Here is a 57509-nt window from a genome sequence, read left to right as displayed (position 1 = left end):
ATCGAACGGACCCGGGTGGCGTTGGCGTCGTACGCCGCCGACATTGAGAAGCTCGGCGCGCAGCGGGTGCGGATGTGTGCCACCTCGGCCTCCCGCGATGCCGCCAACGCCGCCGATTTCACCGAGATGGTGCAGGCCACCCTCGGTGTCGCGCCTGAGGTGGTCAGCGGCGACGAGGAGGCCCGGCTGTCGTTCACCGGCGCGGTGCGCGGGCTGCCCGCCGACGCGAAGGAGCCGTTCCTGGTCGTCGACATCGGTGGTGGTTCCACCGAGTTCGTGGTCGGTGACCGGGCCGCCGGTGTGCGGTCGGCGATCTCGGTGGACATCGGCTGCGTCCGGATGACCGAGCGGCACCTGCCCGGTGACCCGCCGACGTCCGAGCAGGTCGCGGCGGCGCAGGCCGACATCGCCGCGGTGGTGGACCGGGCGCTCGCAGTGGTGCCCGGTCGCGAGGCGGCCACCCTGGTCGGCCTCGCCGGGTCGGTCACCACAGTGGTCGCGCTCGCGCGGGGCCTGCGGGAGTACGACCCGGAGCGCATCCACCACGCCCGGGTGTCGTACGAGGAGGTCGCCCGGGTGACAGCGGAGCTGCTGGGTCAGACCCGTGCGCAGCGGTTGGCGAACCCGGTGATGCACCCGGGCCGCGCCGACGTGATCGGCGCCGGTGCGCTGGTGCTGCGCGTGATCATGGAGCGGGCCGGGATGCCGTCGGTGGTCGCCTCGGAGCACGACATCCTCGACGGCATCGCCTGGAGCCTCCAGTAAGCCACCGCGCGCCAGCGAGCTTGATCAACTCGCTTTCATTGAAACCGCGTTGTCTGGTCGCCTCGGAAGCCCCGACTTCCTGAAAACCGAGTCGATCTCCGCCCAGCGCACCCCCAGAGCGGCCCAGCGCACCTCCGGGCGGGCCGCGCGCTAGCCGGCTTGGCGTGTCGGGGCGGATTCGTTGACGCTACTTCGTATTACGCAGTAGTGTGCAATGCGTGGACACCACACAGTTGTTGAAGGGCGTGCTTGATCTGGCCGTCCTGGCCGTTCTCCGAGAGGAGGACGGTTACGGTTACGACATCCTGCGCCGGCTGCGCGAGGCCGGCCTGGAAGAGGTCGGTGACGCCTCGGTCTACGGGACGTTGCGCCGCCTCTTCGCCGCCGGCCTGCTCACCACCTACGTCGTGCCGAGCGAATCCGGGCCGCACCGCAAGTACTACTCACTCAACGCCGCGGGGCGTGACCAGTTGACCCGCTCCGGCAAGCTCTGGCGCTCGTTCGCCACCACAATGGACAGTCTGCTCGACGATCGGGGGATGGCGGCATGACCGTCGCGGAGCAGGAGATCACCGACTATGTGGCGCGGGTCCGGGCCGCTCTGGCCGACCTGCCGCCCGGGCAACGCGACGAGTTGACCGAGGATCTCGCCGACCACCTCACCGAGGTCGCCGCCGAGGCCGAGGGCACCCTTGTCGAGCGGTTGGGCGAGCCCGAGACGTACGCCGCCGAGCTGCGCGCCGCAGCCGGCGCCGCGCCGGGCAGCGGGCGCAACCTCGACCAGCGGGTGGCGAGCGCGATGGCCCGGGTCCGCGGCCGGCTGCGCGGCATGGACACCCGCCTCGGCCCACCACTGGGGTACGAGACGGCCAGCGACTTCCTCCGACTGTTGCGTCCGGCATGGTGGGTGCTGCGCGGCTATCTGGCGGCGATGCTGGTCACCGTGATCACCACCGGTGGCGAATTCGGGCTGCTGCCGAGGTTCGGCGGTGAGCTGCTCGCCGGTCTGATCATGCTGATCGGCTTCGTGCTCGGCTCCATCTGGATCGGTCGCCGTTCGGCCCAGCTGACCCGCTGGCCGCGCTCGGTCGTGCAGGTCGCCAGTGTGGTGCTGGTGGTCTTCGCGTTCGCCGCGCTGATCCAGGCAGAGGACCGGATGCGCTACGGCGACTACGGCTACGACCAGACCTCTGTCGACAGCCCGTACGACCGGGTCCGGGACGTCTTCGTCTACGACAGCGAGGGGCGCCTGGTGGAGAACGCCCGGCTCTTCGACCAGAACGGCAACCCGATCCGGCTCGGCTACCCGGACTGCTTGGAAGGCGGCTATGTGAAACAGACGCTGCGGGCGTACCCGTACTGCCCGGAGCAGGCGCCCTTCGTGCCCCGCGCACCGGGCGCGCCCCTTCCACCCGCGCCAGCGGCCAGCACGCCAGACCCGGCCACCACCCCGGACCCGGCTAGCACGCCGGACCCGAGCGGAACATCCGGGGAGACCGGGCCGCCGCTGCCGACCGGTACGGCCACGGCCACCGGCCTGCCGCCGAGCGGAACGCCAACCCCCACCCCGACGCGCTGAACCACAGTGTGAACTGGATCATGCAGAGGAAGCTGGGAAATATCTGAACGGACGAGGCGAGCGGGACGGCACCGGAAATCAATGATCGTTACGGTGTCGTCTGCTCATCAACCCCTCGGAAGGAACCCCCGTGCCAGAGCAGGTCGCACCGCCCCCCGCGCCCGACGCCGCAACCCCTGAGCCGGCCGTCGAGACGCCGCAAGCGGCCGCGCCGCAGCAGGCCGAGCCGGAGCCGGCCGCCGACACACCGCCGACGGCCAAGCCGGAGCCGACGGCCGAGACGCCGCCGGCCGCCGAGACGCCGCTGACGGCCGAGACGGAGCCGACGGCCGAGACGGAGCCGACGGCCGCGACGCCGCTGACGGCCGAGACGCCGCCGGCGGCCGAGCCGACGGCGGAGAAGTCCGGTGCGAAGAAGGCCCTCGGCATCGTCGGTGCGATCCTCGCCGTCGTCGTCATCGCCGGTCTGAAGTTCGGCGTCGCCTCGGCGATCGGCAACTACTTCAACAAGGACGAGACGGCAGCCGCCAAGACCGGTGACTGCATCGCCGAGCTGCCCGAGGTCACCGGCACCGAGCAGGAGGAGGTCGACGGCGCCAAGGTCGTCGAGTGCACCTCCACCGACGCGGCGTACAGCGTGGTCGGTCGGGTGGACGGCCAGAGCGAGGCTCAGGCCAAGGCCGACACCACCTGCACCCAGTTCTTCAAGGAGGGCGAGGAGGGGTACATCTTCTCCAGCATCGAGCCGGGCAAGACGGGCTACGTGCTCTGCCTGACCAAGAAGGTCTGACCACAGCGGTAGCTCGGCATCGACGGCGGCGGGAGCAGACCCCGCCGCCGTCGGCGTACCCGGAGTCACCGGGGGGCGAACAGGAGGTGAATGCCACTGTTCCGGCGTCTTCCCGACGGCCGCGTGGCGTGGCAGGCTACCGGCACGTAGGACCACTGGGCGACCAGCCAACGATGACTGACCGCTAGGAGGACGGCCCATGGGCGAAATGGTGAGCTACCGCAGCAACGGGGGCACGAGCGAGGGGTATCTCGCGATACCCGCCAGCGGCACGGCCAGCCCCGCCGTCATCGTCATTCAGGAATGGTGGGGTCTGGTCCCGCACATCCGGTCGGTGGCGGACCGGTTCGCCGAAGCCGGCTTCGTCGCCCTCGCCCCGGACTTCTACCACGGTGAGACGACCAGCGAGCCGGACGAGGCGCAGCGGCTCCTGCTGGCGATGCGGATGGACGAGGCGGCGAAGGACATCGCCGGCGCTGCCGACTATCTCGCCGGGCGACCCGAGGTCACCGGTAAGGTCGGCGCCGTGGGCTTCTGCGCCGGTGGCAGCCTGGCCCTCTGGTCGGCCACCATCTCCGAGCGGATCGTCGCGACCGCCGGTTTCTATCCCGTGCTGCCCTGGGAGTCGATGCGCCCCGACTGGGCCGACTACGCCGGCAAGGCAGCGGTCATCCACTGCTCCGAAGAGGACGGCACCTCGGCCGATGAGGGCGTACAGACCGCCCGGCGGGCCATCGAGGAGGCCGGCGGCGACTGCCACCTCTACGACTACCCGGGCACCTCGCACGCCTTCTTCAACGACGACCGGCCGGAGGCGTTCGACCAGCGCGCCGCCGCCAGCGCCTGGGCCCGCACCCTGGAACTCTTCCGGGCCAAGCTTGGCTGAGACGCGTACCCCCGCACAGGTGGTCGCCCGCGCAGCGCGGGCGACCGACCTGGCCGACCTCGACGCGGCGGTGAGCGACTGTTTCGCCTGCCCACGGCTGGTCCAATGGCGGGAGGAGGTGGCCCGCACCCGCCGGGCCGCCTTCCGTGACCAGGAGTACTGGGGTCGGCCGGTGCCGGGCCTCGGCAGCGCTGACGCCCGGATCGCCATCCTCGGGCTGGCACCCGCCGCACACGGTGGCAACCGCACCGGCCGGATCTTCACCGGTGACCGGTCGGGTGACGTGCTGTTCGCCGCGCTGCACCGGGCCGGGCTGGCCAACCAGCCGACCAGCGTCGCCGCCGACGACGGGCTCACAGTGCGCGACCTGCGGATCTTCTCGGCCGTCCGGTGTGCGCCTCCGGACAACAAGCCGACCCCCCTGGAACGGGACACCTGCGCGCCCTGGCTGCACCGCGAGGTCACGTTGATCCGGCCGACGCTGCGGGTGGTTGTCGCGCTGGGCGCGTTCGCCTGGGCCGCGTGGTGGCCGGTGCTCCGAGCGGTGTACGGGCAGCGCCCGCCCAGCCCGCGACCGGCGTTCGGTCATGGGGCACACTGGTCCGGCACGAACGCTCCGGACGTGCTCGGCTGCTACCACGTCAGTCAGCAGAACACCTTCACCGGGCGGTTGACACCAGGGATGTTGGACGACGTCTTCGGCCAGGCCAAACAGCTGGCCGGAGTGGACTGAGACGACGCGTGGGGTGGTGGCGATGACAGACGGAACACGCCCGCCCACACCGGTACAGTCCGCCGAGCCGGGTGTGCTGCGGCCGGTGTTGGGCCTGCTCCGCCGGTGGTGGCCGGTCGGCGCGGTCGCCGCGCTGCTCGCCGGTGCCGCGTTGGCGTCCGCTCACTCGTCGATCGGGGCCAGTCGCATCCCGCCGGCCGCGGACAACGTTCCCTGGGTTCCCGAGTACCCGACCGTTGAGCCGTCACCGTCCATCCCGTTCGAGCCACGCGACGCCGGCGAGGCCACCCAGGCGCACATCCCGCAGTGGGTCGGCACCGTGGCGGTGGTCCTGCTCGGGCTGGCCATCCTCACCGCGCTCGGCTACCTCAGCTGGGTGCTGATCCGGGGCGCGCTGCGCCGTACCACCCGGGCGCTTCCTGCGCAGCGGGCCCGCCGTACCGCCGAGGGCACCGCCCGTGAGGTGGTCGCCGCCCTCGACGCCGGCCTGGTGGAACTCGACGACCGGGACACCGACCCCCGGGTGGCGGTGATCGCCTGCTGGGTGCGCCTGGAGGAGACGGCCGCCGCTGCCGGTGTGCCGAAGTTCGCCGGAGACACCCCCACCGACCTGGTCAGCCGACTGTTGCAGGGCGACCCGGGGGCGGGCGTGCCGGCCATCGCCAGCACCGACGTGCTGGCCGAGTTCGCGCACGTCTACCGGGAGGCCCGGTACGCCACCCACCCGGTCGGCGAACGCACCCGGGACCAGGCCCGCGCCGCGCTCGGCCGGCTGCGCGGAGAGCTCACCGCGGCGGTGGCCTCATGAGCAGCACCAGCATCGACGATCTGCTCGCGTTCGAGGAGGAGGCCGCGCCGGTCGGTCCGCAGGCGCGCCCGTCCCGATGGCGTCCGGTGCTGCGCTCGCTCGCGTGGGCCGCCGCGGTGGTCGCGGTCCTGCTGGTCGGCCTCCGCGCGGTGGGCCTCCAGGTCTCGCTGCCCGTACTGATCGCCGGGGTGCTCGCCGTGCTGGCGGTCCGCCGGGTCACCGCCCTGCTCGCGCCGCCACCCCCGCCGCCGCCGGCTCGCCGGGCCGGCGCGGGCGAAGAGGACGGCAACTACAACTGGGGCGCCCGGGACGCGCTGCGTGGCGCGATCAACCAGTGGGAACGGCCCCTGGACTGGTCCTCGAACCGAACCGAACGTTTCACCGAGGTGGTCCTTCCCCGGATCGGTGAACTGGCCGACGAGCGGATGCGGCTGAAGCACGGCGTCACCCGTGAGTCGGATCCCGCCCGCGCTCGCGTCCTGCTGGGTGACCGCCTGTGGACGTTCCTGGAGACCCCGCCTCGCCGCACCCCGTCGCCGCGCGACCTCGCGGTGATCGTCGCCGAACTGGAGAGCATCTGATGAACGACGTGGACCGGAGCATTGCCCCCGCCGAGGTCGGGCACCTGGCTCGGGCGGTCCTGGACGCGGTCGGCACCGTCGTGGTCGGCAAACGGGACGCGTTGGAGCTGGTCCTCGCCGGCATCCTCGCGGGCGGGCACGTGCTCCTGGAGGACCTGCCAGGCCTCGGTAAGACACTCACCGCCCGCTCGTTCGCCCAGGCCCTCGGGTTGGACTTCCGTCGGTTGCAGTTCACTCCCGACCTGCTCCCCGCCGACGTCACCGGCTCCTTCCTGTACGACCAGCGCAACGGCGACTTCACCTTCCGGGCCGGCCCGGTCTTCACCAACCTGCTCCTCGCCGACGAGATCAATCGGACGCCGCCGAAGACCCAGTCCGCGCTGCTGGAGGCGATGCAGGAGAAGCAGGTGTCGGTCGAGGGTGTGACCTACAAGCTCGACGAACCGTTCCACGTGCTGGCCACCGCCAACCCCATCGAGTACGAGGGCACCTACCCGCTGCCGGAGGCGCAGCTGGACCGGTTCCTGCTGCGGGTCTCGTTCGGTTACCCGCAGCACGAAGAGGAGTGGGAGGTGCTGCGCCGTCGGATGAGCCGTCGCCGGGAGGAGGCGGACATCAAGGCGGTTGTCGACGCGGCGACGCTGCGGGCCATGCAGGCCGCCCTGGAGGACGTGGTGGTGGAGGACTCCATCGGCCGCTACATCGTGTCGCTCACCGCTGCCACCCGGGAGCACCCGTCGGTGCTGGTCGGCGCCTCACCCCGCGGTTCGCTGGCGCTGCTGCTGCTGGCCCGGGTCCGCGCGGTGTTCGGCGGACGGGACTACGTGGTGCCGGAGGACGTCAAGTCGGTGGCGGCGCCCGCCCTGGCCCACCGGATCACCCTGCGCCCGGAGATGTGGTTGCGCCGGGTCGACCCGGCGTTCGTGGTGGGCGAGGTGCTGGAGGCGACTCCCGCCCCGGCCAGTGGCGCGCTGCCCAGCTACGCCGCCGGCGGGCCCCGGCACTGATGACCGGACCGACAGTGCCGACTGCCACCGAAGCGGAACCGGCTGCCGGCTGGGCGCCCACCCCGGCGCTCGGCCGCGCGGTGCTGCTCGCCGGCCTGCTGCTGGTGGCCGGGGTGCTGCTGGGCCGGGTGGACCTCATCGTGCTCGCCGCCCCGTTCGCGTTGGGCACCGCCTACGCGTTGCGCCGACGGCCCACGGCGCTGCCGCAGGTGTGGATCAGCCAGGCCGACGGTGGGCCGCTGGTCGAGGGCGGTGACGTGGCGGCGGCGGTGAGCGTCGGCAACCCGGACACTGTCGACTACGACCTGGTGGTGATGCGGACCCGCGTGTCGCCGTGGCTGCGCATCGACAGGGCCGGCTTCGCCCGCGACGAGGCCGTCGACGACGGAGGGCCGAGCGCCACCCCGGAAACCGGTGCGACGGCGCAGGGCGACGGCGGGCGTCGTTCCGTAGCGGACCGGCCGTTCGTGACCTCGGTGCCGATGGGCGCCGCCGTGGACCTGGAGCTGGCCGGCAAGGCCCTGCGCTGGGGCCGGCACCCGATCGGCCCCGCCGGTGCCCGGGTCGCCACCGCCGGGGGTCTGCTGGTCTCCCGGGCAGTGATCATCGAGCCGGTGCGGGTACGGGTGTATCCCCGTACCGAGCCGTTCGAGGCGGTTGAGGCGATGCCCCGCGCCGCCGGACTGGTCGGGGCGCACCACTCCCGCCGACCCGGAGAGGGCGGCGAGCTTGCCGGCGTACGCGTCTTCGCCCCCGGGGACCGGCTGCGCCGGATCGACTGGCGTGTCTCGTTGCGGGCCCGGCAGCTGCACGTGGCCGCCACCCTCTCCGACCGGGACGCGGAGGTGGTGGTGCTGCTCGACGTGCTCGCCGAGGCGGGCCGCTCCGGTGGGGTGGACGGCGCGGCGTCGGTGCTGGACACCACGGTCCGGGCCACCGCCGCGATCGCCGAGCACTACCTGCACCGTGGCGACCGGGTCTCGCTGCTGGAGTACGGGCCGGCGGCCCGCCGGCTCCGGCCGGCTGCCGGGCGGCGGCAGTACCTGACCGTCCTGGAGTGGTTGCTCGACGTCCGGGTCCACGCGTCCGCCCACGAACCGTACGACCAGGTCTTCGGCCCGCAGTTGCTCTCCTCGGACGCGTTGGTGGTGGTGCTCACCCCGCTGCTGGACGAACGGTCGGCGCAGATGCTCGCCCGGTTGGCCCGCGGTGGGCGGTTCGTGGTGGCGGTCGACACGCTGCCGGCCGACCTGGCGTCGCCGAAGGACCGGGGTTGGGCCGAGGTGGCGTACCGGCTGTGGCGCCTGGATCGGGAGATCATGATCGGCCAGCTCCGGGAGCACGGCGTACCTGTGGTGCGCTGGGCCGGTGCTGGCAGCCTGGACCAGGTGTTGCGGGACGTGGCCCGGTTGGCGACGGCCCCGAGGGTGGGTGGCCGGTGAGCGCGAGGAGTGAGCTTGCGAGCCCCGCAGTCGCGAACGGAAGGCGGGTGCGGTGAGCGCGAGGAGTGAGCTTGCGAGCCCAGCAGTCGCGAACGGAAGGCGGGTGCGGTGAGCGCGAGGAGTGAGCTTGCGAGCCCCGCAGTCGCGAACGGAAGGCGGGTGCGGTGAACGCTCTGGTGGAGCGGGTTCGGGCGGCGCAGTACGCCGTCGCTCGCGTCAGTGTGGCCCCGCTGCTGGTCCGGGCCGGGATCTTCGTCATCGTGTTTGCCGGGTTCGCCCTGGCCTTCCCCGCCGAGGTGCTTTCCGGCCGGCCGGTCTTCTTGCTGGCGATGGCGGCCCTGCTGCCCGCGTTCGGGCCGCGAAAGGTCTGGACGACCTTCACGGCGTTGGTCACAGTCGGCGGCTGGCTGCTCGCCACCGACGGGTACGGCCGTCCGGTCACGCTCTGGCGGCTGCTCGGCGTCGCGGCCCTGCTCTACCTGGGTCACACCCTGTGCGCGCTGGCCGCGCTGTTGCCCTATGACGCGATGGTGGACCCCGAGTTGATCACCCGGTGGTTGGCGCGGTCGGCCGCCGTGCTGTTGGGTTCCGCCGTGCTCGGCGTGCTGTTGTTGCAGGCGACGGGGACGGGTGAGGCCGCCGGATACCAGTGGGTGACAGTGATGGGGCTGCTGGTGGCGGTGGGGGTGGCAGTGTTGCTGGGCTGGCTTCTGCGGCGCCGGTGACCACCGCGAGCCGAGGGTTACGCAGGTCACATGGGTTGTGCTCCGTCACAGATGGGGGGCGCGAGCGGGATTACCTGAGCCGGCCGGGGAAAGATAGACAACGTGAATCCGAAGCGGATCCTTGTGGTTGGTGCCGGGCACGTCGGTCTGTATGCGGCCCTGCGCCTGTCGAAGAAGCTCAGCTCCCGTGAGGCTGAGGTCATGGTGGTTGACCCCCAACCCCACATGACCTATCAGCCGTTCCTGCCCGAGGCTGCGGCGGGCAACATCTCCCCGCGGCACTCGGTGGTGCCGCTGCGGCGGGAGTTGCGCCGGTGCAAGATGGTGGCCGGCACGGTCACGCGGATCGAGCACGACCGCAAGGTGGCCACCGTGCAGCCGATCAGCGGCCCGGCCCGGGAGATCACCTACGACCACGTGATCGTGGCCCCGGGTTCGGTCTCCCGCACCCTGCCGATCCCCGGCCTGCACGAGCAGGGCATCGGGTTCAAGACCATCGGCGAGGCGATCTACCTGCGCAACCACGTGCTGGATCGGCTCGACGTGGCGGCTGCCACGCCGGATCCGGACGTCCGCCGTTCGGCGCTGACCTTCACCTTCGTCGGCGGTGGGTACGCCGGCATCGAGGCGCTCGCCGAGATGGAGGACATGGCTCGCGACGCCCTGCGTTACTACCCGGAGCTCAAGCAGGACGAGGTCCGCTGGGTGCTGGTCGAGGCCACCCAACGGGTGCTGCCCGAGGTCGACCGGGACATGGGTGCCTACACGGTGCAGCAGTTGCTGAAGCGCAACATGGACATCCGGCTGGACACCCGCCTGGAGTCCTGCGTCGACGGGGTGGTCAAGCTCTCCGACGGTGACAGCTTCCGCTCCGACACGATCGTCTGGACGGCCGGTGTGAAGCCGTCGCCGATGCTGGACTCGACCGACTTCCCGCGCGACGACCGTCGACGGATCACCTGCCTGCCCACGCTGCAGGTGGTCGACGGTGACCAGGTGCTCGAGGGTGCCTGGAGCGCCGGGGACTGCGCGGCCGTGCCGGACCTGACGAAGGAGCCGGGCAACTTCTGCTCGCCGAGCGCTCAGCACGCGGTGCGCCAGGCCGCCCGGATGGCCGACAACATCGCGGCGGTGATCCGGGGTCGCGAGCCGGTGAACTACAAGCACAAGCACGTGGGCAGCGTGGCGAGCCTCGGCCTGCACAAGGGCGTGGCCCAGGTGTACGGGATCAAGATGACCGGTTGGCCGGCCTGGGTGATGCACCGGACGTACCACATGAGCCGGATCCCGTCGTTCAACCGGAAGGTCCGCGTGGTGGTGGACTGGTCGTTGGCGTTCTTCCTCAAGCGCGAGGTGGTCGCCCTGGGTCAGCTGCACGACCCGCGCGAGGAGTTCGTCGAGGCCTCCCAGCCCGTCGGCGCGCCCCGCGTCTGACCAGAAACCGACGCCAACCCCGTCGATCTTGCACTTCCGGCCTGTCCGGGCGGAAAGTGCAAGATCGGCGGGGTTTTCGTTGGTCTAGACCCGCCACGTCCAGGCGTCGGCGATGCGGGTGGCTGGGCCGTAGAGCTGTTCCAGGGTGGCGCGCAGGCTGTCCGCGTGGGGGGCGTCGTCGGTGAGCGCCACGCAGGAGGCGCCCCAGAAGTCCGCGTCGCGGACCGCCTGGCGGCGCTGCTCGTCGCCGATGGCCGGTTGGTCGCCACGGCGGGCGACGTCCGCCAGTAGCGCCGAGGTGGGCTGCTTGAAGGTGCCCATCGCCGCGCTGCCGCCCCTACCGTACGGGCCGATGAAGAAGCCTTCCGGCAGCCCGAAAGCGGCGTCGGCGGCGGTCGCCCAGCGCATCGGCCAGGGCTCCTTCGGGGTGGGCAGTGGCACCGGGACCAGCACCCCGCCCGGCGGTACGCACTGCCGCCAGTGGCCGCCGGTGATGAACTCCGGCACGGCGGGTCGTCCGGCGGTCGGCAGGGGGGTCGGGAAGACCGGCAGCAGCGCCACGCCGACGGCCAGGGGCACCAGCCGCCGCGCCCGGCCGGAGCTGCGCAGGGCCCGGTCGACAGCGAGCACCAGCAGCGTCGCGACGATCGGCAGCAACGCCAGCGCGAACCGCATCGGCAACGCCCCGTCCACCACCGGCAGCCCCCCGATCACCGCGTACGGGCCGGGGATCGCCGTCCTGGTGCCGCCGAGCACCACCTCCGGGCCGAGCGAGAGCGCCCCCATCACCAGGCCCGCCACGACGCAGGCGAAGACCAGCCGGCGTCGCCCGGCCCAGATCGCGCAGACCGCGGTGACCAGCAGCAGTGGCCAGCCGAGGAACGTGTTGTATTCGGCGGGGCCGGTGGTCAGCCGGGCGGATGCGTCGCTGCCGGCCACCGACAGCGGGGACAACGTCCACCAACTGCTCAGGTCGGCGGAGAAGTAGGCCGGGGTGAACATCCCGTCGGCGACTCCCTGCGGCCCGGCGAACTGGAACCACAGCGGATAGCCGAGCACCAGCAGGGCGAGCCCGCCGGCGATCGCCAACCCGCCGGCGAACCCGGGGAGCGCCCGGCGGGCCAGGTCCCGGTCCGACACGGCGTAGCTGACCGCCATCACCAGCAGCGTGATCGCGGCGAGGAAGAGCACCTCCTCGCCGATGAAGACCTGCGCGCTGACCGCGCCGGCCAGCCCGACCGCGGAGGTGAACATCCGCCGACGGTCCGGCCCGGTGGTGCGGGTACGGCCGGTCTCGTCGGGTGTCCCAGGCCCGGGGTCGGCCGCCCGCAGCAGCCGGACCACCAGCCAGACGATCACCGGCACCAGCCACTGAGCGGTCATGTGCAGGTGGCTGTTGGTCTGCGAGACCATGCCGGGCCCGAATCCACACAGCCCGCCGCCGAGCGCGGCGGCCACCCGGCGGGCGCGCAGCGTCCGGTGGAACAGCAGGTACCAGGCGAGTGCGGTGCCGGCGAGGTTGCCGGCTGCGAGCAGCGCGAAGGTGACAGGTGCGCCCAGCAGCAGGGTGACCGGCGAGAAGAGGACCCCGAGGGCGATCACAGTGGTGTTTGTCATCAGGTTCACGCCGTCGGGAGCGTTGAGCCGGTCGGTGAGCAGGTCGAAGTCGCCGAGCAACGCGCGGGCGTCCACCGCCAGGAACCACTCGTAGAGGGCCTGGTCCTCCGGGTTGAGCGCCAGGATTCGGGCGCCCGGGTCGGGCCACAGCCCGTGGGTGAGCCAGCCGGCCAGCACCGCGAAGACCAGTGCGGCCAGCAGGTCCGCCCGGTGGCGGCGGACGGCGGCCAGCAGCCGGGTGGCCCGGGGTCGGCGGTTGACCTGATCGGCGAGGCGGAATGCCTGCTCAGGGGCGGCGTCGGGGGCCGTGGGGGCTGCGCTGCTCACGGCATCGACCCTAATGTGGCCAGGCCGGCGGGGTACGCCGGGTCGCCGCAGACCGGCTACGGTGACACTGCACCAGGCGTGTCGGCGCGCCGGTGCCACTCGCCCGGGTGGTGGAAAGGCAGACACGGCCGCCTTAAAAGCGGCTGCCGAAAGGCGTGCGGGTTCGACCCCCGCCCCGGGCACCGGTCGACTCACACATTCTCATTCGTGATCTCCAGGACTTGGCTCTGCCGTTTACTCTTGGAGGGCACGTTCACGTGCAAACGACCCCCTGAGGGAGGCCAGACAGTGAAGACCTCGAACCCGGTGCTCGCCCGGCTCGGCCAAGCGGCCGAGCGGGAGCGCTCCGCCGGGTACGCCCCGGCCGGGCCGTACGGACAGCCCGGCATTCCCCAGCAGTACCCGTCCCAGGCCGACTACCCGGCCGCGCCGCCGACCGTGGCACCGATGACCGTCGACGACGTGGTCGTCAAGACTGTCGCTCTGCTCGGCATTCTCGGCATCACCGCCGCGGCCGCCTGGGTGCTCGTGCCCGACGCGCTGGTCAGTACCGCCTGGGTCGGCGCGGCGGTGGTCGGCCTGGTGCTCGGCTTGATCATCTCGTTCTCCCGGATGGCCAACCCGGCGCTCGTGATCGCGTACGCGGTCGTCGAGGGTGTCTTCGTCGGCATGGTCAGCAAGGCGTTCGAGACTGCCTACGACGGCATCGTGCTCCAGGCCGCCGCAGCCAGCTTCGGGATCTTCTTCCTGATGGCGATGCTCTACCGGGCGAAGGTCATCCGGGCTACCCCGGCCTTCGTCAAGGGCATGATCGCCGTGATGGTCGGCCTCTTCGCTGTCATGATGATCAACCTGGTGTTGGCGCTGTTCGGCGTCAACACCGGCCTGCGCGACGGCAGCCCGCTCGCCATCGGCTTCAGCCTGGTCTGCATCGTGGTCGCCTCGCTGAGCTTCGTGCTCAGCTTCAAGGAGATCGAGGACGGCGTCCGGATGGGCCTGCCCCAGCGCTACTCCTGGGTGGCCGCGTTCGGCATCCTGGTCAGCCTGGTCTGGCTCTACATCGAGATCCTGCGCCTGCTGAGCTACTTCCAGGGCGACGACTGACCTCGTCCGCACTGCCGACCGGCGCCCGTCCCCACTCCGGTGGGGGCGGGCGCCGTCGTCCGCGCCGTTTGCCCGCCGCCGCCGGTCCGCCCGAGGCAGAGTGACTGCGAGGGCATGTGTCAAAGCCTCGGTCGAGCCGAGGCGGAGTCCAGGCGGCGGTCCGGCAAGGCGGGAATTGGCCCGGATACCGGTGTCGTATCCGGGCCAATTCCCAACGCGGCCGGTCGTCGTCTGGGCCCGTCGCAGGCCGGCCAGGGGCTTTGACACATGCCCTGGGGGTACGCGGGCGAAGGAGGCGGCGGTGCGCAGCAACAACCCGGTGCTCAACCGGCTGGACGAAACCGGCCGGGTGGAGGCCCGGGTGCTCGGCGCCCGTGACGTCGAGCCGATGACAGTCGACGACGTGGTGGTCCGTACCGTCGGGTTGCTGCTGGTGACCGGCGTGGCCGCGGCGGTGTCCTGGGCGGTGATCCCCGACGCGGTGTGGCTGGGCGCCGCGCTGGCGGGCAGCGCGCTCGCCTCGATCGCGCTGGTCCTGGTCATCTCGTTGCGAGCGATCACCAACCCGGTGCCGATCGTCGGCTACGCCATCCTCCAGGGGCTGCTGCTGGGGGTGGCGAGCCGCACCTTCGAGCAGGTCTATCCGGGCATCGTGGTGCAGGCGGTGGCCGGCACCTTCGGCGTGTTCCTCGGCATGGCGGCGCTCTACCGGGCCCGGGTGATCCGGGCGACGCCCCGCCTGGCCCGCCTGGTGATCGGCACCCTGCTCGGCATCGCCGTGCTCAGCGTGGTCAACCTGGTGTCGTACCTGATCAGCGGGCGGCCGGGCCTGGCGGGCTACAGCGTCAGCGGGGAGGTCGGCTGGCTGCCGTACGCCTTCTCGGTGGTGGCCATCATCGCCGGGGCGTTCAGCTTCATCCTCGACTTCGATCTCGTCGAGCGCTCGGTGCGGGACGGCCGGGCCCGTCGGTACGCGTGGCTGAGCGCGTTCGGCCTGCTCACCGGGTTGGTCTTTCTCTACTGGCAGTTGCTGCGGCTGCTCAGTTACCTGCGCCGCTGACCGGGCCGACCCGGGCGCGGCCGGTGTCGGCCGTAGACTCGGCGGCGATGAGCGCAGCGGAGTTGGACAAGGCCGTGCAGTTGCTGGTGCGTCAGATCGCGCACTGGCAGCAGCCCCGGTGGGCGGCGGTCGCGACCGTCGGCAACGTGTCCCGCGCCGACCTGGTGCACCGCCTGGTGCAGGAGGTCGCCAACCTGGCCGCCGACGCCGAGGGGGAGCCCCGTCGGGTGGTGCCCCGGCTCGACAACGACCTGGCCCTACCCGATCAGTTGCGGGTGGTCACGGCGGACCTGCTGGCCGCCGACCCGGGGGCCGAGGCGCTGGCCCGGGCCGCCGCCGAGGTGACGGCGACCCGCAGCGCGCTCTGAAAGGCAGGGCAGCTCAGCTGAGCCGTTCCAGCACCATGGCCATGCCCTGGCCACCGCCCACGCACATGGTCTCCAGACCGATGGTCTTGTCGTGCCACTCCAGCGCGTTGAGCAGGGTGCCGGTGATCCGGGCGCCGGTCATGCCGAACGGGTGGCCGACAGCGATGGCCCCACCCATCACGTTCAGCTTCTCCTCCGGGATGCCCAGCTCGCGGTAGGAGGGGATGACCTGCGCGGCGAACGCCTCGTTGATCTCGACGAGGTCGACGTCGTCGATGGTCATGCCGGCTCGGCGCAGCGCCTGGCGGGACGCCTCGACCGGCCCGAGACCCATGATCTCCGGCGACAGGGCTGTCACACCGGTCGAGACGATCCGGGCCAGCGGGGTGAGCCCGAGTTCCTCGGCCCGCTGGGCGCTCATCACCACCACGGCGGCGGCCCCGTCGTTGAGCGGGCAGCAGTTTCCGGCGGTGATTCGACCGTCCGGGCGGAACACCGGCTTCAGCCCGGCGACCGCGTCGAGCGTGACGCCGGCCCGGGGCCCGTCGTCGGTGCTCACCACCGTGCCGTCCGGCGTGGTGACCCCTGTGATCTCCCGGGCCCAGAAACCGTCGGTGATGGCCTTCTCGGCGAGGTTCTGGCTGCGTACGCCGAACTCGTCCATGTCGGCGCGGGTGACGTCGTACACCTGGGCCAGGTTCTCCGCGGTCTGCCCCATGGTCAGGTAGATGTCGGGCAGCTCGCCGGCCTCACGCGGGTCGGTCCACACCTCGGCGCCGCCCTGCGCGCGGCGCTTCGAGCGCTCGCCGGCCGGCCCGAACCGGGGGTTCTCCCAGCCGCCGCCAACCAGTGCCTGCGCCTCGGGCGGCAGCCCGTCGGAGCTGCCCCGGGCGTAGCGGGAGACCATCTCCACCCCGGCGGAGACGAACACATCGCCCTCGCCGGCCCGGATGGCGTGCATCGCCATCCGGGTGGTCTGCAACGAGGAGGCGCAGTAGCGGGTCAGTGTGGCCCCGGGGACAGTGTCCAGACCGAGGAGGGTGGACACCACCCGGGCCATGTTGAAGCCCTGCTCGCCGCCGGGCAGGCCGCAGCCGAGGTAGAGGTCGTCGATCGTTGTCGGATCGAGCGCGGGGATCTTGTCCAGCGCGGCCTGGACGATTGTCGCGGCGAGGTCGTCGGAGCGGACGTCGCGCAGGGAACCCTTGTGCGCCCGGCCGATGGGGGAGCGGGCGGTGGCGACGATGACGGCGTCGCGGGACGACTCAATCGGCATGGACCAACGTTAACCCGCCGGTAACATGGCGCGGAAGAAGCCGGCGCGGCGGGAAATGTCACCCTGGCCGGGGGCGATCTAGCGCCGGGTCGTGGCCGCCGCCGCGGCGACGATGGCGGGCAGCAGCGCGTGCGCCCACACCCGGTAGCCGTCGGCGGAGGGGTGGAAGCCGTCCTGGCAGAGCGTCCCGGCGTCGGCCCGGAACACCGGCCCGGTCTCGGTGGCCAGGTCGACCACCGCGCCCCCCGCCTCCAGCACGGCAGTGGTCTGCGCGCGGGCCACCCGACGCCCGGACCAGCCGACCACCTGCCGCAGCGGCGGCGCGATGGCACGTACGGCCCCGAGGTCCGGGCAGGTGCCCACCACCACCTCGACGCGCGCCTCGCGCAGGCGGTGCACCGCCGCGCCGAGGTAGGCCGCCGCGTCGGAGGGTCGGCGCAGCCCGGTGGCGTCGTTCGCGCCGATCAGGATCAACGCCACGTCGGGCCGCTCGCCGAGCAGGGCCCGGGCCACCTGGGTGGCGAGGTCCGTCGAGCGGGAGCCGGAGACGCCGACGCTGGACAGGTGCACCCGGCGGCCGGCCGGGCCCTCGGCGAGCAGGTTGGCCAACTGCCCGCCGATGGTGTCCTCCAGACGGTCGACACCGACTCCCAGTGCCGACGAGTCGCCGAGCAACACCAGTCGCAGCGGGGAAGCGCCCGCCCGGCCGACAGTGGCGCGCAGGGCAAGGCCGAGCTCCGGTTCGGCGTAGCGTCGGTGCCGGGCGATGAACGCCTCACCTGCGAGGACGGCAGCGCCCCCGACAGTGCCGGCGAACAGCGAGATCGCCGCCGCCCGACCCAGTCGGCCGGCGAGGCCGGAGGTCACGCTCCGTGCGCTGCGCTCGTTCATGCCAGTCCCTCCACTGTCGAGGTGTCCGAGGCGGACCCGTGCTGCGGCACCGCGCCGACACCGAAGAACGCCCGTCGGCGTAGCTGCGCCCAACGGCCGGCCGGCCCTCGGTCGCGGCCCCGGACCTGGACGCCGCTGACCTCCGTGCCGGCGTGTCGAGCCGCCTCCTGCGCGGCCTTCGGCAGCGACCGTACGCCGTCGGCGCGCGTCGGTGTGGCCCGTCGTTCCGGCGTCGCGCCGAGGGCGGAAAGCATCGTCGGCAGGAGCGCGGCGGCGGCCATCGCGTACCCCTCGGCGGAGGGGTGGAACCGGTCCCAGGCGAACATCCGGGTCGGCTCGGCCGCGAACCGGGGGCCGAGCAGGTCACCGAGGGAGACCGTCCACCCACCCGCCTCGACCACCGCCACCGTCTGGGCGGCCGCGAGCTGGCGGCTCCAGCGGTGCGCCAGCCAGCGCAGAGGCGGCTGGATCGGGCGGATCGCGCCCAGGTCGGGGCAGGTGCCGACGACCACCTCGCACCCCTCGTCACGCAGGGAGTGCACCGCCTCGACCAGGTAGCGCACCGCCAGACCGCGCGGGGTGCGGTTGGTGATGTCGTTGCCGCCGATGAGGATCACCGCGATGTCGGGTCGGCACTCCAGCGCCGCCTCCACCTGGTGGCGCAGCGCCGCCGAGATGGCACCGACCACCGCGAAGCGGTGCAGCTGCACCGGCCGGTGCAGTCGACGGGACAGGCCGGTGGCGAGCAGCGCCCCGGGCGTCTCCCGACGGCGGTGCACCCCGTAGCCGGCCGCCGACGAGTCACCGAGCACGACCATGGTGAGCGCCGGACCGGGAAACTTCGCGCCGTACATCCCATCGCAGCGGGGCGGCGGCGCCTCGGCCATCGGGATGGTCCGTCGAGCCTGGCGGGCCTGGCCGACCAGCACCCCGCCGGTCGCCACAGCGGCCGCCGCTGTGGCGCCGGTCCCGATAGCGGCCAGCAGGGCGACGCGCCTGGCCTGCCGCCAGCGCTCATCGGGTACGACGAAACCTGCCACCCCCATATCTCGACATTATCGCGCTGGCCCGACACACCGCTGTCGTCGTGACGGCACCCGGGTGCCTGGAAACCGACGCGACGGGGTACCTGGGTTCCAGAGGCCGGCCGACTTGCGCCGACCCGCCACGCTGATCCGGCGGAGAGGAGCGCGACGATGGGTAAGACACTGAAGCGCAGCGCGGCGTTCACGGCCCTGGCGCGGGCCCTGGCGGCCGGGGCGCGCAACGGGCCGTCGATCGGCACGCGGTTGGCCGCGCTGCCCCGGATGATTCGAGCCACCACCAAGGGGGAGTACGACGGCGGCCTTCGGCTGGCCCTGATGACCGCGGCGACCGCGTACATCGTCTCGCCGATCGACCTGCTTCCGGAGATCCCGCTGGCGATCTTCGGGCTGGCCGACGACGCGGTAATGGTCACCTGGTTGGCCGGCAGCGTGCTCGCCGAGACCGACAGGTTCCTGGAGTGGGAGGCCCGCCGTAGCTCGGTCATCCCCGGGGGGTTGGTGCCCTGACGACACGTACGCTGGGCGGTGAGCGAACGTCTTCCTGGCCGCCACCGTCGGCGCCGCAACGAAGGGCACACCGTGCAGTACTACGACAACGTCGTCGACATGATCGGAAACACCCCGCTGGTGCGTCTGCGTAACGTCACCGAGGGCATCCAGGCCACCGTGCTGGCCAAGGTGGAGTACGTCAACCCGGGCGGCTCGGTGAAGGACCGGATCGCGCTGCGGATGGTGGAGGACGCCGAGGCCGCCGGCCTACTCAAGCCCGGCGGCACCATCGTCGAGCCGACCAGCGGCAACACCGGCGTCGGGTTGGCCCTGGTGGCCCAGCTCAAGGGCTACAAGTGCGTCTTCGTCTGCCCCGACAAGGTCAGCCAGGACAAGCAGGACGTGCTCCGGGCGTACGGCGCCGAGGTGGTGGTCTGCCCGACCGCCGTCGCGCCGGAGGACCCGCGCTCGTACTACAACGTCTCCGACCGGCTGACCAGGGAGATCCCCGGCGCCTGGAAGCCCAACCAGTACAGCAACCCGGCCAACCCGCGCTCGCACTACGAGACGACCGGCCCGGAGCTGTGGAAGCAGACCGACGGCGAACTCACCCACTTCGTGACCGGCGTCGGCACCGGCGGCACCATCTCCGGCATCGGCAGGTACCTCAAGGAGGCGTCCGAGGGTCGGGTGCGCATCGTCGGGGCCGACCCGGAGGGCTCTGTCTACTCCGGCGGCACCGGCCGCCCGTACCTGGTGGAGGGCGTCGGCGAGGACTTCTGGCCGGAGACGTACGACCGGGGTGTCGCCGACGAGATCGTGGAGGTCTCCGACAAGGCGTCCTTCGAGATGACCCGGCGACTGGCCCGCGAGGAGGGGCTGCTGGTCGGCGGTTCCTGCGGAATGGCTGTGGTCGCCGCCCTGGAGGTCGCCCGCCGGGCCGGCCCGGACGACGTGGTGGTGGTGCTGCTGCCCGACGGCGGTCGTGGCTACCTCTCCAAGATCTTCAACGACTCGTGGATGGCCCGGTACGGTTTCCTCGACAACTCGGGCGCGGAGCCGACGGTGGCCGACGCACTGGCCAGCAAGCCGGGCGGGCTGCCCGAGCTGGTGCACGTGCACCCGACCGAGACCGTCCGCGACGCGATCGACTACATGCGCGAGTACGGCGTCTCGCAGCTGCCGGTGCTCAAGGCCGAGCCGCCCGTGGTGACCGGTGAGGTCGCCGGCTCGATCGCCGAACGGGACCTGCTCGACGCGCTGTTCACCGGCCAGGCCCACCTGCACGACACGATCGAGCGGCACATGGGCGACCCGCTGCCGATGATCGGTGGTGGTCAGCCGGTGAGCGAGGCGGTCGGCATGCTGGAGAAGTCCGACGCCGCCCTGGTCCTGGTCGACGGCAAGCCCAAGGGCGTCCTGACCCGCCAGGACCTCCTGTCCCACCTAGGCGCCCACTAACCCCCCCCCGCTCCCCGTCCCCGCCCCCCCATCCCGTCGATCTTGCACTTACTGTCGCCTGAATGTCGTTACTGCAGCGTTTTGTCCCGACAGAAAGTGCAAGATCGGCGAGGTGGGGGTGGAGCGAGGCGGGGTGGGGGCGGAGCGAGGCGGGGTGGGGCGGAGCGGGGCGGGGTGGGCGGTTAGAGGGGGCGGGCGTAGCGGAGTTGTCGGGTCGGGGCCGACCCGATCGCCTCGTCGCGTTCGTCGCCGGTGGGGGTCCAGCCGCCGCGCTCGTAGAACGAGCGGGCGTGGGCGTTGTCCCGCAGCACCCAGAGCACGGCACGCCGCCAGCCCTGCGCCCGCATGGCTTCCAGGGCGTCCACCATCAGGGTGCGACCGACGCCGCGGCCCTGCTCGGCAGGGTCGAGGTGGATCGCGTTGAGCAGTCCGGTGGCGGGGTCGTCCTCGTCGTCCGGGCCCAGGTGGCTGAACCCGACCAACGCCCCGGCCCGCTCGGCCACTGTCATCCGGTGGGTGTCCCGCTCCCAGATCCACCGCTCGACCCAGTACCGTCCCATCGCCTCCGGTGTCGGGTCGGCCAGCGCCTCGGCCGGCAGGAAGGCGGAGTACGCGGCGACCCGGGAGCGCTGGTGCAGGGCACCCACCGCCATCAGGTCGCCTTCGGTCGCTGGGCGGAGCGTGACGGTCACCCGGCCGAGGCTACCCGGCGCGGGGGAAGCTGCACCGTGGTCAGATCCTCGGCGATGATCAGTTCGCCGTCGAAGTGCGCGCGCGCCTCGTCGTGGAACCGGCGCGGGTCGGGGTAGCGCTGGGAGAAGTGGGTGAGCACGAGTCGGCGTACCCCGGACTCGGTGGCCACCCGGGCGGCCTGCGCCGCGGTCAGGTGGCCGACCTCGGCGGCGAGCGCGGCCTCCGACTCCAGGAACGTCGACTCGATGACCAGCAGGTCGGCGTGCTCGGCGAGGGCGTACACCCCGTCGCAGAGCCCGGTGTCCATCACGAACGCGAACCGCTGCCCCGGCCGGGGCACGCTCACCTCGTCCCGGGCGACGCGGCGTCCGTCGAGGTCCAGGTGCCCGACGCGGATCAGCTCGCCGACGGCCGGCCCGGTGATGCCGTACGCGGCCAGCTTCTCCGGCAGCATCCGGTGCCCGTCCGGCTCGACCAGCCGGTAGCCGTACGTCTCGATGGGGTGCCGAAGCCGGCGTGCCTCCAGCGTGCCGCAGCGCAGGGCGATCCGTTGCCCGTCCGCCTCGATGGGCTCGACCCGCAGTTCGGCGGTCTCGTAGAACGAGGTGGCGTACCGCAGTCGGGCGAAGTATTCGGCGCCGCCGGCGGGAAAGTGCACGGCGACCGGGTGCGCCACCCGGTCCAGGGAGAGCCGCTGGATGGTGCCGGGCAGGCCCAGGCAGTGGTCGCCGTGGAAGTGGGTGACGCAGACCCGGGTCAGGTCGGTGGCGGTGACAGTGGTGTGCAGGAGTTGGCGCTGGCTGCCCTCACCCGGGTCGAAGAGGATCACCTCGTCGTCCCAACGCAGCACGTACCCGTTGTGGTTGCGCTGACGGGTCGGCGCCTGGCTGGCCGTCCCCAGCACCACCAGCTCACGCATTGACATCGCCACTCCTGCGGATATGGAGCGACCCCCGGGGCGCTCCGCGCATGTGCGCGGGCCGGCTGGACTTGGCCGGCACCCCGGGGGTCGGGTGGCTGTCGTGGATTCGCCGCACCGCTGCCACACGGTCTCGACGATGGTGCTTTTTGCCCGCCTCGCGGCGAGCCGATCACTGTCGAGGACAGCGGCTAGCTGACAGCCACCTCACGAGTCCGATTGCTATACAAGTCTGGACCACCTCCTTTCACGTGTACGGCCACGTTATCGAGTTCTCGTCGGGCTCGGCAACGGATTTCGATCACAGGGCCGAACGGGAATGCCCGGCCACCTCCTGACGTGGTCGGGCGGCGGTGGCTCAGGTGGCGAAGGTCGGGTCGGCAGCGGGGGCCGCAGAGCCGTCGGGGCGCGGCGATCGCCGCGCCCCGACGGGGTGGTGTGCGTCTTGGTCAGCCGCCGACTCGGGCCACGCCGACCGGGCAGCTCAGCCCGTTCGGGCCGTGGTTGCAATAACCATTCGGGTTCTTGGTCGGCGCCAGGTACTGCTGGTGGTAGTCCTCGGCGAAGTAGTAGCTGCCGAGCGGCGCGATCTCGGTGGTGATCTCACCCTTGCCGGCCCGCGTCACGATCGGCTGGAACGCGTCCCGGGACGACTCCGCGATGGTCCGCTGCTCGTCGGTGGTCGTGTAGATCGCCGAGCGGTACTGGGTGCCCACGTCGTTGCCCTGGCGCATGCCCTGGGTCGGGTCGTGGTTCTCCCAGAAGACCTTCAGCAGATCCTCATAATTGATCTTGCTGGGGTCGTACACCACCTGGACGACCTCGGCGTGCCCGGTCCGGCCGGAACACGTCTCCTCGTACGTCGGGTTCTTGGTGATGCCACCCGCGTAGCCGGCGGAGGTGGTGTAGACACCGGGCAGCGTCCAGAACAGCCGCTCGGCACCCCAGAAACAGCCCATGCCGAAGACCGCTACCTGAAGGCCCTCAGGGAACGGGCCCTTCAACGGGGTGCCCAGCACCTCGTGGCGGTCGGCGACCGGCATGGCGATCGAACGGCCCGGCAGGGCCTGGTCGGGCGAGACCATATCGGCGTTCATACGGCGCAAAAACACGGTGGGGATCTCCTTTCGTACCACTCCCAGCGTGTAACACCGGAGGGTCCACCTTCCTTACCCGCGTGACAGTCAGTCAGGCCCCGCCGGGGAGCGCCGCTGCGATCCGGTCCGCGTACGCCTGGGCCTCGGTGTCGTCGTCGTACCGCGTGCGCGGCCAGAAGAAGCCCCGCAACCCGTCGCCCTTGGTGCGAGGGACCACGTGGGTGTGCAGGTGGGGCACCGATTGGGACACCTTGTTGTTCATCGCCACGAACGTCCCACCGGCGCCGAGAGCGGTCTCTACCGCCACCGCGAGCCGCTGAACCATGGCGAAGTAGTCGGGCAGCAGGTCGGCCGGCAACTCCGCCAGGGTCACCAGGTGCACTCGGGGCACCACCAGGACATGGCCCTTGAACACCGGCCGGGTGTCCAGGAAGGCCACCCCGTCCGGGGTGTCGGCCACCCGGAACGCCGGCACCTCGCCCGTCACGATCCCGCAGAACACGCAACCGCTCATCGGCCCAGGCTATGCCGGCGGCCTCGCGGGGCACGGCGCCCCCCGCACGTGAACCGACTGTGGTAATCATCTACGTGAATCGATGAACGCGGGGTGATCCCGGCCGTCGGCGTGCGCGTCGACGCTCCGAAAGGACCAAGCTTGCAGAACAGAAGAGGCCTCACCCTGGCGCTGGCGGCGCTGATCGCCGGGCTGCTCACCGGCGCGACCCCGGGCCACGCCCAGGCGGCCGCCGCGCCGACCGCCGTCGCACTGCCGCTGAACACGGTGGCCGACGTGGTGTCGGCCGGTGACCGGGTCTTCGTCAGCGGTGGCAGCTCCGCAACCGATGTCGTGGTGACCAGCGCGACAGGCACCGTGGTCGGCACGCTGTCGGGCCTGCCCGGCCCCACCGACCTGCTGCTCAGCGCCGACCGGCGGACCCTCTACGTGGCGCTGCCCACCGCCAACGCCATCGCCGCCTTCGACACCGGCTCGCTGATCGAGTCGGCCCGGTACGACACCGGCGCGGGCGAGTGCCCGTCGTCGCTGGCGTTGACCGGCCGGTACCTGTGGTTCGGCTACGGCTGTGACCAGTGGGGCGGCAACATCGGCCAGATCGACCTGGGACGCCAGCCGGCCCGGGTGACGACGGGGATGGCCGCCACTCAGGACTTCTACGGCGCTCCGCTGCTCGCCGCCGCCAGCCAGAACCGGTCGGTGCTGCTGGCCGGGCAGATGTCGTTGAGCCCGGCGTCGGTCTACGCGTACGCGATCGGAGCCGGGGGAACGCTGACCCTGCTGCGGGCGAGTGGCTGGACGGCGATCGGCAGCAACCTGCGGGACATCGCCCTCGACCCGACCGGTACCACCGTCTACACCGCGGCCGGTGCCCCGTACGAGGTGCAGGCGTTCCCGTTCGCCGACATCACCACGCCCTCCGCGACCTTCCCCACCGGCGCCTACCCGGCCGCCGTCGAGCCGTCCCGCGACGGCACCAGGATCGCCGCCGCAGCGGACACGTCGTACCTGTTCGTCCATCGGCCGGACGGCACCGAACTGACCCGCTTCGTGCTGGGAGGCGGTGAGCTGAGCCCGGGTGGGTTGGCCTGGTCGCCGAACGGTGCACGGCTCTACGCGCTCTCCTACGACTGGACCGGGAGAAACCCGGCCACCCTGCACGTCCTGCCCGTACCGGCCGGCTGACCGGCCGTCGGCCCCTGGCTGGCACACGGGGCCGGGCCGGAAGGCCCGGCCCCCACCGGGAGCGCGGGTTCCGTTCCCGCCCTCGGGGCGGGGCACTAGCCTCACCAGAATGAGTCACGGCTTCGAGACGCTCGCCATCCACGCCGGTCAGGACCCCGAGGCCCGCACCGGCGCGGTGATCCCACCGATCTACCAGACCAGCACGTACGCCCAGGACGCTGTCGGCGCACCTCGTCTCGGCTACGAGTACAGCCGCTCCGGCAACCCGACCCGTGACGCGCTCCAGGAGTGCCTGGCGGCGCTGGAGGGCGGGCCGGTGGGGCTCGCCTTCGCCAGCGGCCTGGCGGCGGAGGACACCCTGCTGCGGGCCGTGTGTCAGCCCGGCGACCACGTGGTGATCCCGGACGACGCGTACGGCGGCACGTACCGGCTCTTCGCCCGGGTCGCCCAGCGCTGGGGCCTGGAGTTCAGCCCGGCCAAGGTCTCCGACCCGGACGCGGTCCGGGCGGCGGTGCAGCCCGGTCGTACGAAGATCGTCTGGGTGGAGACGCCGACCAACCCGCTGCTCGGGATCGCCGACATCGCCGCCCTGGCCGCCGTGGCACATGACGCGGGCGCCCTGCTGGTGGTGGACAACACCTTCGCCTCGCCGTACCTGCAGCAGCCGATCGCCTTCGGCGCGGACGTCGTGGTGCACTCCACCACCAAGTACGTCGGCGGGCACTCCGACGTGGTCGGTGGCGCCCTCGTCGTCGCCGACGCCGGGCTCGGCGAGGAGTTGCGCTACCACCAGAACGCGATGGGCGCGATCAACGGTCCGTTCGACGCCTGGCTCACCCTGCGGGGCATCAAGACCCTCGGGGTACGCATGGACCGGCACTGCGACAACGCCGAGCGGCTCGCCGCGTACCTCGACGGTCACGCCAAGGTCGCCCAGGTGCTCTATCCGGGCCTGCCCTCGCACCCCGGTCACGAGGTGGCCGCCAAGCAGATGCGCAGGTTCGGCGGCATGATCTCGTTCCGCGCCGCCGGTGGTGAGGACCACGCCGTGGACATCTGCAACCGGGCCAAGCTCTTCGTGCTCGCCGAGTCGCTGGGTGGTGTGGAATCCCTGATCGAGCACCCGGGTCGGATGACACACGCAAGTGCTGCCGGCTCGCCGCTTGAAGTTCCCGGGGATCTCGTGCGACTGTCTGTCGGCATCGAGACGGTCGACGACCTACTCGCCGATCTGGAGCAGGCGCTGGGCTGACCGCTGGGGGAGGATGGCCGTGCAGGACATCATGGCGACCTGGGTCGGAGCGACCGCCAAGCAGATCGCCCGGGGCGTACGCCGAGGTGACGTCTCGGCGACCCAGGTCGTCGCCGACCACCTCGAGTACATCTCCCGAGCCGACAGTGAGCTGGCCGCGTTCCGCGCCGTTCGCGGCGGTGAGGCGATCACCGAGGCGGAGAAGGTCGACGAGCAGGAGGACCTGGCCAACCTGCCGCTGGCCGGGGTTCCGGTGGCGGTCAAGGAGAACACACCGGTCGCCGGTCTGCCCACCTGGAACGGCTCGGCCGCCGCCCGCACCGACGTGGCGGAGGCCGACCACGAGGTGGTGCGTCGGCTGCGCGGCGCCGGCGCGGTGATCCTCGGCGTGACCCGGATGCCGGAGCTGGGGCTGTGGGCAGTGACCGACGACGACAGCGGGGTGACCCGTAACCCCTGGGACAGCACGCGTACCCCCGGTGGGTCCTCCGGTGGTGCCGCCGCCGCTGTCGCCGCCGGGCTGGTGCCGATCGCGCACGCCAACGACGGTCTCGGCTCGATCCGGATTCCCGCGGCCTGCTGCGGACTCGTCGGGCTCAAGCCGGGCCGGGGCGTGGTCCCCTGCCAGCTCGGGGCGGACGACTGGTTCGGCCTCACCGAGCACGGCATGCTCACCAGCACTGTCGCCGACGCGGCGGTCGGCTTCTCGGTGCTCGCCGGCCGGCGTCCCGAGAAGCTGGTCCCCCCGCAGCGGCTGCGGGTGGGTGTCTCGCTGCGTTCGCCGGTGCGCGGTGTCGCACCGGACGCGCCAAACCGGGACGCGGTCGCCGCCGCCGGTCGGCTCCTCGCCGCCGCCGGGCACGACACCGTGCCGGCCGATCCGGTCTACCCGACCGCGCTCGGCCTGCAGGGCATCGCCACCTGGCTCGCCGCGGCCGCCACCGACGTCCGGGCCTCCGGTCTGGACCGGCGTGGGCTGCAACGGCGGACCCGGCGACACGTCGCGCTCGGCGAGTGGGCGCAGCGTCGCGGCTACGTGCGGGAGGCGGACCGGGCCGCCTGGCGGCAACGGTCCGTCGACTTCTTCACCGACCACTCGGTCGACCTGCTACTCACCCCGGCGCTGGCCAGCGCGCCACCGGAGGCGGCCCGCTGGTCGGAGCGGTCCTGGCGGGCGAACATGTCAGCCAACATCCGGTACGCCCCGTACGCCGCACCCTGGAACATCGCCGGCCTGCCGGCGGTCGTCGTGCCGGTCGGCCGCCGCCCGGACGGCCTGCCGGTCGCCGTGCAGCTGGTCGGTCCGCCCGGTTCGGAGCTGCTGCTGCTCGGTGTGGCCGGTCAGTTCGAGATGGCCGCGCCGTGGACGCGTCACGCCCCCGGCTACCCCCGGGTCGGCACGGAGTCGCCGGCCACCGCCTGACCGTCGACTGTGTGCGCGCTGTCGGGCACTGCGGTGTCGCCGCCGAGGGGCCCGGAGTCGGGTGGCACGATCGGGGCATGACGGAACTGGTCGGTCTCGACGACGTGCGGGCCGCACGGGAGTTGCTCGCTGGCGTCACCCGCACCACCCCACTGGAGCCCTCCCGGCCGCTCAGCGCGGCACTGGGCGGGCCGACGTGGCTCAAGTGCGAGAACGTGCAGCGCGCCGGCTCGTACAAGGTGCGGGGAGCGTACGTGCGGATCTCCCGGTTGTCGGCGGCGGAGCGGGAGCGCGGCGTGGTAGCGGCGAGCGCTGGCAACCACGCGCAGGGCGTGGCACTTGCCGCCGGCCTGGTCGGCACGCACGCCACCGTCTTCATGCCGGTCAACGCGCCGCTGCCGAAGGTGGCCGCCACCAAGGGGTACGGCGCGCAGGTCGAGCTGGCCGGGAACACCGTCGACGAGTCGCTGGTCGCGGCGCACACGTACGCCGAGCGCACCGGCGCGGTGCTGATCCACCCGTTCGACCATCCCGATGTGATCGCCGGGCAGGGCACCGTGGCGCTGGAGATCCTCGAACAGTGCCCGGACGTGAAGACGATCATCACCGGGGTGGGCGGCGGCGGTCTGATCTCGGGCATGGCGGTGGCCGTGAAGGCGTTGCGCCCGGACGTCCGGATCATCGGCGTGCAGGCGGCCGGGGCGGCGGCGTTCCCACCCTCACTGGTGGCCGGGGAACCGGTCCGGCTGCCCATCTTCTCCACCATCGCCGACGGCATCGCGGTCGGCCGGCCGGGCGAAATCACCTTCAACCACGTGCGCAAGCTGGTCGACGAGATCGTCACGGTCTCCGAGGAGGACATCTCCCGGGCCCTGCTGATGCTGCTGGAGCGGGGCAAGCAGGTGGTCGAGCCGGCCGGGGCGGTCGGTGTGGCCGCGCTGCTGGCCGGCGTGGTCGAGGTGGAGACCCCTGTGGTCGCGGTGCTCTCCGGCGGCAACATCGACCCGCTGCTGATGCTGCGGGTGATCGAGCACGGGTTGGCCGCGGCGGGTCGCTACCTGCGGGTGACCGTCCGCTGTTCGGACCGGCCGGGGCAGCTCGCGTCGCTGCTCAGCCAGATCGCCGAGCACCGGGCCAACGTGGTGGACGTGGAGCACCAGCGGGCCAACCCGCACCTCAGCCTCGGCGAGGTGGAGGTGGCGCTGTCGGTGGAGACCCGGGGCGTCGAACACTCGGACACCCTGATCAGCGCCCTACGGGCCAGCGGCTACCAGGTGGTCTTCGCGGCCGAGGCGTGACACCGGTGGGTGCCACGCCTCGGATGCGCGGTGTTTCGACAGCGGGTGCCGGCGTCGGTCGAGCCGGCCGGCAGCGGGTGGCGCGACCGGCGAGAATCAGCCGGAGAACGGCTCGAAGCTGACCACTGTCACCTTGATGTCGGCGCCGCTGGGCGCCGTGTAGGTGCAGGTCTGCCCGGCTCGACCACCCAGGATCGCCTTGCCCAGCGCGGACTCGGGGCTGTAGACGGTCAGGTCCGTCGTGGCCGCGATCTCCCGGGAACCGAGCAGGAAGGTCTCGGTGTCGTTTGTGTCGTCGTCGAAGTAGATCGTCACCACCATGCCCGGCGACACCGCGTCGGCGGTCGGCGCCGCGCCGACCTTCGCGGTGCGCAGCAGCTCCTGCAGGTAGCGGATGCGTCCCTCGGCCTTGCCCTGCTCCTCGCGGGCGGCGTGGTAGCCGCCGTTCTCCTTGAGGTCGCCCTCCTCGCGCCGAGCGTTGATCTCGGCTGCGATCGCCGGACGGTTGGCGATGTGCTCGTCGAGCTCGGCCTGGAGGCGGTCGTACGCGTCCTGCGACAGCCAGGTGGCGGGCGCCTCGTTGCCAGTGGACACAGGCGTTCTCCTCAGTTGTGCGTGGCTGGCTGACAGGTGAACTACCAAGTTACCAGTGCGCTACGACACAGCGTGTCGGCCATCACCGCCGGTGTCCGGATCCGACACCGGCGGTAGGCACCCCGTCAGCCCCGCTTCTGGTGCTGTTCGAGCAGCTCAGGACGGTGGTCGGCAACTCAGGACCTCGCCGATGAACGGCCGCGCGGTGGTGGCCAGGAGGTGCTGGGTCCTGACATGCCGATCCCCGGGATCGGCGGTCACGGTGACCTGTTCGCGGCCGACCTCGGCGCCGGCACGGTCCCGGGCGCGCACCAGGCAGACCGCTGATCCACCGGGCGGGACGGTGACCCGAAAGTCGAGAAGCACCTGCTTGTCCGTGATGTCGGTGTACGTGATCACCTGAGCGTCGTAGACCGGATCACCGTACTGCCGGTAGAGCCGGACCGAGATCACTGTCAGCGTCGCCACGAGCGCCAACAGCGCCAGCGCGGCCAGCAGCGTACGGCGGCGCTTTCCGCCCGGTGCCCGACGGCGGCCGTAGCGTCCGGCCGGGAATACCGGCGCGCCTGGTGAAATTGTGGCGTGCGTCTCGGTCACCGGCGGGTATCTCCTGGCGTTGTTGTCGGCGGCATCGGCAAGAATGACAGAGCCCCATCCTCCCACCCGGTCCAGCCGCAGGAATGGCAGGTCATGCCCGGCGCTGGTGGCCGGTGACAGGTGCGGTGAGGAAAGATCCCGGCAGGTCAGCCGGTCGAGCCCGGTCGGGTCCACCGTCCGGCACAGACGAGGAGCGCCGAAGTTGGCAGAGCAACTGCGTCTCATGGCCGTGCACGCGCACCCGGACGACGAGTCGAGCAAGGGCGCGGCGACGACGGCGAAATATGTCGCTCAGGGGGTGGACGTCCTGGTCGTGACGTGCACCGGTGGCGAGCGCGGGAGCGTGCTCAACCCCAAGCTCGACCGACCCGACGTGTGGGCCAACATCGGCGAGATCCGGCGCGCCGAGATGGACGCCGCGCGGGCGATCCTCGGCGTCGACCAGGCATGGCTGGGCTTCGTCGACTCGGGTCTGCCCGAGGGCGATCCGCTGCCGCCGCTGCCCGAGGGCTGTTTCGCCCTCCAGGACGTCGAGGTCGCCGCGGGCCCGCTGGTGCGGTTGATGCGCGAGTTCCGTCCGCACGTGGTGACCACGTACGACGAGGAGGGTGGCTACCCGCACCCGGACCACATCATGTGCCACAAGGTGAGCGTGGCCGCGTTCGAGGCCGCCGGTGACCCGGAGCGCTACCCGGAGCTGGGCGCGCCCTGGCAGCCGCTGAAGCTCTACTACGACATCGGCTTCTCCAAGGGCAAGATCATGGCTTTGCACGAGGGCATGCTGGCCGCCGGTCTGGAGTCGCCCTACGAGGATTGGCTCAAGCGATGGGAGGACCGCCCCGACAAGGGCCCGCGGATCACCACCCGGGTCGAGTGCGCCGAATACTTCTCGGTCCGCGATGACGCGCTGCGCGCCCACGCCACCCAGGTCGACCCGGACGGCTTCTGGTTCCACGTGCCGATGGAGCTGCAGAAGCGCGCCTGGCCGACCGAGGATTACGAGCTGGCCCGCTCGATGGTCGACAGCCCGCTGCCCGAGTCCGATCTCTTCGCCGGGGTGCGGGAGACGGCGCACGCGCGCTGATTCCCGGCGGCGCTACCCTGGTTACCAACCGCACATCGGAGGAACGCCATGCTGACCGCTGCCCAGGTGCTCGCGGAGAACAACTTCGGGGACACCCGCACGGGTGGTCTGGCCGGGCCGATGGGCCTCTTCCTCATCCTGCTGCTGGCCACCGCGACCATCCTGCTGATCCGCAACATGAACGCTCGGCTGCGCCGTCTGCCGGACCGTTTCCCCCAGCAGTCCGGGCCGACCGACCCGACCAGGGCCGATGCGACAGTCGTCGATCCGACAGACGGGACCGGTGGGCGTGATTCATCCACGCCCGCTCCCAACGGGCACCAGCAGCACCTGAACGGGTAGTCCGCGCATGAATCACGCCGAACCGGGTGGTCGCCCCCTGTTGCGACCACCCGGTTTGGCTTAGCCTTCCGCCGGGGGGACCAAAAGTCTCCGAGCCGTGTGCGGGAGGGGGCGCCGATGACCAGCACAGCACCGGCCGCCCACCGCGACGTCGGTCGGTCGGCTGACGGGGGAGGTCGATGACCTCCGGTCCGGCCGACGACCCGTTCGATCGGCTCGGGGTGCGTGGCACACCGGGCCGGCTGCTCGTGCTCACCGCCGCCGTCACGCTGACCGCCCTGGCCGCCGCCGCGGTCGGGTTGACCCTCCCGGTCCGGTTGCCGGCCGACGACCCCCTCGGCGGTCCGGCCCGCTTCGGCATCGCCGTCGCCGTCCTGGCTCTCGCCCAGCTCGCCCGGCTGCGATTCCGCTCGGCCGCCGGCATGGTCAGCATCACCTGGGGCGAGGCCGCCCTGATCGTCTGCCTCTACCTGACTCCAGCCGGCTGGCTCCCGTCCGCCACGCTGCTCGGCACCGGGCTGGCCTGGACGTTGCTGTCACTGCACAACGACCGCCGTCCGGCCCTGGAGATCGTCCGGATCGCCGCGTCGCTGGCCGCCGCGTCGGCACTTGCCGTCTCCGTGACCACCGCGCTCGGGCGGCCGCTGCTCTCGCCACCCACCCCCATCCTGGCGCTGGCCGTGATCGCCGGTTCGGTGACGTACCTCCTGGTGACCGCCTGGCTCGGTGGCGTGACGCTGGGCCTGCGGCACGGGTTGCCGATCGGGCCGCCGCTGCTCGCCGCGCTGCGCGGCAAGCTGTTGATGTTCGTCGGCAACGTCGCGGTCGGCCTCGTGGTGGTCGCCCTGCTGGAACTCGACCCGCGCTGGTTGCTGTTGCTGCCGCCACTGCTGTGGCTGTTGCAGCAGACCTACCGTTACCGGCTGCGCTCCGATCAGGAGCGCCGCACCTGGCGTGCCTTCGCGGAGGCCACCGCGGCCCTCAACCAGCTCGACGAGCGGGGCGTGGCCAGCGCGGCGGTCACCGGGGCGCTGACGCTGTTCAACGCCGAGCTGGTGGACGTCGACGTGGCCCGGGCCGACGGCCGGTGGCACCGCTATCGAGGCGACGCCGGCGGCCAGCTTGTCGACCGGGAGACCGGCCCACCGGACCAGTCGGAGCCGGACGAGCACGAGCTGAGCCGGGCGCTGTCGGTCGGTGCCACGCCGGTCGGCCGGCTGCGGGTGCGGTTCCCCCGCTCGGCCCCGCCCACGGCCCGGGAACATGACGCGGTGGCCGCGTTCGGCGATGCCCTCGCCGCCGCGCTGCACGACGCCGCGACCCACCACGAGCTGCGGCTGGTGACCGCCCGTTCGTCGTACGAGGCGGTGCACGACCCGCTCACCGGGCTCGCCAACCGGGCGGCGATGCTGAGCAAGGGCGACCAGTCGCTGCGACAGCTCAGCCACGACCACCCGGTGGCACTGCTGCTGCTGGACATCAACCAGTTCAAGGAAGTCAACGACACCCTCGGCCACGCGGCCGGTGACCAGTTGCTGCGACTGACCGCGAACCGACTCAACGCGCTGGTCCGCGCCGGTGACCTGCTCGGTCGACTCGGTGGTGACGAGTTCGCCCTGCTGCTCACGGCGGTGCCGGTGCTCGGCGACCGGGCCGCCCCGATGGCCCACGCGTTGCGGCAGGCCCGCGAGATCGCCGAACGGTTGGCCGCACCGACCGAGGTGGCCGGCGTACGGATGTCCATCGAGGTCTCGGTCGGGGTGGTGGTGGCCGCCGCGGGCACCGCGGACCTGACCGAGCTGCTGCGTCGGGCCGACATCGCGATGTACCAGGCCAAGGAGGGCGGCGGCAACGTCGCCGCGTACGACGGAGCACGCGACGCGGCCAGCACCGACCAGCTCGCCCTGCTGGCCGAGCTGCGGGAGGCGTTGAAGGTCGACGATCAGCTGGTGCTGGCGTTGCAGCCGGCGGTCGACCTGGCCACCGGTGCGCCCACCGGGGTGGAGGCGCTGATCCGTTGGCAGCACCCCCGGCGTGGGTGGCTGAACCCGGCCGACTTCATCCGCCCGGTGGAAAACAGCGAGCAGCTCGGCACCTTCACCCGCTACGTGCTCGACAAGGCGCTCAGCGTGGCCGCCAGTTGGGCCCGGGAGGGGTTGGACGTGCCGATCTCGGTCAACCTCTCGGCGCGCAGCCTGCTCGACCCCCGGTTGCCGGCGGAGATCGCCGAGGCGTTGCGCCGCCACCAGGTGCCGCCGCACCGGCTCGTTCTGGAGATCACCGAGACGGTGGTGATGAGCGAGCTGGAGGTCATCGACGAGGTGTTGGCGACGCTCCGGTCGATGGGCGTGCAACTCGCTGTCGACGACTTCGGCACCGGCTTCTCGTCGCTGACCTTCCTCACCCGGATCGCTGTGGACGAGTTGAAGGTGGACCGTTCCTTCGTCATCCGGATGGCCGACTCGCCGGAGGCCGCCGCGATCGTCCGGACGACGGTCGGCCTGGCCCACGAGTTGGGGCTGCGGGTGGTCGCCGAAGGGGTGGAGACCGCCGAGCAGCGAATGGCCCTGGCCGAGTTGGGTTGCACCTCCGCGCAGGGCTACCACTTCTTCAAGCCCATGCCGGCGGACAAGATCGGTGCGGTGCTGGGGTCGCTGCGCGACTCGGCGGAGTCGAACGTGTTCCGGCTCCGCGCCGACGGCGCTTCCTGACCGTCCGGGTGGAGCCCGCGCGGTCCGCGCCGGGGCTGGCTATGGTCGTCAGGTGAATCGACTCGCCGACGCCACCAGTCCGTACCTGCTGCAGCACGCCGACAACCCGGTCGACTGGTGGCCGTGGTCGGACGAGGCGTTCGCCGAGGCGAAGCGGCGGGACGTTCCGGTGCTCATCTCGGTGGGCTACGCGGCCTGCCACTGGTGCCACGTCATGGCGCACGAGTCGTTCGAGAACGAGCAGGTCGGCACCCTGATGAACGACAACTTCGTGTCGATCAAGGTGGATCGTGAGGAACGTCCGGACGTGGACGCGATCTACATGACCGCCACCCAGGCGATGACCGGCCAGGGTGGTTGGCCGATGACCGTCTTCGCCACCCCGGACGGCACCCCGTTCTTCTGCGGCACCTACTTCCCGCGGCCCAACTTCGTCCAGTTGCTCCAGTCGGTCGCCACCGCCTGGCGGGAGCAGCGCGAGGCGGTGCTGGGCCAGGGCGCCGCGGTGGTCGAGGCGATCGGCGGCGCGCAGGCCGTGGGCGGCCCCACCGCGCCGCTGGACGCCCCGCTGCTCGACGCGGCGGCCGCAACGCTGGCCAGCGAGTACGACCGCACCAACGGCGGTTTCGGCGGCGCCCCGAAGTTTCCGCCGCACATGAACCTGCTCTTCCTGCTGCGTCACCACCAGCGCACCGGCGACCCGGGCAGCCTGGAGATCACCCGGCACACCGCCGAGGCGATGGCCCGGGGCGGCATCTACGACCAGCTCGCGGGCGGCTTCGCCCGCTATTCGGTCGACGCGCACTGGACGGTGCCGCACTTCGAGAAGATGCTCTACGACAACGCGCTGCTGCTGCGGGTCTACACCCAGCTGTGGCGACTCACCGGTGACCCGCTGGCCCGCCGGGTGGCCCGGGACACCGCCCGGTTCCTCGCCGACGAGCTGCACCGGCCGGGGCAGGGGTTCGCGTCCGCCCTGGACGCCGACACCGAGGGCGTCGAGGGGCTCACCTACGCCTGGACGCCCGCCCAGCTCGTGGAGGCGTTGGGCGAGGAGGACGGCCGGTTCGCCGCCGACCTGTTCACAGTCACCGACCAGGGCACCTTTGAGCACGGCATGAGCGTGCTCAAGCTCGCCCGGGACGTGGACGACGCCGCGCCCGAGGTGCGTGCCCGCTGGCAGCAGGTGGTCGGGCGGCTCCTCGCCGCCCGGGACACCCGCCCCCAGCCGGCCCTCGACGACAAGGTGGTGGCCGCCTGGAACGGCCTGGCGATCACCGCCATCGCCGAGTTCCAGCAGGTCGCCGCCGTGTACGCGTCCCCGCAGGACGAGGACGCCAACCTGATGGACGGCGTCACCATCGTCGCCGACGGGGCGATGCGCCAGGCCGCCGAGCACCTGGCCACCGTGCACCTGGTGGACGGCCGGCTGCGCCGAGTCTCCCGGGACGGCAAGGTCGGCGAGCCGGCCGGTGTCCTGGAGGACTACGGCTGCGTCGCCGAGGCATTCTGCGCGCTGCACCAGCTCACCGGCGAGGGCCGCTGGCTCACAGTGGCCGGCGAGCTGCTGGACACCGCCCTCGCGCACTTCGCCGCGCCCGGTGGTGCCTTCTACGACACCGCCGACGACGCGGAGCGGCTCGTCGCGCGGCCGGCCGACCCCACCGACAACGCCACCCCGTCCGGCCGGTCGGCGTTGATCGCCGGGCTGGTGGCGTACTCGGCGCTGACCGGGGAGACGCGCTACCGGGAGGCCGCCGAGGCGGCCCTCGGCACTGTCGCGCCCATCGTCGGCAGGCACCCCCGGTTCGCCGGGTACGCGGCCACTGTCGGGGAGGCGTTGCTCTCCGGGCCGTACGAGATCGCAGTGGTCACCGACGACCCGGCCGGCGACCCCCTGGTGGCCGCCGCCCGCCGGCACGCGCCGCCCGGAGCGGTGGTCGTCGCCGGGCGTCCGGACCAGCCGGGTGTGCCGCTGCTCGCCGACCGTCCGCTGGTCGAGGGGCGGTCCGCCGCGTACGTCTGCCGGGGTTTCGTCTGCCAGCGGCCGGTCACCTCGGTCGAGGAGCTGGTAGCCGAGCTGGGCTGAGCGCACGGCCACGCCCGGTAGTCGCCAGCGCCGCCCGCCGGGCGGCCCCGCCAGCGCTTCCGAGGTGGGTCGCCAGCCCTCCCGGTGGGCCCGTCGGCGGCCCGGATAGGCTGGCCGCGCTATGGATTCCCGTACCGGTCTGCCAGTTGTCGGCATGGTGGGTGGCGGCCAGTTGGCCCGGATGACCCACCAGGCCGCGATCGCCCTCGGCCAGTCACTGCGTGTGCTCGCGACCGCCCCCGACGACGGCGCGGCGCTGGTCGCCGCCGACGTCCAGTACGGCGACCACACCGACCTGGCCGCGCTGCGCACCTTCGCCAAGGGCTGCGACGTCGTCACCTTCGACCACGAGCACGTGCCCTCCGAGCACATCCGCACGCTGGCTGCGGAAGGGGTACCCCTCTACCCGCCGGCGGACGCGCTGCTGCACGCCCAGGACAAGCAGGTCATGCGGGAACGCCTGACCGAGCTGGGCGCTCCCAACCCGGCCTGGCGGCCGGTCGGGGAGCCCGCCGACCTCGTCGGCTTCGGCGAGCAGGTCGGCTGGCCGGTGGTGCTCAAGGCGGCCCGTGGTGGGTACGACGGCCGGGGCGTCTGGATGGTCGACGACGCCGCCCAGGCCACCGAGTTGGCGACCACGCTGCTCGCCGGCGGCACCCGGCTGATCGTCGAGGAGCGGGTGCCGCTGCGGCGAGAGCTGGCGGTGCAGGTGGCCCGTTCGCCGTTCGGTCAGGTGGCCGCGTACCCGGTGGTCGAGACCGTGCAGCGCGACGGCATCAACGTGGAGGTGCTGGCCCCGGCACCCGGCCTGGACGAGGAGTTGGCGGTCTCCGCGCAGCAGCTCGCCATCGACCTGGCCACCGCGCTCGGTGTGATCGGCCTGCTGGCCGTGGAGTTGTTCGAGGTGCGCGACGACGCCGGCCGGCCCGCGATCATGGTCAACGAGCTGGCGATGCGTCCGCACAACTCCGGGCACTGGACCATCGAGGGCGCCCGGACCTCGCAGTTCGAGCAGCACCTGCGAGCCGTGCTGGACTACCCGATGGGCGACACCGCGCTGACCGCCCCGGTGGTGGTGTCGGCGAACGTGCTCGGCGGCGAGCCGGGCGGAATGTCGATCGACGAGCGGTTGCACCACCTCTTCGCCGCCGAGCCGGGTGCCAAGGTGCACCTGTACGGCAAGCAGGTGCGACCCGGCCGCAAGATCGGGCACGTCACGGTGCTCGGTGACGACCTGGACGACCTGCGGGCGCGGGCCGCCCGGGCCGCGCGCTGGCTGCGCGAGGGCCACGAGTGAGTCACGGTTTCGGGAACGACGAGAGGGCCGCAGTGAGCACGGTTGGCTTGATCATGGGCAGCGACTCGGACTGGCCGACAATGCGGGCCGCTGCCGAGGTGTTGGACGACTTCGGCGTGGCGTACGAGGTTCGGGTGATCTCGGCGCACCGGACTCCGGTCGCGATGATCGAGTACGGGCGCGACGCCGCCGACCGGGGCCTCAAGGTGATCATCGCAGGAGCTGGGGGTGCCGCCGCGCTGCCCGGCATGGTGGCCTCGGTGACGCCGCTGCCGGTGATCGGTGTGCCGGTGCCACTGAAGCACCTCGACGGCATGGACTCGCTGCTGTCCATCGTGCAGATGCCGGCCGGGATCCCGGTCGCCACCGTGTCGATCGGCAACGCCCGCAACGCCGGCCTGCTCGCCGTACGGATCCTCGGTGCCGCCGACGAGGGCCTGCGCGCCAAGATGGCGACCTACCAGCAGGACCTGGAGAAGCTGGTGGCAACAAAGGAAGCCGCCCTGCAAGCCACCCTGCACTAACCCCCCGCCCTGCACCCCGCGATCTTGCACTTTCGGTCATTGTTCTGCGGCTTTCACGCCTTATGTCGCAACAGAAAGTGCAAGATCGCGGGCGGCAGCGCAACCCGCGCCCGTACACCCGGCGCACTCGCCCACGCCGCAGGGACCCTCCGACCTACCTCATGCCGCGTAGGGCTGTCTGTAGGCGTTCCTGGGCGCGGCGGCGGCGCTCGTTGCTCGCGCCGAGCACCAGCAGCAGGATGCCCACCGGGATCAGCGCCAGCCACGGGCCCAGGCTGAACAGGGCGTGGATCGCCGTGATCGCGGTGACCGACGCGCCGACGATCACCGGGGCCTGCTGCCGACTGGACGAGCCGAAGATCAGCACCGCGACAGCGCCGAGCAGCAGCAGCATCTGCCGCACCGTGCTGGACTCGGTGGCCAGCACGATTGCCAGCGTCGGCACGAAGGCCGCGACCAGCGCCGGCCCGTACGCCACCCAACTGCTCATGTCGGGTCGGTGGCGCAGTTCCAGGACTCCGACGAGGAGGGCCAACACGGCGAACGGCAGCGTGTACGCCTCGGGCAACGCCACGTCGGCGACGCGCATCAGGATCCACCACGCGGTGATCTCACAGACCACCACCGACCAGAACAGGATCCGACGTTCCACCGGCCGGCGACCGGGTCGGGTGGCCGCCACCCCGAGGACAGCGCCCCAGGCGGCCAGCAGGGCGGCGATGTGGCGGGGCGAGTCGAAGGCGAGGGCCAACGCGATCAGCGCGGCAGCGTACCCGGTCCACTCCACGGTGGATGCTTCCCGTTGCGCCTCGGGGCGGCGCAGCCGGGGCAGTGTCGCGGCGAGCACCTGTAGGACCGCGCCGACGGCGAGCACCCCGAACGCCGACCAGACCGCCGCCAGCCCGGCGACCAGGCCGGCGGTGAGCACGAAGAGCTGCGCCATGAGGGAGGCGAAGAGCCAGCCGAGGATGCGTGCCCGCTGGGTGGTGCCGAACAGCGCAGCCACCGCGCCCACCCCGACCGCGCTGCCGAGGGTGAACAGTGTCATCTGCCGGTCGGCCAGGCTGCCGGCGAGCCCGGCGCTGCCACCGGCCAGACCGATGGCGAACACCAGCACCCGGGCCAGCCGCAGCGAGCGGGCACGCTCGACCAGCGGCGGCGGTGGGGTCAGTGCGAGACCGAGCATCGCGATGGTGAAGACGGAGAGCGCGGCGACGGTGCTGGCGGGCCAGCCCTGGCCCAGCGCGATGGGTGCGATCAGCAGCGTGACGGCCGCCCCGGGCAGCACCACCGGCACGGCCCGGGAACGCCGCCCGCCGCTGAACCCGGTGGCGGCCAGCGCGGCGGTCGCGGTGAGCAGCAACGCCGTCAGCACGTGGGTCGGGTTGACCACGTCCGGTGGTGGGGTTTGCAGCTCCGGCGGCGGGCCCTGCCAGATCCGGGTCAGTGTGCGGTGCGGCTCTACCAGGGCGGTGAGCAGCGCGGGTGCGATCGAGGCGAGCGCCAGAGCGGTCGGCAACGCCGCAGCGGCCAACGCCCCAGCGGCCGGGTTGACCCGCCACCGCCGACTCTCCGCGTCGTCCGGCAACCGCCGTAGGGCGCCGTCGAGTCGTACCGCCCAGCGCCGGACCGGCTGGGCCGCGCCGGTGGGCGGCACTGTGGCCGCGCGGATCAGCTCGGCCAGTACGCCGAGCAGGGCGGCGGCGGCCGCGTAGACGCCAGCGGCGAGGCCGGTGGGGATGGCGGCGAGGGCGCTGATGGTGGCCCCGCCGACCACCGCCACGCTGACCCAGGGCAGATATTGCGGCACCAGCCGGCGGACCGCGGCCACGGCGGCCAGACCGAGGCTGGTAGCGGCCAGCGCGGCGGTCAGCACCACCTGCGCCGAGTGTTCGAACTCGGCGGAGAGCGCCGCCACCGCACCGGGGAGGGCCAGCAGGGCGGCACCGATCGCCGCGCCGCCGATCTGCGCCAGGTGCGGCGGCATCCCCTCGGTGTCGATGTCGACGACCTGTGGACCGGCGAGGACGCGGGCCAGCGTGGCCACCACCACGCCGATCAGCGCGATGCTGCCCAGCGCCAGGGCCGTGGTCCAGGGGCGGACCAGTCCGGCTCCGGCGGCGTGCAGCGCGACGACCCCGGCCACTGTGGCCCGGGACAGCCCGGCGCGCGCCTCCTCCGTTGCCACCGCGGCCATGCCGAACACTGTGGCGACCATTCCGCCGACGAGTACCGGCGACCACCAGGCCAGATCGAATGCGGCCGGTGCGCCGATCGTGGCGAGCACCACCGCCACACCGGACACGTCCCAGCGCCACGGCGGCGGGAGCAGGATGCCGGCGGCGAGGGCCAGCAGCGCCAGCGCGACCGGCGCCTGCCAGGTGGCACCGCCGACGGGGGCGGCCGGCCAGTCGCTCAGGTCGCCCCTCCAGATCGCTCCGGGGGTGGCCAGCACGCCGACCCCACCGCGCACCGCCGACCAGCCGGCGAGGACGCCGATCAGGACGCCGCCGACGGTGAGGCCGAGGATCGGACCGCGTCGCCACTCCTCCGGCATACTGCGGGCGCCCACGGCGACCACCAGAAGCAGGGCGGCGGCCACCGCCAGCTGCCCGCCCGGGGCGAGCACCGCGCCGATCCGTACCAGCGTGGCGATCAGGGCGGTGGTGACCGCTGCGGCGGCCAGGTCCGAGCCGTCGAGGGTGAGGTCGGCTCGACGGCCGGCGTCGATGGAGGGGGCCAGGAAGAGCAGCACCGCCGCGACCAGCAGGAGCGCGCCCACCCAGGCGTCGGCGACTGTCGCGCCGGGCGCCCCGAACGCCGCGGCGGTGACCATCAGCGCGCCCAGCCCGGTGCCGAGCGACAGCGGAGCGGGAATGTGGCGCTGGGAGACCTGCACGACTGCCGCGTAGCCCAGTGTCACGCAGACCGCCAGGAAGCTGGCCGCCAGGATCGGGACGGTCACCTCGCGCAGGCTCGCCGGGGTGGGGGTCGGGTCGCTCGGCATGGTCGCGGCCACGAACGCCGCCACCGCCCCGGGCAGCGCGAACGCGGCGCCACCGGCGGCCCAGGCGGTGACCGTGTCGGAGGCGGCCGAGGCGATCCTGATCCGGGGCGCCAGCGTGACCAGCGTGCCGGCCACGAACAGGGTGATCAGGACCGCGGCGGTGAGGGTGGGGCTGACCAGGCTGGCACCCGCGCCGAACAGGCCGACCACGGCCGCCCCGATGGCGTGCGCCACAGCGGCTCGGTCGGTGCGGGCGGAGAGCCCGATGACCCCGATGCCGATCGCGGTGATCACCATTGGCCAGGGTGCCGCCGCCCAGCCGAGGCCGAACGAGGCCGGAACGGCGAGCGCGGTCAGCGCCGCGCCGGCGACAGCGAACTCCCGGCGGATCTCGGTGGGCAGGGCCAGCACCGCCGCGATGGTGAGCAGGAACGCGGCACCCGCGAGCTGCCAGGTCGTCGGCCCGACGGCGGCGGCCAACTCGCCGGGGTACCGGCTGAGGTCGGGGTTCCAGGCGGGCAGTGCCGCCCGGACCGGTGCCACCCCGGCGCGTAGCGCGCCGCCGGCGACCACCAGGCCACTGACGGTCAGCGCCACCGCGGAGGCCAACTGTGGGCCACGTCGGGCCGCCTCCGGGACCGCGCGCACCGCCAGCCCGGTCACCGTGATGACCGCCGCGATCAGCAGCAGCGCCCGGCCGGGGAGGGCCACCGAGGCGATCCGGCTGAGCGAACCGATCACCGCCAGGGTGACGATGCCGGCCGCGACGTCCGGCAGCGGCGGGCGACGCAGCACCAACGCGCCGGCCAGCCCGATCATGGCGGCCAGCAGCAGCACCACCCCGGCGCCGGCCGCCGTCGGCACGGTCTGCGCCCGCAGCAGGGCGGTGACCGCGTACGCCAGCGAGACGGCGACAGCCACTGCGTGCAGCAACCAGGTCAGCTCACGCAGGCCGGGCACCGGGCGGGCCGGCTGGGGGTCGGCGGAGCCGCCGCTGGCGTCGATCAGCTCGGCGGCCTCCTCCGGGTCGCCCTCCGGCCGGCTCTCGGCGTCGCGTTGGCGGGGCGCGGCCGGCGTGCCCGGCGCTGGCAGGTCCTGCCGGACGGGGCGTTCGACAGTCACGCCGGAGCGGGCCAGGCCGAGGTTGACGAGGGCGACAAGGGCCAGCACCAGGGCCCAGCCGCCCGGGCCGGTGATCTGGTCGTACGCCAGCAGAGGCAGCACCGGCTGGGCGGCGAGCACAGTGGCGAAGCGGGGCGCGCGTAGACCGGTCCAACCGGCGTACCCGAATGCGACGGCGGCGGTGACTGCGAAGATCACCCCGGCGAAGACAGTGCCGGAGCCGCCGCCGACGCCGATCCGGTCCACCGCCCAGAGGGCGTTGCCGGCGAGCGGCACCAGCAGCAGACCGACAGCGGCGATGGTCTCGGCGGTCGAGGTGAGCCCGCGCCGGGCCAGTGCCGGTGGGGCGAGCAGCATCAGCACTGTGGCCAGGAGCAGGATGCCGAGCCGGGCCAGCGCGTCCATCGAGCTGGTGGCCACCGCGGCGAAGACCACGGCGGCCACGCCGAGCAGCAGCGCGCCAAGCCCGAGCGGAATGTTCTGCACCTCGCGCGAGGACGCCTCCGGCGGGTGCTCCGGGTCGTCCACGTCCAGCCAGGCGGCTGGTGGGGGCGGCGGCGGATCCTCCGGGGCGGTCGGAGTGCCCTGGCGGGGCACCCGGGGTGGCGCTCCCATGGTGGCCGTCGGTGGCCGTCGGCCGGGGCGGCGGCGCAGCACCCGGCGTGGCCGGGTGGCCTGCTTGAGCCGCTCCTCGCCGGCGTGCGCGAGGATGTCCCGCTGGAAGAGCGCGGCCTGCATCTTCGCGGCGATCTGGCGCTGCTCGCGGGCGATGGCGGCGTCGCGCGCCTTCATCTCCGCTATCGAACGCTCAATGTCGGCCAGGTGCTCGACCCACTGTGGTTGATCTGCCCCACAGTGGGGGCATCGGACAGCCGGCTTGATCTCCCGGCCGCACGAGGAGCATTGAAAGGTCGCCACGACACCCCTCCACCCGCACTGTGGACTCCCACTGTCGCAGCATGCCCAAAGCTGGCGCGGATTTCGACTCTTGTCGGCGGGTCCGGGGCAAACAACGACACCGGCCGGCCACCGAGATGCTCGATTGCCGGCCGGTGATGCGTCGGTTGGGTCAGGGGCGACCCATGCCCCGGTACTCCCAGCCCGCCTGGGCCCACAGTGCCGGGTCGAGGCAGTTGCGGCCGTCGACGACCTTGCGACCCTTCACCAACTCGCCCAGGGCGACCGGATCAGCGTTGCGGAAGTCGGCCCACTCGGTGAGGACGCAGACCAGGTCGGCCTCGTTGACCGCCTCGTTGATGCTGCTCTCGTAGGTCAACTCGGGGACCGCGCGGCGGGCGTTCTCGGTGCCCTGCGGGTCGTACACGTGCACGTCGGCGCCGGCCTTGTGCAGCAGCGCGGCGACGGCGAGCGCCGGGGCGTCGCGGACGTCGTCGGTGTTGGGCTTGAAGGTGGCACCGAGCACGGCGATCCGGGTGCCGGAGAAGTCCGGGCCGGCCGGGCCGGAGCGGCGGCCGAGCAGGTCCGCGGCGAGTTGGAGCACCCGGGTACGCCGACGCAGGTTGATCAGGTCGACCTCGTGCAGGAAGCGCAGCGCCTCGCCGGCACCCAGCTCCTGGGCGCGGGCCTGGAAGGCCCGGATGTCCTTGGGCAGGCAGGCGCCTCCGAAGCCGAGGCCGGCCTGGAGGAACCGGTTGCCGATGCGCGGGTCGTAGCCGATCGCGCGGGCCAGTTGGGTGACGTCGCCACCGGAGGCCTCGCAGACCTCGGCCATCGCGTTGATGAAGGAGATCTTGGTGGCCAGGAAGGCGTTCGCGGCGACCTTGACCAGCTCGGCGGTGGAGAAGTCGGTCACCACGAGGGGTACCTCGCGGTCCTCGGTGGCGGCCAGGTCGAACACGCCCTTGTGCGCGGCGTAGAGCATGCCGTTGGCCCACTCGCTCTTGACGCCGACCACGATCCGGTTGGGCCGCAGGACGTCGTCGACGGCGAAGCCCTCCTGGAGGAACTCGGGGCTCCACGCCACCTCGACGTCCAGGTCGTCCGGCGTGTGCTTGCCGACGAGCTGCTCGACCCACTCGGCGGTGCCGACCGGCACGGTGGACTTGCCGACGATCAACGCCTTGCGGGTCAGGTGCTGCGCGAGGCTGGTGACCGACGCCTCGACGTACGACAGGTCGGCGCCCATGCCGTCGGCCCGCTGCGGGGTGCCCACGCAGATGAAGTGCACGTCACCGAACTCGGCGGTCTCGGCGATGTCGGTGCTGAACCGGAGGCGGCCGGCGGCGAGGTTGCGTCGGAGCAGCTCGTCCAGGCCGGGCTCGTGGATCGGCACCTGACCGGCGTTCAGCATCGCGATCTTGTCGGCGTCGACGTCGAACCCGAGAACCTCGTAGCCCAGTTCGGCGTAGCAGATGGCGTACGTCGCACCGAGGTAACCAGTCCCAAGGAACGTCACCCGCGGCCGGGGTGCGCCCGAGGGCGGGGTCACCGCGGCGATGGCGGGGGTCGGCTGGATGGTGGGGTAGGGGATCGTCACGCCTGTCTTCTCCGCTCGCGCTGGCGTCGCGTCGTCGCGTCGCATTCTGCTGCGGCGCCTGGGCGGGGCACCGGAGGGTGGCTCACTGTTTCAATCTCCATCATCGCTGAGCGCGTTAGGTGCACCGTCCTGCCCATACCTACGCGCCGGTAACATCACCTGAACTGCAGTCGCTAGTCTTCAGTCTGCGCGGTCGGCGGTCAGGAGTCGTCACAGACTGCGCATGATAGTGGTGAAGGGGAGGGTCGAGATGGCCGCAGGGGAGTCGTTCGACGTCTACCGGTTGCCCGAGGAGCACCAGGCGATCCGGGAAGCCGTGCGAGAGGTCTGCGCCGCGAAGGTGGCGCCGCACGCCGCGGAGGCCGACGAGACGGGGGAATTCCCCAAGGCGTCCTACGACGCGCTGCGAGCGGCCGACTTCCACGCACCGCACATCCCCGAGGAGTACGGGGGCGCGGGCGCGGACGCGCTGGCCACCGCCATCGTCATCGAGGAGGTGGCCCGCGCCTGCGCGTCCTCCTCGCTGATCCCGGCGGTGAACAAACTCGGCACGATGCCGCTGTTGTTGTCCGGTTCCGCCGATCTCAAGACTCGCTACCTGACGCCGGTCGCGGCCGGTGACGCGATGTTCTCGTACTGCCTCTCCGAGCCGGAGGCGGGCAGCGACGCGGTGTCCATGACCACCAGGGCGGTGCGTGACGGGGATCACTGGGTGCTCAACGGTGTGAAGCGCTGGATCACCAACGCAGGGGTGTCCGAGTTCTACACGGTCTTCGCCGTCACCGATCCGTCCGCCCGGTCCCGGGGCATCTCGGCCTTCGTGGTCGAGAAGTCCGATGCCGGGGTGAGCTTCGGCGCGCCGGAGAAGAAGCTCGGCATCAAGGGCTCGCCCACCCGCGAGGTCTACCTCGACAACGTGCGGATCCCGGCCGACCGGATGATCGGCGCGGAGGGCACCGGCTTCGCGACAGCGATGAAGACCCTGGACCACACCCGGGTCACCATTGCCGCGCAGGCCGTCGGGATCGCGCAGGGCGCGCTCGACTACGCGAAGGGGTACGTGGCGGAGCGTCGCCAGTTCGGCAAGGCGGTCGCCGAGTTCCAGGGGATCCAGTTCATGCTGGCTGACATGGGCATGAAGCTCGAGGCTGCCCGGCAGCTCACGTACGCGGCCGCCGGCAAGTCGGAGCGTGGCGACGCGGATCTCACCTACTTCGGCGCGGCGGCGAAGTGCTTCGCCTCCGACGCCGCGATGGAGATCACCACCGACGCTGTGCAGTTGCTCGGTGGCTACGGCTACACGCGGGACTACCCGGTCGAGCGGATGATGCGGGACGCCAAGATCACCCAGATCTACGAGGGCACCAACCAGGTCCAGCGGATCGTCATGGCCCGGCAACTGCTCGCCGACGTCGTCTAGGTCGGGTTCCGGTGCTCCGGGGATCCCGGAGCACCGGAACGCCCGTCACCGGTTGGGGGCCGTCTCGCTCACCGGCCGCACGGGGCAACCCCGCAGGGCGTACGCCAGCAGACCCGTCACCGCCAGGATGGCCGCGCACGCGGTGGCGCTGGTGGTCCCGGCGGGTTGGATCAGCCAGCCGACAACCTGCATCTTCAGATCCTGGCTGGGCCCCATCATCGGCAGCACCGCGATGAGGGTCCAGATCAGTGGGGCGATCCAGGCCAGGGCGGCACCCAGCACCGTGGCGCCGAGCGCGGTGAGCCCGAGCAGCCCCGCAGTGTTGCGCAGCACGAGGGAGAACGGTTCGTAGCGCGTGTCGGTGATCATGCTGAGGGACAGCAGCCCGGTGATCGCGGCGGCGGCGAGCAGCAGGTGCCCGGCACGGCGTACCGGCCAATTGACCGCCATCGTGTGGTCCAGGGCGTCGTCGGCGCCGTTGAGGGTGGTGCCGACAGCGACCACCGCCAGCATGATGACGAGGCTGGCCGTCCTTGCGCTGATCGTCGTGGAGTCGGTGTAGGCCAGCGACAGGGCCCAGGTCAGCGCGATCAACGAGGTCGCGGTGGTCAGGGCGACGGGCACCCGGCGGGAGCGCAGGTGAAGCTGAAGCCACCTCACTGCTGATCTCCCGGCAGGATCGCCACCAGCTCGTCGTCCCGGCAGGCCAGTACGCCCTCGCGTACCGCCGCCATCCGACGTCGTTGCTCGACCTCCGGCAGGCTCACCAGCGACTGGTACGCGCTCTTCAGCAGCGCCATCTCCTCGGGTGCCCATCCGGTCTGCGGGGCCGGCGGTCGACCGGTCAGCCAGGCGGCGGCGACCATCCGGGCCCGGTACACGTCGCCCCGAATCGACTGGTCGCCGCACTCCTGCTGCCAGGCGGCCTCCAGCAGGGACGGCAGGAAGTAGTCGCCGGACAGGTCGGCGCGGCCGACGCGGTCGATGGTGGGGGTGTCGAAGACGATCGTGTCGGCGGAGTGTCGGACCGGTCCGGCATCCAGGTCCGGCTGCCCCCAGTAAGTGACCTGTTGGGTCTCCACCGCCCGGACCGGTGCGTTGGGCAGCTTCGCCGCCATCATGTCGAGCGCCTGGCGGGCGGGGCCGACGACGGCGGGCAGCAGCCCGGCGTGTGCCCGCGTCACGCAGACCTGCGGGCCGTCGTTGTCGCAGACCAGCTCGATGGCGACCGGGTCGACGACAGCCGCCCCGCGGATTCCGCCGACGGGCAGGAGTGGCAGCGCTACCGCGACGCCGAGCAGCGCCGGCAGCACTGCGAACGCGATCGCGCGGCGCCGCACCGCGCCGAGCAGCAGCAGGCCGGTCGCGGCGAGGGACACCAGCCACAGCGCCTGGAGCAGGCTGACCCGCGTCGCGATCGTCTGGAAGTCGTCCAGGCCGGTGATCGCCGGCACGAGCAGCACGGCCGCCGGCTCCGGGGGGAGTTGCGTGAGGCCCGGGCCCGTGGCGGGCGACGTGGCCAACTCCGGCACCAGCCCCACCAGGACGAAGCCGACCACGGCGAGGACCGGCGCGGTGATCACCCGGGGTACGGCTCGGCCGGCGGCCATGCCCAGCCAACCAGCGGCGATCAGCGCCGGAATGCCGACCGCGACGACGACGATCGTCGCGCTCGGGAAGTAGTTCGACGTCGGCACCACCCATCCGGCCGCGATGAGGAAGACCAGGAGGTACGCGGTCACCACCGAGACCGCGAGAGCGCCGGCGGTCGGGGCGACGCGCTGCCACCGAGGCCGCACGGTGCTGGCGAACAACTCGTTGACGCGGTGGCGCGCGTCGCGCCGGCCCATCCACGCCCCGCCGGCCAGCGCGAGCGGCAGCAGCACCATCAGCAGCGACCGGGCCATCACCGCCAGCTGCATCCAGCGCCCCGCGAAGAACTGGGTGGACGACAGCAGCAACACCGCGCCGCTCACCAGTATCAACAGGGCGGTGCCCAGCGCCGCCGAGCGGCGCAGTTCGATGCGGAGGATGCGTCCCGTCATGCCGACACCCGCTCACGGTAGGCGCGCAGCACCGACGAGTAGCCACGTTCGGCGGCGCTGTCACCGGCGTCGCCGGCCCCACCCTGCTCGGTCAACTGCCCCGTGGTGCCCTGCCACACCAACCGGCCCTCACTGATCAGCACCACGTCGGAGCAGGCCACCGCGACGTCCTCGACCAGGTGGGTGGAGACGAGTACGCAGCTGTCCAGGCCGATCTCCCGCAGCAGCTCGCGGAAGTCGAGGCGCTGCTCCGGGTCCAGGCCGACAGTCGGCTCGTCGAGCAGCAGCACCGCCGGGTCGTTGACGATCGCCTGGGCGATGCCGGCGCGGCGCAGCATCCCGCCGGACAGTGTCTTCATCCGGGAGTCGGCGCGCTCCGTCAGGCCCACCCGTTCGACGGCCCGCTGCACCGCGCCAGGGATGACAGCCTTCGGCATCTCCTTGAGCCAGGCGATGTACTCGACGAACTCCCGGACCGTGAAGCGCGGGTAGAAGCCGAAGTGCTGCGGCAGGTAGCCCAGGCCGCGGCGTACCTGGCGGAGGTCGGCGTTGCCGGTGACCTCGCCGCCGAGCAGGGCCAGCCGCCCACCGGCCGGCTTCAACACGGTGGCCAGGGCTCGCATCAACGTCGTCTTGCCGGCGCCGTTGGGGCCGAGCAGCCCGTGCACACCGGTGCCCAACCTCAGGTCGAGCTGGTCGACGGCGAGGTGCCGGCCGGCCCGGACCTGCAACTTCTCGGCGTGCACCGCCCACGCGTAGGTGGACGGGGCGGTCTCGGCCACGCTGACCGTACGCATCATGATCTCTCCATTCGGCAGTGGCTCGATCTCGTCATCGGTGCAGAAGGTTCTGGTGCGGTTCGTGCGGCCGTCGCCAGGCTCGAACGAGTACGACGGCCGTCAGCGCCACTGTGGCGAGCGCCCACCCCGGCAGGCTGCCGCCGCTGAGGACCGTCGGAAGTCGCCCGTCGGCGAGGCTCGGCACGACCACACCGGTGGACCAGACGACGGTCAACGCGAGTGCGGCGCGGTCGACCCCCACCACGGTGCCCAGTGCCAACGCGCCGGCGGTGAACCCCAGGGCGGGCAGCAACCAGAGGCCGGGGGAGTGACCGGTGACCCAGCCCGCCACCGCCAGCACCGGTATGACCGTCGACAGCACCGCCAACGTGCGACGCATCAGCAGCGGCAGGCCGGTGCGGGGCATGGTGGCCGTCAGTTCCCAGGCCGGGTCGAGGCGCCGGCTCCAGACCGCGGCCACCGGCAGCAGCGGCGCCACTGGCGCGATCAGCAGCACCAGCGACGGCAGGCTGTTGAACGTCCACTCGAACAGGACCGCGGCCAGCATCAACCCGGTGGCGGTGACCAGCCAGGGCAGCACCCGGGCGGCGACCCCGGTGCGCAGCAGCCGGCGACGGGGCACCGGAGGCGGGCCGGTGGCGATTCCGGTGGCGATGCCGTCGGCCACCCGGTCCAGCAGGTCCCGGGTGCCCGGGTCGACGGCGTCCGTGAGCACCGCTCGGCAGGCGGCGCAGGTCTCCAGGTGCGCCTCGACCGCCCAGATGGTGGTGTCGTCGACACCGGCAGCACCGGAGGCGTACTGGGAGATCAGGGTGGGCGTCGGGTGAGTGGTCATGACAGCGCCTCCCGGAGGGCGATTCGGGCCCGTCGGGCCCGGGTCTTCACGGTCCCCTCCGGCATGCCGAGCAGCAGAGCGGTCTCCCGCGCGGTCAACCCGTCGAGGACCATCGAACGCAGCACCTGACGGAGTTCCGCCGGCAGCTCGTGCAGGGCACGCTCCAGGTTGGCGTCCATCCCGCCGGCCAGCGCCTCGTCCTCGGCCGCCGGGGCCACCGTCTCGAAGGTCTGCACCGTCGGGACCCGCTCCCGTCGGGCCCGGTGGCGGAACGCGTCGATCAGCCGGTGCGCGGCGATCGTCCACAACCAGCCCACAGCGCTGCCGGAGGTGGAGGACTGAGCCTGGCTGCCGGCCGACCGCCAGACCGCCAGGTACGTCTCCTGCAACACCTCGGCCACCACGTCCTCGTCGGCGCAGCGTCGACGCAGTCGCGCTGTCAACCACGGGGCGGTACGCCGGTACAGCGCGTCGAACGCGCGCCGGTCGCCCCGAGCGACGCGGCGAAGGAGTTCACCCTCGTCGAGCCCGTCCAGACTTCGTTTCACACCAGGCAAGACGACGCGTACCCCGGCCCCGGTTCTGATCTCGCTGTGACCCCGGTCACATTCGGATCGGGTGGGCGGGGCGGGGTGACTCCCCACACACCGGGAACGTCACCCGCCGCCGAGGTGTTGCCGAGCGAGAGGATCACCCTCGGATCATCGCCCCACCCAGCCGCCCCCGCCACGACCCTGCCTCGTCACATCAACGCTGCCCACCGTCGGCCATCCCACACCGTGCCGCCACGTCCACGCGGTCGCGGTGACGCCCCGCGCCGCCGCTTGTGACGACGCGCCCCGCAGAGAGATCGAGATGATGAAGCAGTTGGTGGAGAAGACCGGACGCGATTCCGCCGTCGCGCAAGAAGTGCTGCCCGGCGACCTGATGACCAACCGTCAGCGGGCACAACTCGTCCTCGTGCTGGGCGCGTTGATCGCGATCGGGCCGTTGACCATCGACATGTACCTGCCCGCGCTACCCGCCATCACGGCGGGCCTGGAGACCACCGAGACCGCTGTGCAGTTGACGCTGACCGGCACGCTGGTCGGCCTCGCGCTGGGCCAACTGCTGATCGGGCCGCTCTCCGACGTGGTCGGTCGGCGGGTGCCGCTGCTGGCCGGGCTGGCCGCGCACATCGTGGCGTCCGTGCTGTGCGTCTTCGCGCCCAACATCGGTGTGCTCGGCGGGCTGCGCGTACTCCAGGGGCTCGGCGTCGCCGCCGCCACAGTGGTCGCGACGGCAGTGGTCCGCGACCTGTTCAGCGGGGCCTCCTTCGCCCGGATCTTCTCCCGGCTGATGCTCGTCATGGGCCTGGCGCCCATCCTCGCGCCGACGCTGGGCAGCGGCCTGCTGAGCTGGACCGACTGGCGGGGCGTCTTCGCGGCGCTGGCGGTGCTGGGCGCGCTGCTGATCGTCGTGGCCGCTCTCCGGCTCCCGGAGACCCTTCCGGTGGCGCGTCGGCGGCACGGCGGGGTACGCGCCACACTGCGCGACTACCGGGGGTTGGTCAACGACCGGGCGTTCGTCGGCCTGGTGCTGGTCGCCGGGCTGGCGATGGCGGCCCTGTTCGCGTACGTCTCGGGTTCGTCGTTCGTGCTCCAGCAGGAGTACGGCCTCGACGAGCAGCAGTTCGGCATCGCCTTCGGGGCCGGCGCGGTGGGCCTGATCGGGGCCACCCAGTTCAACGTTCGGCTGCTGCGCCGCTACACCCCGCAGCAGATTCTGGTCAGCGCCCTGATCGCCGGAACGGCGGCCGGCCTGCTGCTGATCATGTTCGCGGCGACCGGCGTCGGCGGCCTGGGCACGCTGCTCGCGTCACTGTGGCTGGTCCTGGCCGCCGCCGGCCTGGCCCTGCCGAACGCGCCGGCGCTGGCCATGAGCCGGCACAGCGAGGCCGCTGGCACCGCTGCGGCGCTGCTCGGCGCGGTGCAGTTCGGCATCGGCGCGGTGTCGGCGCCACTGGCCGGTCTGTTCGGCACCGGGAGCGTACCGATGGCGATCGTCATAGCGGGTGGCATGGCCGCCGCGTTGATCGTCATGCTCCTCGTGGTTCCCCGTGCCAGCCTCGGCAGCGTCGACCCGGATCTGGCGGTCGCGCTGCACTAGCCCGGAAGAGCGGTCGCGCTGCACCGGCCCAAAAGAGCGGTCGCGCTGCATCAGCCCGGAAGAGACGAAAGGGGCGGGCCGGTTCACCGGCCCGCCCCGACGATCAGCGGATCTCGGTGGTGTCCTCGGGGCGCGGTTGGCCGCGCGGTGGGGCGGACCAGGGTGATTCGCCACCCACCCGGCGGGGCAGCGGCTCGGTCGGCGTCGAGTCGGCCGGGTAACCCAGAGTGAGGGGCGTGGTGTCACGCTCGGCGGGCGCGGGGGCCGGCCAGTCGGTCAACGTGAAGTCGTCGTTGCGGGGGCCTCCGTCCGACGCGGGGGCGGGTGCCGCAGCGGGTTCGGTCGCCGGGCTCGGCCACTGCCGCCAACGCTGTTGGCTGAAGGTCGCCATCAGCAGCAGCAGGCCGAGCAGGAAGAGCGTGCCGTTCTCCACTGGCAGTCGCAGCGGCAACGGATCGCCGAACACCTTCCACTCGTGCGGGATCGCGTCCCGCACCGAGAAGGGCGCCACGAACATCCCGATGTACGGGGTGACCAGCAGCGCACCGGCCACCAACGGGCCCAACGGCGAGAAGCGCAGCGTGCCGAGCAGGCCCAGCAGGACACCGCCGACACCGAGGTACACGGCCGGCTCGATCAGGTTGGCGGTGTTGAACGTGCCGATCTCCACCCAGCGGTCGACCGTCCGGCTCGACCCGTCCTGCCCCAGTGTGACCAGCACCCAGGTGATGGGCGCCACCACCAGCCCGGCGAGGAAGCTCCAGAGATGTCGCATCCGCGCACCGTACCGTTTTCGACATGACTGAGCACCTCTCCGCCGCTCCAACCGGCAAGCCGACGTCGTACTCGCGCGTCACTCTCAGCAAGATCATGACTGCGGTGGACGTCAACCTCTACGGCACCGTGCACGGCGGGGTTCTGATGAAGTTCGTCGACGACGTGGCCGGGGCCGCTGCCGCCCGACACAGCGGCGGGACCGCGGTGACAGCGGCGATCGACGAGATCGTCTTCTCCGAGGCGGTCCGGGTCGGCGACCTGGTGCACGCGCACGCCCAGGTGAACTGGACCGGCCAGACCTCCATGGAGGTGGGCGTACGGGTGGTCGCCGAACGGTGGGACTCGGCCGAGGACGCGCCGGTTCGGGTGGCCACCGCGTACCTGGTGTTCGTCGGCGTGGACGTGGGCGGGGCGCCGCGGGCGGTCCGCCCGGTGCTGCCGGAGACGGCGGAGGACGAGCGCCGGTACAAGGAGGCGGAGATCCGCCGCGCGCACCGCCTCGCCCGCCGCCGCGCCATCCAGGCCCACCGCGCCGGCTGACCCACATGAGGTGGCGGGTCGCAGTGTGGGACGGGCACGCGTCGGTTGGCCTACCCGGTGCGCAGAATGGCGCTTCGAGGTAGGGCAAGATGGCGCCACGGCCCAGTCACAGTGTCGTGTCGGGCCAGGGGGAGGGTGGAGCAGTGGGTGACATGCTGTGGACGCCGCCGGCGGACGTACGCGAGCGGTCCCGGATCGGTGCCTACCTGCGCTGGCTGCGGGAGCACCGCGGGTTGGACTTCGCCGACTACGACGCGCTGTGGCGCTGGTCCACCACCGATCTGGACGGGTTCTGGCGCTCGGTCTGGGACCACTTCGAGGTGATCGCGCACACACCGCCGAGCGCCACCCTCGCCGAGCGGGGGATGCCCGGCGCGCGCTGGTTCCCCGACGCCAGGCTCAACTACGCCGAGAACGTGCTGCGGATGCCGGGCCGCGCCGACGACGACCCGGTGGTCATCGCGCACGGGCAGACCCGGGCGCCGGTCACGCTGACCGCCGCTGAGCTGCGCGAGCAGGTCCGCCGGGTGTCGGCCGGGTTGCGCCGGCTCGGCGTCACCGCCGGTGACCGGGTGGCGGCGTACGCCCCGAACATCGCCGAGACGTACGTCCTGCTGCTGGCCACCGCCAGCCTCGGCGCGATCTTCTCGTCCTGCGCGCCCGAGTTCGGCACCCGTAGCGTCACTGACCGTTGGCAGCAGATCGAACCGACGGTGCTGGTCGCAGTGGACGGCTACCGGTACGGCGACAAGCCGGTGGACCGGCGTGCCGAGGTCGCGGCGATCCGGGCCGCCCTGCCGTCGTTGCGTCACACCGTCAGCATCGGCTACCTCGACCCGGTGGGCCCCGCACCCGAGGGCGCGCTGGGCTGGGCCGAACTGGCCGCGCCCACCGACGAGCCGTTGACGTTCACGCCGGTGCCGTTCGACCACCCGCTCTACGTGCTGTACTCCTCGGGCACCACAGGGCTGCCGAAGCCGATCGTGCACGGCCACGGCGGCATCCTGCTGGAGCACCTGAAGATGCTCGCGCTGCACCACGACCTGGGCCCGGCCGACCGGTTCTTCTGGTTCACCACCACCGGCTGGATGATGTGGAACTTCCTGGTCTCCGGCCCGGCGGTGGGGGCGGCCATCGTGCTCTTCGACGGCAACCCGGGAGTCCGGGCGGAGCCCGGCCGGCCGGCCGAGCCTGACCTCGGCGGGCTGTGGCGGCTGGCGGCGGAGACCGGGACGACGTACTTCGGCACCTCCGCGCCGTACCTGTTGGCCTGCCGTAAGGCCGGGTTGGTCCCCCGGGAGGTCGCCGACCTGTCGGCGCTGCGCGGCGTGGGTTCCACCGGTGCGCCGCTGCCCGCCGAGGGCTTCCGCTGGGTGTACGAGACCGTCGGCGACCACGTCCAGCTCCAGTCGCTTTCCGGGGGCACCGACGTGTGCACCGGTTTCGTCGGCGGGGTGCCGCTGCTGCCGGTGTACGCCGGTGAGATCGCCTGCCGGGCGTTGGGCGCCAAGGTGGAGGCGCGTTCCGCCGACGGCACGCCGGTCATCGGCGAACTCGGCGAGCTGGTGATCACCGAACCGATGCCGAGCATGCCGGTGGGCTTCTGGAACGACCCGGACGGCACCCGTTACGCGGAGGCGTACTTCGACGTCTACCCGGGCGTCTGGCGGCACGGTGACTGGATCACCATCAACGAGCGGGGCGGCTGCGTGATCACCGGCCGCTCCGACGCCACCCTCAACCGTGGTGGGGTGCGCCTCGGCACCGCCGAGTTCTACTCGGTGGTGGAAGGGCTCGACGAGGTGCTCGACTCGGTGGTCGTGCACCTGGAGGACGACGAGGGCGGCGCAGGTGAGCTGCTGCTCTTCGTGGTGCTGGCCGAGGGTCTGGAGTTGGACGACCCGATGCGCGCGAAGATCTGCCGTGAACTGCGCACGGCGCTCTCACCCCGGCACGTGCCCGACGAGATCCACCAGGTGCGTTCGGTGCCCCGCACCCTCTCGGCGAAGAAGCTGGAGGTGCCGGTCAAGAAGATCCTCACCGGCACCCCTGTCGACCAGGCCGCAGCGAAGGGCGCCCTGGTCAACCCCGAGTCCCTGACCGCCTTCGCCGTCCTCGCCCAACGCCGTCCTCGCCCCTAACCCCCGCCCTGACCCCCGCGATCTTGCACTTTCTGCCGCGAGATAAGGGGCATTCCGCGCATCTCGGCAACCGAAACTGCAAGATCGCGGGAGCAGGGGGGTGGGGCAGGGAGGGTCAGGGGAGGGGGTGGGTGACTTTCTCTGCGGTCAGCCTGGCGGCCAGGCGGGCCGGGTCCTGGTTGGCGCAGAGGACCACTGTGGCGGCTTGGGTCAGCGGGGCCAGCAGCCAGTCGACCGGGTCGGGGTACCGGGCCGCGTCGATGAGGACCCGGGCGCCGGGGAGGATGCCCAACTCGGTGGCGCGGGCCTCGGCGCGACCCAGCAGGTGCGCGTCGGTGGGGCCCGGGCCGGATTGCGGCGTGAAGTGGTCACCGTGCCCGCGTACCTCGACGACGTAGTCGGCGAACCCGGGCGGCACCTGCCGGAGCGGGGCGGCGAGCGGAGCCAACCCGAGGGCGTACCGCTCGTCGGCGGACCAGGACTGCGCCTCGTCGAACTGGTCGACGGCGGCGAAGAGCACCCCCACGTCGCCCGGCGTGTCGACGACGCTCAGCTTGGCCGACCAGCAGGCCAGCAGCACCGCCGCGGTCTGCCAGTGTGGCGGCAGCAGCACGCCGGCCGGGGTGCCCGGCGCGAGGCCGACCTCGTCGACGAGGAGGTTGGCGGTCTTCGCCACCCAGTTCGCCAACGTGACGCCGGAGAGTTCGGTGCGGTCGCCGGTGGCGTCGTCGTACCAGGTGAGCAGCGGTCGGGTCGGGTCGGTCGCGATCGCGTCGGCGAACACCCGGGCAATGTTGTCGGCCATCGGCGCGAACGATACGCCAGTGCGGGCCGTACTCGATGACGATGACAAGTCGGCGTACCGTCGGGTCGCAGTCAGCGTCGGCCCCGCGCCCCGGCGTAGGCTTTACCCCCGGAGTGTTGTTCCCCACAGGCCCGCCAGTTCAAGGAGTCGCCCCGTGACCGCCGGTCGCCCGCCCCGCGTGCTCATCGACGCCACGAGTGTCCCCACCGACCGTGGTGGTGTCGGTCGATACGTCGACGGTCTGCTCGGCGCCCTCGGCAAGGTGTGCGGGTCGGGGGTGGAGCTGGCGGTGGTCAGCCTCCGCACCGATCTGGAGCGGTACACCCGCATGCTGCCCGGCGCGGAGATCATCCCGGCTCCGGCCGCCGTGGCGCACCGCCCGGCCCGGCTCGCCTGGGAGCAGACCGGCCTGCCGCTGCTCGCCCAGCAGGTGGGCGCAGAGGTGCTGCACTCGCCCTTCTACACCTGCCCGCTGCGGGCCGGGTGCCCGGTCACGGTCACCGTGCACGATGCGACGTTCTTCACCGAGCCGGAGCATTACGACAAGTCGCGCCGCACGTTCTTCCGCAGCGCCATCAAGACTTCGCTGCGCCGCGCCGACCGGGTGATAGTGCCCAGCAAGGCCACCCGGGACGAGCTGATCCGGCTGCTCGACGCCGATCCGACGCGGATCGACGTGGCCTACCACGGCGTCGACCAGGCTGCCTTCCACGCTCCCACCGAGGAGGAGAAGGCTCGGGTACGTGCGCGTCTGGGGCTGGGCAACAGCAGCTACGTCGCGTTCCTCGGTGCCAAGGAGCCTCGGAAGAACGTGCCCAACCTGATCCGTGGGTGGGCGCGGGCGGTGGCTGACCGGGTCGACCCGCCGGCCCTGGTGATCGCCGGTGGGCAGGGGCACGACGAGGACATCGACCGGGCGGTGGCCGAGGTGCCGTCGCACCTGCGTCTGCTGCGCCCCGGCTACCTGCGCTACGCCGACCTGCCAGGTTTCCTCGGCGGTGCCCTGGTCGCTGCCTACCCGTCCTACGGCGAGGGGTTCGGGCTGCCGATCCTGGAGGCGATGGCGTGCGCCGCGCCGGTGCTGACCACGCCCCGGCTCTCGCTGCCCGAGGTGGGCGGCGACGCTGTCGCGTACACCTCGGAGGACCCGGAGCAGATCGGCGCCGACCTGGCCGCCCTGCTCGACGACGAGCAGCGGCGGTTGTCGCTGGCGAAGGCGGGGTTCGACCGGGCCAAGGAGTTCACCTGGGAGTCCAGCGCCGAGGTGCACATCGCGGCGTGGAGTCGCGCCCGTTCCTGACCCTCCGCACCACTGCGGGTGACCCGTGCCACTTTGGGCAGGTACGTCGGGCATGATGTGCGGA

Annotated in this window: 51 protein-coding genes, 1 tRNA gene and 1 pseudogene (2 of these 53 running past the window's edge); 34 read left to right on the top strand and 19 right to left on the bottom strand. The window is 72.1% G+C overall.

Annotation, left to right across the window (positions count from 1 at the left end; translation table 11 throughout):
• From MED01_RS01310 to MED01_RS01255, 12 genes are all read left to right on the top strand, one after another.
• Window positions 1–765 carry the 3' portion of a Ppx/GppA phosphatase family protein gene (locus MED01_RS01310; protein WP_238666758.1) on the top strand. Its footprint begins 165 nt before the window's first position, so only the last 765 of its 930 coding nucleotides appear in the window; its start codon lies beyond the left edge, outside the window; it ends in the stop codon at window positions 763–765.
• Window positions 766–983: 218 nt separating this feature from the next.
• Window positions 984–1316 (top strand): PadR family transcriptional regulator, encoded by a 333-nt coding sequence (locus MED01_RS01305; RefSeq protein WP_074316865.1) that lies wholly within the window; start codon window positions 984–986, stop codon window positions 1314–1316.
• On the top strand, window positions 1313–2344 hold the full coding sequence (locus MED01_RS01300; protein ID WP_238666674.1) for an HAAS signaling domain-containing protein: 1032 nt from the start codon (window positions 1313–1315) through the stop codon (window positions 2342–2344). Before MED01_RS01305 ends, MED01_RS01300 begins: the two co-directional genes overlap by 4 nt.
• A gap of 130 nt (window positions 2345–2474) precedes the next feature.
• Window positions 2475–3134 (top strand): LppU/SCO3897 family protein, encoded by a 660-nt coding sequence (locus MED01_RS01295; protein WP_238666673.1) that lies wholly within the window; start codon window positions 2475–2477, stop codon window positions 3132–3134.
• Between the two features lie 199 nt (window positions 3135–3333).
• Window positions 3334–4020, top strand: a complete 687-nt coding sequence (locus MED01_RS01290; RefSeq protein WP_112671006.1) for a dienelactone hydrolase family protein — start codon at window positions 3334–3336, stop codon at window positions 4018–4020.
• 19 nt (window positions 4021–4039) lie between these two features.
• Window positions 4040–4753, top strand: a complete 714-nt coding sequence (locus tag MED01_RS01285; RefSeq protein ID WP_308193386.1) for a uracil-DNA glycosylase — start codon at window positions 4040–4042, stop codon at window positions 4751–4753.
• 22 nt (window positions 4754–4775) lie between these two features.
• A complete protein-coding gene (locus tag MED01_RS01280; RefSeq protein ID WP_238666672.1) occupies window positions 4776–5561 on the top strand; it encodes a DUF4129 domain-containing protein in 786 nt (261 codons plus the stop codon).
• Window positions 5558–6142, top strand: a complete 585-nt coding sequence (locus MED01_RS01275) for a hypothetical protein (RefSeq protein WP_238666671.1) — start codon at window positions 5558–5560, stop codon at window positions 6140–6142. Before MED01_RS01280 ends, MED01_RS01275 begins: the two co-directional genes overlap by 4 nt.
• Window positions 6142–7149 (top strand): AAA family ATPase, encoded by a 1008-nt coding sequence (locus MED01_RS01270; protein ID WP_091394243.1) that lies wholly within the window; start codon window positions 6142–6144, stop codon window positions 7147–7149. Before MED01_RS01275 ends, MED01_RS01270 begins: the two co-directional genes overlap by 1 nt.
• Window positions 7149–8591 carry a DUF58 domain-containing protein gene (locus MED01_RS01265; RefSeq protein ID WP_238666670.1) on the top strand — a complete coding sequence of 481 codons (1443 nt, stop codon included), beginning with the start codon at window positions 7149–7151 and terminating at the stop codon, window positions 8589–8591. Before MED01_RS01270 ends, MED01_RS01265 begins: the two co-directional genes overlap by 1 nt.
• A gap of 164 nt (window positions 8592–8755) precedes the next feature.
• Window positions 8756–9316, top strand: a complete 561-nt coding sequence (locus MED01_RS01260; RefSeq protein ID WP_238666669.1) for a hypothetical protein — start codon at window positions 8756–8758, stop codon at window positions 9314–9316.
• 102 nt (window positions 9317–9418) lie between these two features.
• Window positions 9419–10750 carry an NAD(P)/FAD-dependent oxidoreductase gene (locus MED01_RS01255; RefSeq protein ID WP_124857748.1) on the top strand — a complete coding sequence of 444 codons (1332 nt, stop codon included), beginning with the start codon at window positions 9419–9421 and terminating at the stop codon, window positions 10748–10750.
• An 84-nt stretch (window positions 10751–10834) separates the two neighbouring features.
• Here the strand turns inward: MED01_RS01255 and MED01_RS01250 are convergent, their stop codons facing one another.
• Window positions 10835–12694, bottom strand: a complete 1860-nt coding sequence (locus tag MED01_RS01250) for a hypothetical protein (protein WP_238666668.1) — start codon at window positions 12692–12694, stop codon at window positions 10835–10837.
• A gap of 101 nt (window positions 12695–12795) precedes the next feature.
• Between MED01_RS01250 and MED01_RS01245 the strand changes: the two genes are divergently transcribed.
• The 4 genes from MED01_RS01245 to MED01_RS01230 all read left to right on the top strand — a co-directional run bounded on the left by MED01_RS01245 (window position 12796) and on the right by MED01_RS01230 (window position 15226).
• Window positions 12796–12876 (top strand) — tRNA-Leu (locus MED01_RS01245).
• Between the two features lie 106 nt (window positions 12877–12982).
• Window positions 12983–13798: a Bax inhibitor-1/YccA family protein gene (locus tag MED01_RS01240; protein WP_238666667.1), complete on the top strand. Its 816-nt coding sequence runs from the start codon at window positions 12983–12985 to the stop codon at window positions 13796–13798.
• 301 nt (window positions 13799–14099) lie between these two features.
• Window positions 14100–14858, top strand: a complete 759-nt coding sequence (locus MED01_RS01235) for a Bax inhibitor-1/YccA family protein (protein ID WP_238666666.1) — start codon at window positions 14100–14102, stop codon at window positions 14856–14858.
• 47 nt (window positions 14859–14905) lie between these two features.
• Window positions 14906–15226 (top strand): hypothetical protein, encoded by a 321-nt coding sequence (locus MED01_RS01230; RefSeq protein WP_238666665.1) that lies wholly within the window; start codon window positions 14906–14908, stop codon window positions 15224–15226.
• A 13-nt stretch (window positions 15227–15239) separates the two neighbouring features.
• Here the strand turns inward: MED01_RS01230 and MED01_RS01225 are convergent, their stop codons facing one another.
• The 3 genes and pseudogenes from MED01_RS01225 to MED01_RS01215 all read right to left on the bottom strand — a co-directional run.
• Window positions 15240–16502, bottom strand: a complete 1263-nt coding sequence (locus MED01_RS01225; protein WP_238666664.1) for an acetyl-CoA C-acetyltransferase — start codon at window positions 16500–16502, stop codon at window positions 15240–15242.
• A gap of 78 nt (window positions 16503–16580) precedes the next feature.
• Entirely contained in the window at window positions 16581–17393 is an 813-nt protein-coding gene (locus tag MED01_RS01220) for an SGNH/GDSL hydrolase family protein (RefSeq protein ID WP_238666663.1), read from the bottom strand.
• A pseudogene (locus MED01_RS01215) lies at window positions 17379–18439 on the bottom strand (SGNH/GDSL hydrolase family protein); the annotation flags it as partial. The gene MED01_RS01220 and the pseudogene MED01_RS01215, both read right to left, overlap by 15 nt.
• Window positions 18440–18589: 150 nt before the next feature.
• Between MED01_RS01215 and MED01_RS01210 the strand changes: the two are divergent.
• Both MED01_RS01210 and MED01_RS01205 read left to right on the top strand, forming a co-directional pair.
• Window positions 18590–18946 carry a YkvA family protein gene (locus MED01_RS01210; RefSeq protein WP_112582466.1) on the top strand — a complete coding sequence of 119 codons (357 nt, stop codon included), beginning with the start codon at window positions 18590–18592 and terminating at the stop codon, window positions 18944–18946.
• A 72-nt stretch (window positions 18947–19018) separates the two neighbouring features.
• Complete coding sequence (locus MED01_RS01205) at window positions 19019–20389, top strand: cystathionine beta-synthase (protein ID WP_210787667.1); 1371 nt, start codon at window positions 19019–19021, stop codon at window positions 20387–20389.
• Between the two features lie 182 nt (window positions 20390–20571).
• On the opposite strand, the gene MED01_RS01200 is transcribed toward MED01_RS01205, so the two are convergent.
• From MED01_RS01200 to MED01_RS01185, 4 genes are all read right to left on the bottom strand, one after another.
• The gene (locus MED01_RS01200) at window positions 20572–21081 is read right to left on the bottom strand and encodes a GNAT family N-acetyltransferase (protein ID WP_238666661.1); all 510 of its coding nucleotides are present in this window, start codon (window positions 21079–21081) and stop codon (window positions 20572–20574) included.
• Window positions 21078–22007: a ribonuclease Z gene (locus MED01_RS01195; RefSeq protein ID WP_238666660.1), complete on the bottom strand. Its 930-nt coding sequence runs from the start codon at window positions 22005–22007 to the stop codon at window positions 21078–21080. Before MED01_RS01195 ends, MED01_RS01200 begins: the two co-directional genes overlap by 4 nt.
• Before the next feature lie 443 nt (window positions 22008–22450).
• The gene (gene msrA, locus MED01_RS01190; RefSeq protein WP_238666659.1) at window positions 22451–23113 is read right to left on the bottom strand and encodes a peptide-methionine (S)-S-oxide reductase MsrA; all 663 of its coding nucleotides are present in this window, start codon (window positions 23111–23113) and stop codon (window positions 22451–22453) included.
• A gap of 76 nt (window positions 23114–23189) precedes the next feature.
• Complete coding sequence (locus tag MED01_RS01185; RefSeq protein WP_238666658.1) at window positions 23190–23612, bottom strand: HIT family protein; 423 nt, start codon at window positions 23610–23612, stop codon at window positions 23190–23192.
• A 141-nt stretch (window positions 23613–23753) separates the two neighbouring features.
• On the opposite strand from MED01_RS01185, the gene MED01_RS01180 reads away from it, so the two are divergent.
• The 4 genes from MED01_RS01180 (at window position 23754) to ilvA (ending at window position 28770) form a co-directional block, all read left to right on the top strand.
• Window positions 23754–24797 (top strand): YncE family protein, encoded by a 1044-nt coding sequence (locus tag MED01_RS01180; protein ID WP_238666657.1) that lies wholly within the window; start codon window positions 23754–23756, stop codon window positions 24795–24797.
• A 109-nt stretch (window positions 24798–24906) separates the two neighbouring features.
• Window positions 24907–26049, top strand: a complete 1143-nt coding sequence (locus tag MED01_RS01175) for a cystathionine gamma-synthase (RefSeq protein WP_091394199.1) — start codon at window positions 24907–24909, stop codon at window positions 26047–26049.
• Between the two features lie 13 nt (window positions 26050–26062).
• The gene (locus tag MED01_RS01170; RefSeq protein ID WP_238666656.1) at window positions 26063–27472 is read left to right on the top strand and encodes an amidase; all 1410 of its coding nucleotides are present in this window, start codon (window positions 26063–26065) and stop codon (window positions 27470–27472) included.
• Window positions 27473–27549: 77 nt separating this feature from the next.
• Window positions 27550–28770 carry a threonine ammonia-lyase gene (gene ilvA, locus MED01_RS01165; protein WP_238666655.1) on the top strand — a complete coding sequence of 407 codons (1221 nt, stop codon included), beginning with the start codon at window positions 27550–27552 and terminating at the stop codon, window positions 28768–28770.
• Between the two features lie 96 nt (window positions 28771–28866).
• Here ilvA and greA read toward each other — a convergent pair whose 3' ends face one another.
• Window positions 28867–29364 carry a transcription elongation factor GreA gene (gene greA / locus MED01_RS01160; protein ID WP_124854723.1) on the bottom strand — a complete coding sequence of 166 codons (498 nt, stop codon included), beginning with the start codon at window positions 29362–29364 and terminating at the stop codon, window positions 28867–28869.
• Between the two features lie 156 nt (window positions 29365–29520).
• Window positions 29521–29961 carry a DUF4307 domain-containing protein gene (locus MED01_RS01155; protein ID WP_238666654.1) on the bottom strand — a complete coding sequence of 147 codons (441 nt, stop codon included), beginning with the start codon at window positions 29959–29961 and terminating at the stop codon, window positions 29521–29523.
• Between the two features lie 202 nt (window positions 29962–30163).
• Here MED01_RS01155 and mca point away from each other — a divergent pair, with 202 nt between their 5' ends.
• The 6 genes from mca to purE all read left to right on the top strand — a co-directional run bounded on the left by mca (window position 30164) and on the right by purE (window position 38008).
• A complete protein-coding gene (gene mca, locus MED01_RS01150; RefSeq protein ID WP_238666653.1) occupies window positions 30164–31045 on the top strand; it encodes a mycothiol conjugate amidase Mca in 882 nt (293 codons plus the stop codon).
• A 48-nt stretch (window positions 31046–31093) separates the two neighbouring features.
• Window positions 31094–31387 carry a hypothetical protein gene (locus MED01_RS01145; RefSeq protein ID WP_238666652.1) on the top strand — a complete coding sequence of 98 codons (294 nt, stop codon included), beginning with the start codon at window positions 31094–31096 and terminating at the stop codon, window positions 31385–31387.
• A 179-nt stretch (window positions 31388–31566) separates the two neighbouring features.
• A complete protein-coding gene (locus MED01_RS01140; protein ID WP_238666651.1) occupies window positions 31567–34098 on the top strand; it encodes a putative bifunctional diguanylate cyclase/phosphodiesterase in 2532 nt (843 codons plus the stop codon).
• Window positions 34099–34150: 52 nt separating this feature from the next.
• The gene (locus MED01_RS01135) at window positions 34151–36187 is read left to right on the top strand and encodes a thioredoxin domain-containing protein (protein WP_238666650.1); all 2037 of its coding nucleotides are present in this window, start codon (window positions 34151–34153) and stop codon (window positions 36185–36187) included.
• A gap of 121 nt (window positions 36188–36308) precedes the next feature.
• Window positions 36309–37484, top strand: coding sequence for a 5-(carboxyamino)imidazole ribonucleotide synthase (locus MED01_RS01130; protein WP_238666649.1), 1176 nt, complete (start codon window positions 36309–36311; stop codon window positions 37482–37484).
• A gap of 32 nt (window positions 37485–37516) precedes the next feature.
• On the top strand, window positions 37517–38008 hold the full coding sequence (purE, locus tag MED01_RS01125; RefSeq protein WP_238666648.1) for a 5-(carboxyamino)imidazole ribonucleotide mutase: 492 nt from the start codon (window positions 37517–37519) through the stop codon (window positions 38006–38008).
• A gap of 154 nt (window positions 38009–38162) precedes the next feature.
• On the opposite strand, the gene MED01_RS01120 is transcribed toward purE, so the two are convergent.
• Window positions 38163–43055: an SCO7613 C-terminal domain-containing membrane protein gene (locus tag MED01_RS01120; RefSeq protein ID WP_238666647.1), complete on the bottom strand. Its 4893-nt coding sequence runs from the start codon at window positions 43053–43055 to the stop codon at window positions 38163–38165.
• A 151-nt stretch (window positions 43056–43206) separates the two neighbouring features.
• On the bottom strand, window positions 43207–44634 hold the full coding sequence (locus MED01_RS01115) for a UDP-glucose dehydrogenase family protein (RefSeq protein WP_238666646.1): 1428 nt from the start codon (window positions 44632–44634) through the stop codon (window positions 43207–43209).
• A 250-nt stretch (window positions 44635–44884) separates the two neighbouring features.
• Between MED01_RS01115 and MED01_RS01110 the strand changes: the two genes are divergently transcribed.
• Window positions 44885–46054, top strand: coding sequence for an acyl-CoA dehydrogenase family protein (locus tag MED01_RS01110; RefSeq protein ID WP_238666645.1), 1170 nt, complete (start codon window positions 44885–44887; stop codon window positions 46052–46054).
• A 45-nt stretch (window positions 46055–46099) separates the two neighbouring features.
• Here the strand turns inward: MED01_RS01110 and MED01_RS01105 are convergent, their stop codons facing one another.
• The 5 genes from MED01_RS01105 to MED01_RS01085 are packed head-to-tail and all read right to left on the bottom strand — an operon-like array spanning window position 46100 to window position 50282.
• Entirely contained in the window at window positions 46100–46714 is a 615-nt protein-coding gene (locus tag MED01_RS01105) for a hypothetical protein (protein WP_238666644.1), read from the bottom strand.
• Window positions 46711–48099, bottom strand: coding sequence for a hypothetical protein (locus tag MED01_RS01100; RefSeq protein WP_238666643.1), 1389 nt, complete (start codon window positions 48097–48099; stop codon window positions 46711–46713). Before MED01_RS01100 ends, MED01_RS01105 begins: the two co-directional genes overlap by 4 nt.
• Complete coding sequence (locus MED01_RS01095) at window positions 48096–48896, bottom strand: ABC transporter ATP-binding protein (protein WP_238666755.1); 801 nt, start codon at window positions 48894–48896, stop codon at window positions 48096–48098. Before MED01_RS01095 ends, MED01_RS01100 begins: the two co-directional genes overlap by 4 nt.
• A gap of 34 nt (window positions 48897–48930) precedes the next feature.
• On the bottom strand, window positions 48931–49734 hold the full coding sequence (locus MED01_RS01090) for a zf-HC2 domain-containing protein (protein WP_238666642.1): 804 nt from the start codon (window positions 49732–49734) through the stop codon (window positions 48931–48933).
• The gene (locus tag MED01_RS01085; RefSeq protein ID WP_238666641.1) at window positions 49731–50282 is read right to left on the bottom strand and encodes an RNA polymerase sigma factor; all 552 of its coding nucleotides are present in this window, start codon (window positions 50280–50282) and stop codon (window positions 49731–49733) included. Before MED01_RS01085 ends, MED01_RS01090 begins: the two co-directional genes overlap by 4 nt.
• A 307-nt stretch (window positions 50283–50589) precedes the next feature.
• Here MED01_RS01085 and MED01_RS01080 point away from each other — a divergent pair, with 307 nt between their 5' ends.
• Window positions 50590–51882, top strand: coding sequence for a multidrug effflux MFS transporter (locus MED01_RS01080; RefSeq protein WP_238666640.1), 1293 nt, complete (start codon window positions 50590–50592; stop codon window positions 51880–51882).
• A gap of 103 nt (window positions 51883–51985) precedes the next feature.
• Here MED01_RS01080 and MED01_RS01075 read toward each other — a convergent pair whose 3' ends face one another.
• Window positions 51986–52657 (bottom strand): hypothetical protein, encoded by a 672-nt coding sequence (locus MED01_RS01075; protein ID WP_238666639.1) that lies wholly within the window; start codon window positions 52655–52657, stop codon window positions 51986–51988.
• A 23-nt stretch (window positions 52658–52680) separates the two neighbouring features.
• On the opposite strand from MED01_RS01075, the gene MED01_RS01070 reads away from it, so the two are divergent.
• Window positions 52681–53199, top strand: coding sequence for an acyl-CoA thioesterase (locus MED01_RS01070; protein WP_091394150.1), 519 nt, complete (start codon window positions 52681–52683; stop codon window positions 53197–53199).
• A 143-nt stretch (window positions 53200–53342) separates the two neighbouring features.
• Window positions 53343–55340: an acetoacetate--CoA ligase gene (locus MED01_RS01065; protein ID WP_238666638.1), complete on the top strand. Its 1998-nt coding sequence runs from the start codon at window positions 53343–53345 to the stop codon at window positions 55338–55340.
• Window positions 55341–55455: 115 nt separating this feature from the next.
• Here MED01_RS01065 and MED01_RS01060 read toward each other — a convergent pair whose 3' ends face one another.
• Window positions 55456–56145 (bottom strand): TIGR03089 family protein, encoded by a 690-nt coding sequence (locus MED01_RS01060; protein ID WP_238666637.1) that lies wholly within the window; start codon window positions 56143–56145, stop codon window positions 55456–55458.
• A 154-nt stretch (window positions 56146–56299) separates the two neighbouring features.
• Between MED01_RS01060 and MED01_RS01055 the strand changes: the two genes are divergently transcribed.
• Together MED01_RS01055 and MED01_RS01050 are read left to right on the top strand one after the other, a co-directional pair.
• Window positions 56300–57445, top strand: a complete 1146-nt coding sequence (locus MED01_RS01055; RefSeq protein ID WP_238666636.1) for a glycosyltransferase family 4 protein — start codon at window positions 56300–56302, stop codon at window positions 57443–57445.
• A 63-nt stretch (window positions 57446–57508) separates the two neighbouring features.
• A protein-coding gene (locus MED01_RS01050; protein ID WP_238666635.1) for a mannose-1-phosphate guanylyltransferase crosses the window boundary here: on the top strand, window position 57509 shows a 1-nt sliver of it. Its footprint extends 1091 nt past the window's final position; a 1-nt sliver of its 1092-nt coding sequence is all that appears in the window; the start codon is cut by the window's right edge — 1 of its three bases falls inside, at window position 57509; its stop codon lies off the right edge, out of view.

The sequence above is a fragment of the Micromonospora alfalfae genome, from assembly GCF_022230925.1.
In the GTDB taxonomy this organism is placed as follows: Bacteria; Actinomycetota; Actinomycetes; order Mycobacteriales; family Micromonosporaceae; genus Micromonospora; species Micromonospora alfalfae.
The sequence above is the reverse complement of the archived record's forward strand: the minus strand, read 5'-3'. Positions and strand labels throughout refer to the sequence as shown.

What these genes read in the sequence shown, in the direction of transcription:
- MED01_RS01300 (WP_238666674.1), top strand. Translation starts at nt 1,313, where the DNA reads ATGACCGTCGCGGAGCAGGAGATCACCGACTATGTGGCGCGGGTCCGG.
- MED01_RS01290 (WP_112671006.1), top strand. Translation starts at nt 3,334, where the DNA reads ATGGGCGAAATGGTGAGCTACCGCAGCAACGGGGGCACGAGCGAGGGG.
- MED01_RS01280 (WP_238666672.1), top strand. Translation starts at nt 4,776, where the DNA reads ATGACAGACGGAACACGCCCGCCCACACCGGTACAGTCCGCCGAGCCG.
- MED01_RS01275 (WP_238666671.1), top strand. Translation starts at nt 5,558, where the DNA reads ATGAGCAGCACCAGCATCGACGATCTGCTCGCGTTCGAGGAGGAGGCC.
- MED01_RS01270 (WP_091394243.1), top strand. Translation starts at nt 6,142, where the DNA reads ATGAACGACGTGGACCGGAGCATTGCCCCCGCCGAGGTCGGGCACCTG.
- MED01_RS01265 (WP_238666670.1), top strand. Translation starts at nt 7,149, where the DNA reads ATGACCGGACCGACAGTGCCGACTGCCACCGAAGCGGAACCGGCTGCC.
- MED01_RS01230 (WP_238666665.1), top strand. Translation starts at nt 14,906, where the DNA reads ATGAGCGCAGCGGAGTTGGACAAGGCCGTGCAGTTGCTGGTGCGTCAG.
- MED01_RS01225 (WP_238666664.1), bottom strand. Translation starts at nt 16,502, where the DNA reads ATGCCGATTGAGTCGTCCCGCGACGCCGTCATCGTCGCCACCGCCCGC.
- MED01_RS01220 (WP_238666663.1), bottom strand. Translation starts at nt 17,393, where the DNA reads ATGAACGAGCGCAGCGCACGGAGCGTGACCTCCGGCCTCGCCGGCCGA.
- MED01_RS01210 (WP_112582466.1), top strand. Translation starts at nt 18,590, where the DNA reads ATGGGTAAGACACTGAAGCGCAGCGCGGCGTTCACGGCCCTGGCGCGG.
- MED01_RS01195 (WP_238666660.1), bottom strand. Translation starts at nt 22,007, where the DNA reads ATGTCAATGCGTGAGCTGGTGGTGCTGGGGACGGCCAGCCAGGCGCCG.
- MED01_RS01185 (WP_238666658.1), bottom strand. Translation starts at nt 23,612, where the DNA reads ATGAGCGGTTGCGTGTTCTGCGGGATCGTGACGGGCGAGGTGCCGGCG.
- MED01_RS01175 (WP_091394199.1), top strand. Translation starts at nt 24,907, where the DNA reads ATGAGTCACGGCTTCGAGACGCTCGCCATCCACGCCGGTCAGGACCCC.
- MED01_RS01170 (WP_238666656.1), top strand. Translation starts at nt 26,063, where the DNA reads ATGGCCGTGCAGGACATCATGGCGACCTGGGTCGGAGCGACCGCCAAG.
- ilvA (WP_238666655.1), top strand. Translation starts at nt 27,550, where the DNA reads ATGACGGAACTGGTCGGTCTCGACGACGTGCGGGCCGCACGGGAGTTG.
- MED01_RS01145 (WP_238666652.1), top strand. Translation starts at nt 31,094, where the DNA reads ATGCTGACCGCTGCCCAGGTGCTCGCGGAGAACAACTTCGGGGACACC.
- MED01_RS01140 (WP_238666651.1), top strand. Translation starts at nt 31,567, where the DNA reads ATGACCTCCGGTCCGGCCGACGACCCGTTCGATCGGCTCGGGGTGCGT.
- MED01_RS01130 (WP_238666649.1), top strand. Translation starts at nt 36,309, where the DNA reads ATGGATTCCCGTACCGGTCTGCCAGTTGTCGGCATGGTGGGTGGCGGC.
- MED01_RS01110 (WP_238666645.1), top strand. Translation starts at nt 44,885, where the DNA reads ATGGCCGCAGGGGAGTCGTTCGACGTCTACCGGTTGCCCGAGGAGCAC.
- MED01_RS01100 (WP_238666643.1), bottom strand. Translation starts at nt 48,099, where the DNA reads ATGACGGGACGCATCCTCCGCATCGAACTGCGCCGCTCGGCGGCGCTG.
- MED01_RS01095 (WP_238666755.1), bottom strand. Translation starts at nt 48,896, where the DNA reads ATGCGTACGGTCAGCGTGGCCGAGACCGCCCCGTCCACCTACGCGTGG.
- MED01_RS01090 (WP_238666642.1), bottom strand. Translation starts at nt 49,734, where the DNA reads ATGACCACTCACCCGACGCCCACCCTGATCTCCCAGTACGCCTCCGGT.
- MED01_RS01080 (WP_238666640.1), top strand. Translation starts at nt 50,590, where the DNA reads ATGATGAAGCAGTTGGTGGAGAAGACCGGACGCGATTCCGCCGTCGCG.
- MED01_RS01075 (WP_238666639.1), bottom strand. Translation starts at nt 52,657, where the DNA reads ATGCGACATCTCTGGAGCTTCCTCGCCGGGCTGGTGGTGGCGCCCATC.
- MED01_RS01070 (WP_091394150.1), top strand. Translation starts at nt 52,681, where the DNA reads ATGACTGAGCACCTCTCCGCCGCTCCAACCGGCAAGCCGACGTCGTAC.
- MED01_RS01060 (WP_238666637.1), bottom strand. Translation starts at nt 56,145, where the DNA reads ATGGCCGACAACATTGCCCGGGTGTTCGCCGACGCGATCGCGACCGAC.